Origin of the sequence: Microbacterium sp. ER1 (assembly GCF_023383675.1) — a bacterium.
In the GTDB taxonomy this organism is placed as follows: Bacteria; Actinomycetota; Actinomycetes; order Actinomycetales; family Microbacteriaceae; genus Microbacterium.
On the sequence record NZ_QCXO01000129.1, the window covers coordinates 56,370 to 99,775 of the forward strand.

A 43,406-nucleotide genomic window follows, 5' to 3' on the forward strand; every position below is an offset into this window, starting at 1 on the left:
TTCATCTACGGCCTCGGCTGGGGCATCGCCGGCTCCGCGGCAGGTACGGTGACGGCGCAATGGGGCATGGTCGCGGCGTACGCGCTCGTGGTCCGGCGTCTGGCGACCCGGCACAGCGCCTCGTTGCGCGCCCAGCGGGAGGGCCTGCGCCACACCGCGACGTCGGGCGGCTGGCTGTTCCTCCGCACCGTGAGCCTGCGCGTCGCCCTGCTCGCGACCGTGGCCGTGGCGACCGGGATCGGCACGGAGGAGCTCGCCGGGTGGCAGATCGTGTTCACCATCTTCTCGGCGGCGGCCTTCGCCCTCGACGCGCTCGCGATCGCCGCGCAGGCGCTGATCGGCAAGGAGCTGGGTGCCGGTGACGAGGAGCAGGTGCGCCGAGTGCTGGCGCGGACGGTCGCGTGGGGAGCGTGGTTCGGCGTCGTGGTCGGCGCCGTCATCGCCGCCCTCTCCGGGGTGCTCGGCATCGTCTTCACCGGCGATCAGGGCGTGGCAGAGGTGGTGCAGCCGGCCCTGATCGTGCTCGCGGTGGCGCAGCCGGTCGCGGGCGTGGTGTTCGTGCTGGACGGAGTGCTCATGGGAGCGAACGACGCCCGGTACCTGGCGATCGCGGGCGGTCTGAACCTCGTGCCGTTCCTGCCCACCCTGGCGATCATCGCCGCGACGGGGGTCGACGGCACCGCCGGCCTCGTGTGGCTCGCCGTCGCGTTCTTCGGGGTGTACCTGCTCGCACGGCTGGCGACGCTGGGGTGGCGAGTGCGCTCCGGGCGATGGCTCGCCGCGTCGGCGTAGCTCCTCCACAGTCGACCCGAAGAACGACTTATCCCCCGCCGCCGGGCACAGCGGAATACAGCGCCCCGCCACTCTGTCGCTCCGGTCCAGCATGGAGCGACACTGAAGGGATGCTGGGGATGAACGACGCGCAGGTATGGACGACGATCGGGGTTCTCGCCTCGGGCATGTACGCCACGATCACGCTCATGGCGACGATGTTCGTGAGGATCATCAAGACGGAGATCGGCACGGTCCGCACGGAGATCGGCGGGATCCACACCGAGATCGGTGGGATCAAGGGCGAGATCGGTGGGATCAAGGGCGAGATCGGCGGGATCAAGGGCGAGATCGGCGGGATCAAGGGCGAGATCGTCGGCGTGAAAGCCGAGATCGGGGATCTCCGGAAGGAGGTGCACGGTCTGAGCCGGCGCATGGACGGCCTCGACCGCGACGTCAGCGCGATCTCGCGGCACCTCTTCGGCATCGATCCGGCCTGACGGAGCAGGTACGACCGCTCCTCGTGCTCACTCCGCGTGGCGACGACACCACTCGTACATGATGACGGCGGCGGCGGCACTCGCGTTGATCGAGCGGGTCGAGCCGTACTGCGTGATCTCGATGTGACCGGAGGCGGCAGCCAGTGCCTCCGGCGACAGCCCTGGCCCCTCCTGACCGAAGAGGAGCACGCACGAGCGCGGCAGGTCGGCGCGGTCCACCGGCACGGCCCCGTCGACGTTGTCGATCGCGATGACGGGCAGCCCCTCGGCGGCCGCCCAGGCGGCGAAGGTCGCGATGTCCTCGTGGTGCACGACGTGCTGGTAGCGGTCGGTCACCATGGCGCCGCGCTTGTTCCAGCGACGGCGGCCGATGATGTGCACCGTATCGGCGAGGAACGCGTTGGCGCTGCGCACGATGGAACCGATGTTCATGTCGTGCTGCCAGTTCTCGATCGCGACGTGGAACGGATGACGCCGCGTATCGAGATCAGCGACGATCGCCTCCATGCGCCAATAGCGATAGCGGTCGATGACGTTTCGCGTGTCGCCGTGCGCGAGGAGCTCGGGATCGTACTGCTCTCCCTCGGGCCAGGCCGACGGCCCTCCGGGCCAGGGGCCGACGCCGTATCCGGGCTGCGCCGAGGACCCCCCGGGGGTGGTCGGTTCCGTGCTCTCGGGGCGCTGCGCTTCCATCCCGCCAGGCTATCGCCGCCTCCGCTTGGTCGCCGTGGGGCGGAGGAGCCGGCGCCCCGTCGTCGAAGGGGGCCCGGCCATCGCGACACGATATTTAGGTGCGCCGAAAAATACGCTACGGTTTCGGTGTGCCTAAAAATCCCGCTGCCTCCGTGACCCCCGCTCGCACCGCTTCGCCGCGCCTGCTGTGGCTGCTGGGACCGGCGCTGGTGGCGGGCGTGGCCTATCTCGACCCGGGCAACGTCGCCAGCAACATGACGGCGGGGGCGCAGTACGGCTATCTGCTCGTGTGGGTGGTCGTCGCCGGCAACGTGATGGCCTGGCTGATCCAGTACCTGTCCGCGAAGCTCGGCGTCGTCACCGGCCAGAGCCTCCCGGAGGTGCTGGGCCAGCGGCTGCGCCGCCCCTGGGCCCGCCGCGCCTACTGGCTCCAGGCGGAGCTGGTCGCGATGGCGACGGACCTCGCCGAGGTCATCGGCGGCGCCGTCGCCCTGAACCTTCTCTTCGGCGTGCCGCTGCTGTGGGGCGGCCTCATCACCGGGGCCGTGTCCATGGTCCTGCTCGCGGTGCAGAACCGTCGCGGCGCCCGACCGTTCGAGTTCGTGATCATCGGCCTCATGTTCGTGATCACGATCGGCTTCATGGCCGGCCTGTTCCTCGCGCCACCCGACCCGGCCGGCGTCGTGAGCGGCCTCGTGCCGCGCTTCGAGGACACGGGGTCCGTGCTCCTCGCCGCCTCGATCCTCGGCGCGACGATCATGCCGCACGCGATCTACGCGCACTCCTCTCTGGCCCGCGACCGGTTCGGTGCGACGAGTGCCGAGACGACCGAGGAGGCGGCCCGGATCGAGACCTCGCGGATCCGCCGCCTGCTCACGGCGACGCGCTGGGATGTGACGATCGCGATGGTCATCGCGGGCTCGGTGAACCTCGGAATCCTCCTGCTCGCGGCGGCGAACCTCGCGGGCGTCGCGGGCACCGACTCGCTGGAGGGGGCGCACGCCGCCCTCGCCGCAGGCCTCGGCCCGGTCGTGGCGACCTTCTTCGCCGTGGGGCTGCTCGCCTCGGGTCTCGCCTCGACCTCCGTCGGCGCGTACGCGGGCGCCGAGATCATGCACGGCCTCCTGCACGTGCGCATCCCCCTGCTGGCCCGCCGACTGGTGACGCTCATCCCCGCGTTGGTGATCCTCGGCATCGGGGTGGACCCCACGCTCGCCCTCGTCCTCAGCCAGGTCGTGCTGTCGTTCGGCATCCCGTTCGCGCTGATCCCGCTCGTCGCCCTCACCGCGCAGCGCCGCACGCTCGGCGCCTGGGTCAACCGGCCGTGGACGACGGTCGCCGGCGTCGTGGCCTCCGTGCTCCTCATCGCCCTGAACGGCGCCCTGCTCTGGCTGGTGCTGACGGGGGCATGACGCCGGATAGGCTCGACATCATGTCTGCAGACTCGGCCCGTCGCACCGTCCGCCTCCTCACCTGGAGCGGCTTCGCGACCGGGGTCATCGGCGGTCTGCTCATCGCGTTCCCGAAGGTCATCGGCTCCGCCAGCCCGTGGGTGCAGCTCGCGCTCGGCGTCGCGACCCTGATCTTCGCCTTCCGTGCCCGCAAGGTGGGCATCGCCGAGGTGGAGGGCTTCGACGGGCGCCTCTCGCTCGCCGCCGCCCTCCTGGGGTTCCTCGTGCTCTTCTTCGCGGGGCAGGCGACCGTGATCCTGCTCGGCTCCGCGGGCGCCTGACTCAGGCCGCGAGGAAGCCCGTCACGAGGTAGAGCACGAGCGAGACCCCGGCGGCGATCCCCGCGTAGGGGAGGATGGCCAGCATGAGGTTGATCGGCTTGATGCCGATGGACCGCGACGCGAGGATGATGCCGTCGCCGTAGAGGCAGGTCGTGCTGCCGAGCGCCGCCCCGGAGAACACCGCCGCGCCCGCCAGGATCGGGTCGGCGCCGAGGGCCAGCGCGAGCGGCAGCACCACGGGGGTGATGACCGCGGCGAGGTCCCAGAACGAACCGGTCGCGTAGGCGTACACGCCGCAGACGGCGAACACGATGGCGGGCAGCAGCGCCGGGGTGAGCACCGGCTCCGTGACCTGGATGACGAACTCGGCGAGCTGCAGGGTGATGTTCATCTCCTGCACCATGAACGCCAGCACGGTGAGCACCATCACGAAGAGCATGCTCTCGACGCCCTCCAGCGCCGCGTCCAGCACGCCCCGCACGGAGAGACGGCGCTGCACGAGGACGAGAACGATCGTGACGGCGAGCGCGGCCGCGGTGCCGGCGACGACGTTGGCGTCCGTGGCGATGGTGACGCCCACGAGCACCGCCATCGCGAGGAGGAACGACCAGGGCTGCGGCTTGCGCCCCGCCTCCGTCGAGGTCTCCAGCGCCACGGCGACCCGCTGCGCCGTCGAACCGTCGGGGTCGTCCGCGCGCAGCTCGGACAGCAGGGCCGCTCCCTCCGCGCGGCGTTCCGCGTCGGTCGTGCCGAGGGGGAAGACGTCGCCGTCGCGCTCCGCCCGCAGAGCGTCCTTCTTCAGCGGACCGAATCGGGGCAGCCAGCCGATGCTCATCAGCAGGGCGACCGCGATCGCCGCCCACCCGAAGAAGATGAACGGGATCGACTGCAGGTAGGCGCCGAAGCCGCTGCCCCCGACGGTCACGCCCTGGGCCTCGAAGAGCCCGGAGAAGAACAGCGCCCAGGTCGAGACCGGGACGAGCACGGCGATCGGCGCGGCGGTCATCTTCATGATCGCGCCGAGCTGCGTACGGGGGACGCGGTACCGGTCGGTCACCTGCTTCATCGAGGTGCCGGTGGTGAGCACGTTGAGGTAGTCGTCCACGAACAGGACCACCGAGAGCAAGAACGTCAGCAGCGTCGACTTCCGGCGGGAGGTCACGAACCGCTCCACCCAGCGGGCGAAGTCGGTCACGATGCCCGACTTCTCGAACAGCATCATGAGGATGCCGAACAGCGCCACGATGAGCAGCAGCCACTGGGCGGTCTCATTGGACAGCGCCGTGCCCGTGTACTCGACCCAGACGTCGAAGCCGCCCCAGCCGCCCAGGATCAGGGCGCCGGCGACGGTGCCGCAGAGCAGGGCGAAGAGGGTGCGCCGGGTGGCGACGGCGACCACGAGGATCACCGCGATGGGCAGGAGCGCGAGGGCGCCGAATTCGGGCATGGGGTTCACCTCGGTGTGAAGAAGGAAGGGGGTATGAGGGGTCGAGCGGGGGTCAGGGCTCGACGCCGCCGACGACCGTCCGCTGTACGGGCAGGTCGGGGAGGTCGTCCGGGGCGACGTGCAGCGGGTTCTCCGCCCACACGGCGTAGTCGGCGCGGAACCCGGGGGCGATCCGGCCGAGGTCGGTGTCGCCCTGGGCACGCGCGGCACCCACGGTGTAGCCGTGCAGCGCCTGGTAGGGGGTGAGCACCTGGTGGGGCTCGAAGACAGGGGCGTCGCGGTCGCCGGGACGACGGCGCAGCTGGGCCCAGGCGAGGCCGATGCGGGCGTCGTTCTGGGCGATGGGCCAGTCCGACCCCAGGGCGACCGGGGCTCCGGCCTCCCAGTAGTCGCGCACGCGCCAGGCACGGGCGGCACGGGCCGGACCGAGGCGCCGCGACCAGTCGTCCGAGCCGTCGGCCTTGCGCCACTGCAGGTGGAGCGGCTGCATCGAGGCGGTGATGCCCGCGGCCGCGAGGCGCGCGACGTCGCGATCCGTCGTGGTCTCCAGGTGCTCGATCCGGTGGGGTGCCCCGCCGGCGCTGCGGACCCCGGCGGCGAGGTACGCATCGATGACCTCCCCCACCGCGCGGTCGCCGATGGCGTGCGTCGCGACCTGGAAGCCGGCCTCGGCATAGCCGCGCACGGTGCGGGCGTAGGCGGCGGCGTCCTTCCAGAACGGCGCGGTCCCCTCCCCCGCCGTGTCGGGCTCGTACAGCCAGGCCGTTCCCGTCTCCACCACGCCGTCGGCGTAGAGCTTGACGACCCCGCCCCGCCAGCGCTCTCCCCGGCGGTCGCGCATCCGCAGGTTCTCGGCCGTGCGGGCGGTGTCGAAACCGGGCTCGTGGTCGATGGCGGACACGATGCGGATCGGCAGACCCGGCCCCTGCTCCATGGCGTCCAGCAGGTCCAGGGTCGCGAAGCCGCCGTCCATGATCGTGCCGCCGGTGAGACCGGAGGACCGGAGCCCCTGCAGCAGTTCGTGGCCGGCGGCGAGCGTCTGCGCGCGGTCCAGGGCGGGGGCCGCGAGGCGCACGGGCTCGTACGCGCCGAGTTCGCGCAGCTCGCCGGTCGGGATCCCCTCGGCGTCGACCACGACGAGGGAGGAGTCGTCCGTCTCGCGCGGCCCGGTGATGCCGCCGCGCCGCAGCCCCTCGCGGCTGGCCAGCGCGGTGTGTCCGTCGAACACGATGAGGAGCGCGGGGAGGCCGCGCACCGCGTCCTCGATGGCGTCCGCGGTCATGGGGATCTCGTGGAAGACGTCGTAGTCGAGATTCCATCCGCGCACCCACGGCTCGGCGTCCTCGGCGAGCGCCCGGTCGGCCTCGGCGCGGAGGGCGGCGCGCAACGCCGCGGCGGTGGTGATGCCCCCGAGGTCGATCCCCGCAGTGAGCTCGAGACCCTGCAGCGGGTGCAGGTGCGCGTCGATGAGCCCGGGGGTGACGGCGGCGCCGCCGAGGTCGTGCACGACGGTGCCGGTCCCGCGCAGCTCGCGGACGAGGTCGTCGTCGCCGACCGCCAGGAAGCGCCCGTCGCGGATGGCGAAGGCCGTGGCCTCCGGGCGGCGGGGGTCCATCGTCACGACGCGCGCGCCGGTGACGATAGTGTCGGCGTCGAAACCCGTCATGACGTTCTTCCTCGAGCGAATTGAAAGAGTTTCAATAAAGTAGCAGACACGGAACCCGAATCGAGCCCCGATGACGAAGACTCCCCGCAGCGTGGGCCGCCCCTCCGGCCGGGTGCTCACCGAGGAGCGGATCCTCGATGCCGCCTTCCGACTCAGCGCCGAACGCACCCCGCAGCGCTTCACCATGACCGCGCTCGCGGAATCCCTCGGGGTGCGCACCTCGGCGCTCTATCACCACTTCGAGAACCGCGACGCCGTGATCCGGGCCATGCGCGGCCGCGTGAGCCGCTCCCTCGCCACCCCGGTGCCCCGCGAACGGCCGCTGGAGGAGGCCCTGCTGGCCTGGGCGCACAGCTATCGCGACGCGGCCGTCGCCGCCCCGCAGGCCATGGTCATGCTCGCGAGCTCCCCCATCGATGCCGACGAGGGCTCGTTCGCGGACTACGAGCAGATCGCGGTGCTGCTCTCCGACGACGGCTGGCCCCGCGAGACGATCGTCGACGCCATCGTCGCGCTGGAGTCGTTCATCATCGGCTCCGCGCTGGACGCCCTCGCTCCGGCCGACAACATGGCGCCGAAAGAGCTCGCCCCCGCCTACCCCACCTTCGCCGCGGCGGAGAGTGCCAGGGCCGAGCTCAGCGACGACCCCGCCCGACGGACGTTCGAGATCGGTGTGCGCGCCCTCATCCACGGCCTCACGGCCTGGGCGCGCGGGGGCGGGGAGCGGTCCGCGCCGTAGAGTGGTGGGGTGGCATCCCCGGCAGCTGACGACTACCTGAAGACCGTCTACGCGCACACCGAGTGGCAGGATGCGCCGATCACCCCCTCGGTCCTGGCGGCCAAGCTCGGCATCGCCCCGTCGTCGGTCACGGAGATGGTGAAGAAGCTCGCCGCGGCGGGACTCGTGTCGCACGTGCCCTACGGAGCGGTCCGGCTGACGGACGCGGGGACCACCCGGGCCCTCGCGATGGTCCGCCGCCATCGCCTCATCGAGACCTGGCTCGTGCAGGAGTTCGGGTACGGGTGGGACGAGGTGCACGACGAGGCCGAGGTGCTGGAGCACACCATCAGCGACCGGCTGCTCGAGGGCATCGACGAGCGCCTGGGACGACCGCGCTTCGACCCGCACGGAGACGCCATCCCGGACGCGGAGGGCCGCATCGAACGGGAGCCCTTCGTCCTGCTCGCGGACGCCCCGGACGGACACACCGGCCGCGTGCTCCGCGTCGACGACCGCGACCCGGAGCTCCTGCGGACCCTCGACTCCCACGGGGTCGTCGTCGGGACGACCGTGACGGTGACCTCGTCCGGCATCGCCCTCGACGGCACCGAGCCGCCGCTGCCCCCCGCCGCCCGCGACGTGGTGTGGTTGTCGGCCTGACCCCGGCTTCGAATCGCGCACTTTGCGGCACATCGGCCGGGGATGGAGCCAATCAGGCGATTCGAAAGGAAAGGTGGGGCCTCTAGGCTGAGCACATGGCACACCGTGACGACATCGAATGCTGGCTCACCGACATGGACGGCGTGCTCGTCCATGAGAACGACGCCATCCCCGGGGCCTCCGAACTCCTCGCCGGATGGGAGCGCAACGAGATCCCGTACCTCGTGCTCACGAACAACTCCATCTTCACCGCCCGCGACCTCTCGGCCCGCCTCCGTGCGAGCGGCCTGATCGTGCCGGAGGAGCGCATCTGGACCTCGGCGCTCGCGACCGCCGACTTCCTCGCGCAGCAGCTCCCGGGCGGCTCCGCCTTCGTCATCGGCGAGGCCGGCATCCTCACCGCGCTGCACGAGGCCGGCTTCATCATGACCGAGACGAACCCCGACTTCGTCGTCGTCGGCGAGACCCGCAACTACTCGTTCGAGGCCATCACGAAGGCCATCCGCCACATCATCAACGGCTCGCGCTTCATCGTGACCAACCCGGACGCCACCGGCCCGAGCGCCGACGGGGTGCTGCCGGCCACGGGTGCGATCGCCGCCCTCATCACCAAGGCCACCGGCAAGGAGCCCTACGTCGTCGGCAAGCCCAATCCGATGATGTTCCGTTCGGCCCTGAACAAGATCGGCGCGCACTCGAAGAAGACCGGCATGATCGGCGACCGGATGGACACGGACATCGTCGCCGGCATCGAGGCGGGTCTGCACACGGTGCTCGTGCTCACCGGCATCAGCGACCAGCGGATCATCGAGCAGTACCCCTTCCGCCCGGACGAGATCGTCGACTCGGTCGCCGACCTGCTGCCGACCATCACCGACTCGATCCCCACCCTCGACGAGGACTGACGTGGGCGCCCTCGACGACGGCGAGCGGGTCACGGCGGCGGACGCCGCGGCCTGGCGCGCCTGGCTCGAGGCGAACCACGAACGCACGGCCGGAGTGTGGCTGCTGAGCGTGCGCGGGCGATCCGCCACCGGCGTCGGCTACGAGGACGCCGTCCGGCAGGCGCTGTGCTTCGGGTGGATCGACGGCCCGGTGCGCACGTTCGACGACGAGACCGGTGGCCAGTGGTTCTCCCCTCGACGCCCGGGCAGCGGCTGGGCGGCGACGAACAAGGCCCGCATCGCGGAGCTGGAGGCCGCGGGGCTCCTCGCCCCCGCCGGCATCCGAGCGCTGGAGACGGCGAAGGCGAACGGTTCGTGGACCATGCTCGACGGCCCCGAGGCCGGCATCGAGCCACCCGAGCTCACGGCCGCCCTCGACGCGGTGCCCGCGGCGAGGGGGAACTGGGATGCGTTCCCGAAGTCGGTGAAGAAGTTCGGCCTCACGCACATCGCGATGGCAAAGCGGCCGGAGACCAAGGCCGCGCGCATCGCGAAGATCGTGGCGGATGCCGCGGAGGGGAAGCGTCCATGAACCAGAGCGACCTGCTGTTCCTCGTCCTGTTCCTCATCATGCTCACGTCGCTGGTCGTGTTCGTGGTGCAGTTCGTGCGCTCCCGGCGCCGCGGCGGCGAGGACGACGGCCGTGCCGGCTGGTGGGAGGGCCCCTGGGACGACGACGACCGCCGGCGCTGAGCCGACGGCCGCCTGGAGGTCTCAGGAGGCGAGCGACGCCCCGGGGATCGCGGCGAGCAGCTCCCGGGTGTACGGATGCTGCGGCGTGTCGAAGATGCTCTCCGGGGTGCCGCTCTCGACCACGACGCCGCGCTGCATCACGTGCACCTCGTCGGAGATCATGCGCACGACGGCCAGGTCGTGGCTGATGAAGAGGTAGCTGAGCCCGAGGCGCTTCTGCAGGTCGGCGAGGAGGTCGAGGATCTGCGCCTGCACCAGCACGTCGAGCGCGGAGACCGCCTCGTCCAGCACGACGAGCTCGGGCTCCAGGGCCAGGGCGCGGGCGATCGCGACGCGCTGCCGCTGTCCGCCGGAGAGCTCGTGCGGCAGCCGCTCGGCCATGGCCGCGGGCAGGGCGACCTGCTCCAGGAGCTCCAGGACGCGGGCGTGCCGGGAAGCGGCGGTGCCGATCCTGTGCACGCGCAGCGGCTCGGCGATCGACTGCTCCACGGTGTACCGCGGGTCGAGCGAGGCGTAGGGGTTCTGGAACACGGGCTGCACGCGGCGGCGCAGCGCGAACAGCTCCTTTCGGCGGAGGGTCGTGAGGTCGGTGCCGTCGAAGAGGATGGACCCGGAGGTCGCGTCCTCCAGACCGAGCACCATGTTCGCCGTCGTGGACTTGCCCGAGCCCGACTCGCCCACGATGGACACGGTCGTGCCGCGGCGGATCGAGAAGCTCACGCCGTCGACCGCCGTGAAGGTCTGCGGCTCCCCGGCCTTCGCGTTCCGGAGCGGGAACTCCTTGCGCAGGTCCCGGATCTCGACGAAGGGCACGGCGTCGGCCGCGACCTCGCGCGCCGGCAGGGCGTCGCGGCGGGACGCGAGGCTCGGCGCGGCCGCGAGCAGCTGCCGGGTGTACTCGTGCTGCGGGTTCCCGAGAACCTCCGCCGATGTCCCCTCCTCGACGACGTGGCCACGGAACATCACGACGATCCGGTCGGCGCGCTCCGCGGCGAGGGCGAGGTCGTGGGTGATGAGGAACACCGCGGTGCCCAGTTCGTCGGTCAGCTGGTCGAGCTGGTCGAGGATCCGCCGCTGCACGGTGACGTCGAGCGCCGAGGTGGGCTCGTCGGCGATGAGCAGCCGCGGCTTGCAGGCGAGCCCCATCGCGATGAGCACACGCTGCCGCATGCCCCCGGAGAACTCGTGCGGGTACTGGGTCGCCCGACGGGCGGCATCGGGGATCCCGACCATCTCCAGCAGCTCGACCACACGGGCCTTCGTCGCGTCTCCGCTGGTGTGCCCGTGGACTTTGAGGGCCTCGCCGATCTGCTCCCCGACGCGCAGGAGGGGGTTGAGGTTCGACATCGGATCCTGCGGCACGAGGCCGATGCCGGCCCCGCGGAGCGACACCATCGCGTTCTCGGGGAGGTCGGTGAGCTCGCGGCCGTCGAAGCGGATGCTGCCCGCCGTGATGACGCCGTTCTCCGGCAGTAGGCGGTTGACCGCGGCCGCCGTGGTGGACTTCCCGGAGCCGGACTCGCCGACCACGGCGACCGTCTCCCCGGCGGCGATGTCGATCGAGATGTCGCTGATGGCGGTGACCAGCTCGGAGCCGGTCCGGAAGGCGACCGCGAGGCCGTCGATGCTCAGCATGGGCGGAGTGGTGCTCATGGGGTACTCGTTCCTTCGGGGTCCAGGAGTGCGGGCAGCGCTGCGCGCCACAGGGTCTCGGTGGGGGCGATCTCGCCGGCGAACAGCCGGTTCGCGAGGAGGACGACGGCGGTTCCGGTGGCGGGGACCACGCCCAGCGCGCATCCGGTGTAGCCGGGATGCCAGAGCACCCGGGTCGGGCGCCCGTCCGCCGTCACGGTGTCGCTGCGCCAGCCGAGGGCCTGCCCGGGGTCGGGGCCGTCGCGGAACAGCTCGGCCACGAGCGCCGGATCCCACAGCTCGGGGTGCGACTCGGGGGCGGCGAGCGCGACGCCGAGGGTCAGCAGCTCGTCGACCGTGCCGAACAGGCCGGCGTGCCCGGAGACGCCGTGCAGGGCGTGGAAGCAGTTGCCGTCGTTGACGACGCCGGTGATCTCGCCCTCGCGCCAGGGGAAGTGCCGGCGAGAGGTGAGGATCGGGTAGGGGGTGCCGGTGGCGACCATCCGTCGCTCGGCGGCATCGCCGTCGCCCGTGGACGACGCGACCGGACCGGGGACGGGCCCGTAGCCCGTGCGCGTGAGACCGAGCGGCGCGGTCACGAGCTCGCGCACGGCGGCGTCGAGGGGGAGGCCGGTCGCGGCGGCGATGATCCGTCCGAGGATCAGGAAGCCCAGGTCGGAATAGTGCCGTCCTTCGTCCACGCCGTAGCGGAGCGGGAGCGCGTCGGCGGCGGCCGCGCCGTCGGCGTTCGTGCCGTCGAGGTAGAGCGGCTGCCACTCCCAGAGCCCCGCCCGGTGCAGGAGCAGGTGCCGCACGGTCGTCCCGGGGGCGCAGGCGGTTCCGGGGACGAAGCGGTCCACCGGATCGTCGAACCGGAGGTCGCCCCGGGAGACCAGCCGGAGGATCGCGGTGGTGGTCGCCGCGACCTTGGTGACCGAGGCGAGGTCGAACGCCGTGTCCGTCGTGACCGGCGTCCCCGCGAGATCGGCGAGGCCGCCGGCGGCCGTGTCCCGGCCCATGCGGGTGGCGACACCGGCGACGGCTCCGCGCGGCGCGGTCGGCCCGGCGAGGACTGCGGCGATCGCCTCGGCGGCACTCATGCGAGAGCTCCGGTCCGGGAGCGGTCGAGCAGCACCTCGGCATCGGGGGCGATCCCGGTGATCCCCAGTCCTGCGGCCGGGGCGAGGGTGAGCCACTCCGCGTCGGCGGTCAGCCCACCGGTCACCGGCGACCGGCGCAGCCATGATGCGGCGTCGAGGTCGTGCACGACGTCCGGGGCGACCGCGGCGGCGAGGTGCGCGGCGGCGGCCACCCCGACGTGCGACTCCATCATGCAGCCGACGACGACGCCGAGTCCGGCGGAGCGGGCGGCCTGCACGCACGCGAGCGCCTCGCGGAGCCCGCCGGTCTTGGCGAGCTTGACGTTCACGAGCCCGGCGGCTGCGCGCGCGGCGATGTCGCGGACATCCTGCGCGGTGCGGACCGACTCGTCCGCCATGATCGGCGTGTCGACGGCGGCGGTCACCACGGCCAGCGCATCGAGGTCGCGCGCGGCGACGGGCTGCTCGACGAGTTCGAGTCCGAGACCGGCGTCCTCCGCCGCCCGGATGACGCGGATCGCGGTCTCGGCGTCCCATGCCTGGTTCGCGTCCACGCGCAGGGTGATGTCGGCACCGACGGCGGAGCGGACGGCCAGGAGACCCGCGACCGTGTCGTGTTCGCGGGACGCCTTGATCTTGAGGCAGCGGAATCCCGCCGCCGCATGCTCGACGGCGGTCGCGGCCAGTGCGGCCGGCTCCGCCACCGACAGCGTCATGTCGGTACGGATGCGCGCGGGCGCGTCTGCGTGCGGGGCGAGCGTCTGCGCGAGCGGCTCGTCCCGGTGCTGCGCGGCGAGGTCGACGACCCCGCAGGCCACCGCACTGCGGGCGGCGGCGTTGCCCCAGGCCGCCGCGGCGAGGGCATCCGGCAGCCCGGGGTCGTCGACGGAGCGCCCGAGCACGGCGTCGGCGAAGGGACCGGCGACCACGGCCGTCACGCTCTCCGGGCTCTCCCCCGTGACACGCCAGCTCGTCGCGGCCTCCCCGTATCCGCGGCGGCCGTCGGCGTCGGTCACCTCCACGAGCACGACATCGAGGTGGTCCGTGCGACGGACGGCCGTGACGAAGGGACGCGCCAGGGGCGAAGGCACCCGCAGCACGCGCATCCGCTCGACGACGGTCACGATCCCGCCGCCTCCGTGAGGGCGAGGGAGTCGATGGCCGCGACCGGCTCTGGCATCTGCAGCGGACCGGCGCCGGGCGTGATCGTGCCGAGGATGCGCGGCTCGCGCGCCCCGGTCCCGCCGGGGACGATCGCGGGGACGCCGTGCAGGGTCGACCAGCCGATGAGCGCGAGGAGGATGGCCTCCTTGCTGTCGGCGGGGGCGCCGAGCTCGTCGGCCAGGACGACCTCGGTCTGCGGCAGCGCGGTCCGCAGCCCGTCCAGGATCAGCGGGTTGCGGCAGCCGCCGCCGGACACCGCGAGGAAGCCGATCCCGGCGGCCTCGACGTCGCGGGCGACCGTGCGGACCGTGAGCTCGGTGAGCGTGCGCACGACGTCGGCGACCGCGATCTCACGTCCCTGCGCCGCGAGGTGCTCCTGCACGTAGGCGAGGTGGAAGTGCTCCTTGCCCGTGCTCTTCGGCGGGGTGAGGGCGTAGTACGGGTCCGCGAGCATGGCGTCCAGCAGCGCCTGGTCGACCCGTCCCGTCCGGGCGATCGCCGCATCGTCGTCATAGCCGAGCGGGTTGAGGTCGTGCGCGACGATGACCGCGTCGACCAGGGCGTTCGCGGGGCCGATGTCGTAGGCGACGAGGCCGTCCGGGCGGACGACGGTCATGTTGGAGATGCCGCCGAGGTTGAGCGCCGCCGAGACGCCGGCGCGGCCACGGAGCAGCAGCTCGTCGAGGAACGACACGAGCGGAGCGCCGTGGCCGCCCGCGGTGATGTCGCGGATACGGATGTCGGAGACGACGGGCACACCGGTCTTCTCGGCGATCCAGGCGGGCTGCCCGATCTGGAGGGTGCCGAGGGCGTGGGCGCCGTCGACCCAGTGGTAGACGGTCTGGCCGTGCGAGCACACCGCGTCGACGCCGCCGACCTCGGCCGCGACCTCGGCTGCGACGTCGGCGAACGCCTGCCCGATGAGGGTATCGAGCTCGGCCACCTCGGCCAGGGTGGTCTGCGCCGGAGGGAGCGCGGCGATGAGGCGTGCCCGCAGCTCGGGATCGTAGGGGACGCTGGTGGAGGCGAGCACCGTGCCCCGGAGGTCGACGCCGTGCGCCGTGAACCCCCCGTTGGTGGCGAAGTCGACGACGGCGGCGTCGATCCCGTCGTGCGAGGTGCCGGAGATCAGTCCCAGGACGCGCATCAGTTCTCCTCCAGTGCGGTACGCAGACGGCCGTCGGCCGCCGCGAGTCGGTCGGTGGCCGCGGCGAGGTCCTCCCCGCGGCGGATCATGATCGTGGCGAGTTTCACGTCCCACCCTGCGCTCTCCAGCGCGGCGGCCGCCGTGTCGCGGTCGACGTCGGCGATCGTCCGCACCATGCGGATCGCGCGCTCGCGGAGCTTGTGGTTCGTGGCCTTCACGTCGACCATCAGGTTGCCGTAGGCCTTGCCGTTCCGGACCATCGCGATTGTCGAGAACATGTTCAGGACGAGCTTCTGCGCCGTGCCGGACTTGAGGCGCGTGGAGCCGGCGAGCACCTCGGGGCCGACCTCGACCTCGATGCCGTGCTCGGCGACCGCGCTCAGCGCGGTGCCGGTGTTGCACGACAGGCCCACGCTGAGCGCCCCGCGCTCCCGCGCCCGTCGGACGGCGGCGACCACGTACGGCGTGCGGCCGCTGGAGGCTATGCCGATCACGGTGTCGAGCGGGCCGATGTCCGCGGCGTCGATGGCCGCGGCACCCGCCTCCGCGTCGTCCTCCGCGCCTTCGACGGGGTTCACGATCGCGCCGGGACCGCCGGCCATGATCGCGAACACCAGCTCCGGCGGGGTGCTGAACGTGGGCGGGCACTCGGAGGCGTCGAGCACGCCGATGCGTCCGGGGGTGCCTGCGCCGACGTACACCAGGCGTCCGCCCTGCGCCATACGCGCGGCCGTCTGCTCGATCGCCGGGACGATCTGCGGGAGAGCGCGCTGCACGGCCGCGGGCACCGTGGCGTCGGCCTCGTTCATGGTCTGCGCGAGCTCGGCCACGCTCATCTGATCGAGGCGGGCGTACCGGGGGTCGCTCGCCTCGGTGGCGAGGGCGCCGAGGTCTTCCGCGATCATCGCTTGCCCCGGTTCCGCGGGTCGAGGCTGTCGCGCAGCCCGTCGCCCAGCAGGTTCAGGCCGACGACGAGGAGCACGACGATCACCCCGGGGGCGATCATCGTCCACGGGGCGATCGTGACGAGGGTCCGCGCCTCGAAGATCATCGAGCCGAGCGACGGTGCGGGCGGCGGAGTCCCGAGTCCGAGGAAGCTCAGCGACGCCTCCGTGAGCACCGCCCACGAGAGGGAGAGCGTGACCTGCACGATGATGATCGAGGTGATGTTCGGCAGCACGTGGCGGAACATGGTCGCCATGCGGCTCTGCCCCGTGCTCTTGGCCGCCTTAACGTACTCCACCTCGCGCAGCGACAGCACGGGGCCGCGGGTCACGCGGATGAAGATCGGCACGTAGACGATCGCGATGGCCACGGCGATCGTGAACCAGTTGCGGTCGAACACCGAGGCGAGCGACAGGGCGAGCAGCAGCGGCGGGAACGCGAACAGCACGTTGGTGACCGCGGTGATCGCCCCGTCGGAGAAGCCGCGGTAGAAACCGGCGATGAGTCCGCAGACCGTGCCGACCACGGTCGCGAACGCCACGGCGACCACGGAGATGAGCGCCGAGTTGGCGACACCGGCTGCCACCCGCGAGAACACGTCGCGGCCGAACTGGTCGGTGCCGAACCAGTGCACCGCGGACGGCGGCTGCAGCCGGGACGGCGGGTCCTGCGCGAGCGGGTCGAACGGCAGCAGGCCGAACGCCGAGACGAGGCTCAGCACCGCGAGCAGGACGACGATGATGAGGCCGGCGAGACCACTGCGGCTGCGCAGCAGGAGACGCACGCGCTCCATGGTGCGCCCGCCGCCGGGAGCGAGGGCCGGGGTCTGAGAGATGTCGGTCATGCGGCACGCACCCGGGGATCGATGACCCGGTAGAGCAGGTCGGTGAGCAGGTTGACGATGACGAAGGCGAGCGCGATCACCAGGACGGTGCTCTGCACGAGCGCGTACTCCTTCTGCTGGATGCCGAGCAGCACCTGGCGGCCGATGCCGGGGAGCGAGAAGATCTGCTCCACCACGACCGCGCCGCCCAGCAGGTAGCCGAACTGCAGACCGGTCATGGTGACGATGGGGACCAGCGCGTTGCCCAGCACATGGCGTACCTGGAGGCGGCGGGGCGGCACGCCCTTGGCCTTCGCGGTGCGGATGAAGTCGTTGGCACGGATCTCCAGGACCGCGGTGCGCGTGGTGCGCATGATCGGTGCCGCGATGCCGAAGCCGAGCACGATCGACGGCAGGAGCATCTGCTGGAGGTTCAGAGCGGGGTCGTCGAAGAGCCGCGCGTAGCCCTGGCCGTTCGGGTTGAAGCCGAGGGACTGCGCGAGGATCGCCAGCAGCGCCGTGCCGAGCAGGAACGCGGGGATGGAGAGGCCGGCGAGGCCGACGACCTGACCGACGCCGTCACGGAACGAGTCGGGCTTCGAGGCGGAGAGCATGCCGAGCGGGATGCCGATGGCGAGCGCGATGACGATCGAGAAGATCGCGAGCTCGAAGGTGACCGGCAGCGCGGCGGCGGTGAGCTCGAGCACGCTGGTCTGCGCCCGAGAGGAGAAGCCGAGGTTGCCGGTGAAGATGTTGCCGAGCCAGGAGAAGAACTGCACGACGAGCGGCTGGTCGAGACCGTAGTACGCCTCGAGCGCGGCACGCTGCGCCGGAGTGAGCGCGGCCGCCTCGGTGCCGAGGCCGGAGCTGATCTGGTCGCCGGGGATGGCGCGCAGCATCAGGAAGACGAAGACGGCGACGCCGAAAAGGGTGCCGAGGGCTGCGAGGATGCGTCGCAGCACGCTGTTGCGGAGGAGCTGTCTGAACATGCGCGTGGGAGAGGTGCCTGTCGTCGGGGAGCCGAGGGGGCGCGGACGTCCGCGCCCCCTCGTTCCACTACTGGATGGAGGTGGTCCGCAGGTACTGCAGCGAGCCGTTCGCCATCGGGGTGAAGCCGTCGACGGTCGAGGCCGTCGCGGTGTAGGTGTAGCTGGTGAACAGCCAGATCCAGGCGGCGTTGTCCTCGAGGTTCTCGGAGACCTGCGCGTAGATGTCCTTGCGCTTCTCCGGGTCGGCCGTCTCGCGTCCCTCGGCGAAGAGCGCGTCGAGCTCGGGCGAGGAGTACCCCGCGACCTGGTTCAGGTTGCCAGTGCTGGTGAAGTAACGGCCGTACATGCCGTCCGGGTCCGGGCGTCCGCCGTTGAGGGCGACCGCGGCGTCGAAGTCGGCCGCGATCCAGCGGTCCACGAACGCGCCGGACTCGAGCACCTCGAGGTCGAGCGTGATGTTCGCGTCGGCGAGCTGCGCCTTGAGGTTCTGCGCCTCGTTGACGGAGGTGGCGTACTCGCCCTGGGACACGATCGTCTTGACGGTGACGCCGTCCTCCTTGCCGGCCTTCTTCAGGTACTCGGCCGCCTTGTCGAGGTCACGCTCGGGGCACGGGCGCGCGTCGGGGTCGGACTTGAACGCGGGAGAGGTGATCGGACCGGTGACCTCGCCCTCGCCGAGCGCGGCGGTGTCGAGCACCTCCTGACGGTCGATCGCGCACTGCATCGCAAGGCGGACGTTCACGTCGACGAGGTCGCCGCGCTGCGCGTTCAGCTGCAGGGCGTGGTAGCTGAGCTGCGGGGTGGTGGCGACCTCGACGTTCGCGCCCTCGGCCGTCTGCGCGACGAGCGGGTCGTCGAACACGGCCAGCTGCACGTTGCCGGACTGCATCGCCGAGACGATGGACGACTCGTCGGGGATCACGCGGAACTCGACGGTGTCGAGCAGCGCGGTGTCGCCCCAGTAGTCCTCGTTCTTGGCGAGGGTGAGCGACTGGCTCGCCTTCCGGTCCTCCAGCACGAACGGGCCGGTGCCGTTCGGGGTGGTGTTGAGCGCCTCCTCGGTGTCGTCCGACGAGAGCATCGCCATGTTGATGACGGCGAGGTTCGCGGGCAGCGCGGCATCGGGGGCACTGAGAGTGAGGGTGACGGTGCTCTCGTCGGTGGCCTCGACGGCGGCGACCGAGGCGAGGGAGCTCGCGGCCACGGCAGCGGTCGCCTCATCGGCGATCGCGTCCAGCGAGTACTTCACGTCGGCGGAGTCGAAGGCGCTGCCGTCCGCGAACGTGACGCCCTCGCGGAGGTGGAGGGTGACCGTGAGGCCGTCTTCGGAGACGTCCCACGACTCGGCGAGACCCGGGACGACGTTGAGCTCCTCGTCGAACTCGGTCAGCGTGCCGTACAGGTTCTGCAGGACGTTGACCGCCTGGAACTGGGTGGCCTTCCACGGGAAGAGGGTGTCGGGATCGCTCGTGACGCCGATGACCAGGTCGCCGCCGGCGGATCCGGATCCGGTGTCGGACGGGTTCGACGCCGGTGCGGAACACCCGGTGATGACGAGCGCCGCGGCGAGGCCCGTGGCGGTGAGGGCGCCGAGAGACGCCCACCGTGCTGTGCTCATTGCTGTTTCCTCCTGGCTGGGACCGCGTCGCCCTGGCTCGGATCAGGCGGTGCTGCCTGATGCCCCGCGAACATCGTCGGTCTGGGTAAGTACCAAAAGTACACGAAAGCACCTACGCATGTAACAGAAGTTCCTCTAGTGTTATGAACACCGATCGGAGACCCCATGCCCCACGATGCCGCTCGCGACGACGCCGGCACCCATCTCGTGCTCGTGCGGATGCGCGCCTTGCGCCCCGAACTCCGTCCGAGCGAGCAGCGCATCGCCGACCTGTTCCTCGCCGACCCCGCCGGAACCGCCGGGCTCTCCGTCGCCGAGCTCGCGCACCGCTGCGACACCTCGACCACGTCCGTCGTGCGGTTCTGCAAGCGTCTCGGGTACGAGCATGTGCGCGAGCTGCGCAACCACGTGCTGCGGGAGGTCGAACGCGAGACCTTCGACACCGCCGCGCTCCCCGCCGTGTCCGGCGACATCGACCGCAACGACACCCTCGCCGACATCGTCGCGAAGGTGTCGCTCGCCGAGACGCTCTCCCTCGCCGACACCGCCAAGGTGCTCGACACCGACGCGCTCCGCGCCACGGTCGAGGCGATCACCTCCTCCACCCGGGTGGACATCTTCGGCGTGGGGGCGAGCTCCATCGTCGGGCTCGACCTCCAGCGCAAGCTCACCCGGATCGGGCGGACGGCGTTGGAGTGGTCCGACCCGCACGCCGCCTGGACCTCCGCCGCCACCCTCGGGCCGGGGAACGTCGCGATCGCCGTCTCGCACACGGGCGCCACGACCGACACCATCGAGTTCCTCCTGCTCGCCCGGCAGGCGGGCGCGACGACCATCGCCATCACCAACCACGCCGGCTCCCCGCTCGCCGGTCAGGCCGACATCGTGCTGACCACCGCCGCGCGCGAGACGGGCTTCCGCTCCGGGGCCCTGGGCAGCCGGATCGCCCAGCTCATGGTCGTCGACTGCATCTTCATCGGGGTCGCCCAGTCCAACTACGACCGCTCGATGGAGGCCCTCCGCGACACCTTCGCCGCCGTGCATCACGTGCGCGCGGGCGGTGCCTGAGATGAGCGCGAGCCGACTCCGCGTCGGGCTGTTCACGGCGTTCGGCGGCCTCGGCGTGACCGCGGCGTTCGTCCCGGCCGTCCTTCCGTCCGCGGAGCACGCGACGGACGCCGACCTGAGTGCCGCCGTGCCCTTCCTCTTCGCGGGACTGCTCGTGGGCGTGCTGCTGTCGGGTCCGCTCCTGGTGCGCCGACCGCCCCGGACGACGCTCGTGCTGGGCAGCCTCCTGCAGGCGGCCGCCATCATCGGTGTCGCCCTCGCGACGGATCCGGGCGTCTTCCTCGCGGCCGCCGCGCTCGCGGGGCTCGGGTTCGGTCTCGTCGAGGCCGCGGGCTCCGTGGCAGCCAAGGCCGCCAGCACGGGGAGCGCGACCGGGGTGCTGAGCGCCCTGATGGGCACGGTCGCCGTGTGCGCCGCCGTCACACCGCTCGTGGTCGCGCTCGGGGCCGGCGCCCGTCCGGCCCTGGCGCTGCTCGCGACCGTACCCCTGGCGACCGTCGCGGTGCTCGCCGGCGCCAGCACTCTCGCCCGTGCGACCGAGGCCCCGGCGCGACGGGACGCACGCTCCCTGCTCGTCCTCCTCCCCTTCGCGCTGGCTCTGCCGCTCTACGTCGGCGTGGAGACCGTCCTGTCGGGCTGGTCGGCCGTGATCCCGGAGCGGGCGCTCGCGATCGAGCCCGCCACCGCCGCCCTCGGCACCTCGGCCTTCTGGGCGCTGATGGCCGTCGGCCGCTTCGGCACCGCCGCTCTCCGGCGCGCGGCGGTTCCGCCGCTCGCCCTGCTGGCGACCGCGACGGGGGCTGCCGCCGTCCTCCTGGTGCTCGCCGGCGTGCTCCTCGGCGAGCAGCCGGTCGCGGCGCTGCTCATCCTGGTCGTCGTGGTGGTCCTGCTGGCCCCGAGCTACGGCCTCATCCTCGGCCTCGCGCTCGACCGACTCGATCCGGCCCGCAGCGCCGCGGTCACCGGGGCGCTCGTGGCCTGCGGCGCGGTCGGCGGCACGTTCGTCCCGACGCTCGTCCTGCTGATCGGGCGCGACCCGGCGTCGAGCGTCACGTTCCTCGTGTCCGCCGTGTTGTGCGCGGTCATCCCCGTGCTCATGCTCGTGGCGTCGCACTCCGGGCGCGCCGTCCCGGCGTTGCGGTGACCGACTCTTCCTCCCCCATCGAGCCTGCACGCGACCTCTTCACAGATGCCGGAATTCCGACCGGCGCCCGCACGGCGACCACGTATCGTCGAAGCCACACCCGCACTGAGGAAGGGAGCACCGTGTCCGCGGACACCCTCACGATCATCGTCAGCGCGATCGGCGTCGTGCTCACCCTCGGCGCGAGCCTGTTCGCGGCAGGGGCGTGGATGATCCGTCCCATCGACGAGCGTCTCGGCACCGTCGACCACCGGCTCTCCACACGCATCGACTCCGTCGAAGAGAAGCTCACCACACGCATCGACACCGTCGAAGAGAAGCTCACCGCACGCATCGACACCGTCGAAGAGAAGCTCGGCGCACGCATCGATGCGGTGGCGGCGGACGTCACGGATCTGAAGATCGCCGTCGCCCGGCTCGAAGGGCCCCCGCGACACCTGCTCGTGTCAGGGGGCTGACACTCCCGTCAGCGCAGGACGAGGGCGGCGGCGCCGATCAGCGGCCCCTCGTCGCCCAGGCCCGAGCGGACGACGCGGGTGCGACGGGAGTACTCGTGCACGGCGCTGGCGGTGAGAGCCTGCTGGACGAGGTCGATGTAGTCCGCCGACACCCGCGAGAAGCCGCCGCCGATGGCGACGACGTCGAGGTCGACGAGGGTGGCGGCATCGGCCAGTGCCTCCCCGACGGCGCGGGCCGAGCGCTCGATCGCCGCGCGGGCGACGGCGACACCGGCCTCGGCGTCCCGGGCCAGGTCCTCCCCGGTCGCGCCGGACCAGCCCTGCTCCCGCGCCCAGGCGGCACTGGCAGGTCCGGAGGCGATCTCCTCAAGAGTGAGCCCGCCCTCGCGGCGCACCTGCCCGAGGTGCCCGGCGTTGCCGCTCGCCCCGGGCACATACGCACCGCCCACGACGAAACCGCCGCCGACGCCGGTGGACACGACGATCGACAGGGAGGCTCCCGCCTGCTGCGTCGCCCCCAGCCACGACTCCGCGAGCGCGAGCGCGCCGCCGTCGTGACCCAGGACCGCCGGGACGTCCCGTCCGAGTGCGGTCGAGGCCGCACGGGCGACCGCATCGACGAGGCCGAACCCCCGCGCGAGGGGCATGTTCACCGGCAGGATCTCCCCGCGGGTCCGATCCACGGGACCCGCGCTGCCGATCCCGGCGCCGACGAGCTCCGCGTCGGCGGGCAGGGCCGCGAGCGCATGCCGCACGATCGCGTCGACCGCCGCCGTCAACGACGCGGACGTCGCCTCGCGGCCGGTGGGCTGCCGGCTGCGGCTGCCGGGGATGAGCGTGCCGTCGTCGGCGACGAGGGCGGCCTCCATCTTCGTGCCGCCCACGTCGACGGCCAGCGCATAGCGGGTCACTGCGGGTCGAGTCCGAGGTCGTCGAGGTCGAAGGCCGCGCGCCACTCCAGGCCCTCGGCCTCGATGGCGGCCTGCGCGCCGGTCTTGCGGTCGACGATCACCGCGACCGCGACGACCTCCGCACCTTCCTTGCGCAGCGCCTCGACCGCCTTGAGCGCGGACTGCCCGGTGGTCGAGGTGTCCTCCAGCACGACCACGCGCTTGCCCTTCACGTCGGCGCCCTCGATCTGGCGACCGCGGCCGTGGTCCTTCGGCTCCTTCCGCACGACGAACGCGTCGAGCGGACGGTCGGTGCCGACCGAGGCATGCAGGACGGCGTTCGCGATCGGGTCGGCGCCGAGCGTCAGACCGCCGACGGCGACGACGTCGAGATCGGCGATCAGGTCGAGCATGATGCGGCCGATGGCCGGAGCGGCGCGGTGGTCGAGGGTGAGCTTGCGCATGTCGACGTAGTACGTCGCCTTCTTGCCGCTGGAGAGGGTGAAATCGCCGTGGAACACCGCCTCGTCCGTGATGAGGGCGAGGAGGGTCTGGCGGTCTGCGTCGAGTGCGGTCACGGCATCCAGTGTAGGAGGCACACCCTAGGCTGGACGCATGCGCTTGGCCACCTGGAACGTCAACTCCATCCGCACCCGCGTCACCCGCACCGTCGAGTTCGCCGTCCGTGAAGACATCGACGTGCTCGCGATGCAGGAGGTGAAGTGCAAGCCGGAGCAGTTCCCGTATGCGCCCTTCGAGGAGGCCGGCTACCACGTCGAGGTGCACGGCCTGAATCAGTGGAACGGCGTCGCCATCGCCAGCCGGCTGCCGATCACCGACGTCCGCACCGCCTTCGAGGGCATGCCCGGGTTCGCGAAGGGCCACGAGGGCCCCGATGCCCCGCAGGAGGCGCGTGCTCTGGGCGTCATGGTCGACGGCGTGCGCGTCTGGAGCCTGTACGTGCCCAACGGCCGCTCGCTCGACGACCCGCACTACGTCTACAAGCTGCACTGGCTCGAGCAGCTCAAGCAGTCCACGGCGGCCGAGCTGTCGGCGAATCCCGACCTTCCGCTCGCCCTCGTCGGCGACTTCAACATCATCCCGTTCGACCATGACAACGGCGACCCCGACATCGTGGTCGGCCGCTCCACCCACGTCTCCCCCGCCGAGCGCGACGCGTTCTTCGCGCTGACCGACGCGGGCGTGACCGACGTCGTGCGCCCGCTGCTCCCCGAGGGTTACACCTACTGGGACTACCAGCGGCTGAAGTTCCCGCGCAACGAGGGCATCCGGATCGACTTCATCCTCGGCTCGAAGACGTTCGCCGATGCCGTCACCGGGGCGTCGATCCACCGCAACGAGCGCAAGGGCGAGCAGCCCAGCGACCACGTGCCCGTGGTGGTCGATCTGGACTTCGGCGGCGACGACGCCGACGACGACCTGCCGATGATCTTCTCCTGACCCTTCGACAGGCTCAGGGACCTACCCCGTGCGGCTGATCGCGACCGACCTCGACGGCACCCTGCTCGACAGCTCGTCCGCGGTGTCTCCGCGCACCCGTGCCGCGCTCGACGCCGCGCGGGACGCGGGCGTCGCGGTGGTGCCCGTCACCGCCCGCCAGCCGATCGGCTTGCGCGTGATCGCCGCCGACGCCGGCTTCGACGGGTGGGCGCTGTGCGGCAACGGTGCGTACGCGACACATCTCACCGAGGGCCGCATGCTGTTCGCCGAGGAGCTGCCGCCCGCGACGCTGCGCACTCTCGCCGACGCGCTGCGCGCCAGCGTCCCCGGCCTGCTCTTCGCGAGCGTGCGGGAGGGCGGCGAGACATTCGTCGCACAGCACGGGTACGCGGCGATCGCGCAGCTGTCCGATCACAAGCGTGACCCCGCGACGATGGGCGGCGTGCCGCTGGACGAGGTGCTGGCCGCGCCGACGCTCAAGCTCGTGATCCGGCACCCCGAGCTCGCGCCCGCCGCACTCTTCGAGACCCTGCGCTCCCTCGGGCTCACCGGGTTCGAGGCCACGCTGTCCGGCGCCCCGTTCGTCGAGGTCATGGCGCAGGGCGTCACGAAGGCCACGGGACTCGCGCGCCTCTGCACGCACCTCGGCATCGATCGCTTCGATGTCGTGGCGTTCGGAGACGCTCTCAACGACGTCGAGATGCTCCGCTGGGCCGGTCACGGCGTGGCCATGGCACACGCGGAACCCGTCGTGCAGGAGGCCGCGGACGAGACCGCCGCGACCAACGACGAAGACGGCGTGGCCCGCGTGATCGAGCGCCTGCTCGGCCCCTGAACCGGGCCACCGCGGTCAGTCGGCCCCGTTCGGACGCGCCTCGGCACTCGGCGGTCGCAGGCCGAGGAGAGCCAGGGCACCCGCCCCCGCCGTGAGCGCCGCGATCACGCCGATCCCGACCGCCGGTACCGTCGCCGTCGCCACAGCCCCCGCGACGAGCGGGCCACCCGCGTCGCCCAGCTCCCGGCCCAGTTCCGCACTGCCCATCGTGCGCCCCATCCGTTCGGCGGGCGTCGATGCCGCGAGGTGCGAGAACGCCACCGGCGTGGCCAGCCCCACCCCGGCACCGACCAGCACACCCGTGAGGCACAACACGACCGGGGTCACCCACAAGGCCGAGAGGCCTATGCCCACGCCGATGAGAAGCAGCCCGCCGACCGCGCCGAGGCGGACCGAGAGCCGGCCGCGGTCGTGCGCCGCCCCGACCAGGGGCTGCACGATGCTCGACACGACCGCGAGCACCGTGACGATCGCCATGCTGCCCACAGTGCCGAGTCCGGCCTCCCGCCCGAGCAGGGGCAGGAAGCCGACGGCCACGGCGAGCGCGCCGGTCGTGGCCGCCAGCACCAACGTCGGGACGAGAAACCCCGGGGCGAGGAGCTCCCGTCCGAGGTCGACGAGCGTCACCCGTTTCCGGGGCAGCACCGGCACGGCCGGGACGGCGACCAGCACCCATCCGGCCGCGGCCAGCCCGAGCACGGCGAGTGCCCAGAACAGTGCCGGGATCCCGCCCGCCACCACGAGCACCGCACCGAGCAGGGGGCCGAGCGCATATCCGAGACTCTTCCAGGAGCCGTAGCGGCCGAAGTACCGACCACGCGACGCCTCGTCCGTCAACCGCGCCACCGCGGCGGAGGAGGCCGGCGAGAACGCCGAAGCGGCCGCCCCCTGGCCGAAGCGCGCGATCACGAGGCCGATCATGCCGGGGGCCAGCGCTCCGACCACCGAGAACGCGGCGAAGGCCAGCAGACCGCCGAGGATCACGGGACGCACCCCGACCCGGTCGCTGAGCGCCCCGAAGAGCGGCTTGAGCAGCACCTCGGCGAGGTCGTACAGCGCGAGCGTGAAGCCGAAGGCCAGCAGCGTCCAGCCGATGTCCTCGGTCTCGGCGCCGAGGGCGGCAGCGATGCCGTGCGCGCCGAACGCGGTGGTGAAGCCGGCGAGGTAGAGCGGTGCCAGGCGCGGGCGCGTCGAGGAGGTCACACTCGATCCTGGCAGGCCCCCGCCCGGCATCCCCCTCAGCCGTGCCGACGACGGCGTCGGAGCAGTGCTCCTCCGCCGAGGAGGAGCACGACCGCCACCATCAGCGCGAAGGACGGGAACTCGCCGCCGGTCGCGGCGAGGTTCTCCTCGTTCCGCGGCGGTGCCACGGCTTCTCCCGACGTGCCTCCCGAGGCGCCGGGGACGATGTCGAGCCGCACGCTCGCCACCACATTCCGCTGCGCGTCCAGCGCGACCACGGTGTGCGTTCCGGCCGGGAACCCCGCGGGAATGCGGAAGTCGTCCGAGAACGCCCCGTCGATCCCCGCCACGGCCCGACCGAGTTCGGCCGGCTCCGACCGGATCTCCAGCGTGACCGCCTCACCGGGCGCGAAGCCCGATCCCGAGATCGTCAGCACTTCTCCGGCGAGGATCGAGGCCTGCGAGAGGGTGAGCGCGGGCGACACTGACGGCGCCGTGCACTCCGCGGACAGCATGACGTCCCGTCCCGACACGGTGGCACCGGGCTCCACCCGGAAGGTGTCGGCCCCGAGGAGCGACTGTGCGCCGCCGAAGTACCCGGTGCAGAAACCGGGCATCTCCACCCGCAGCGTATAGACCCCCGCGGGCAGCGACCCACCGGGAGCCTCGGGATCCGCTCTCCCACCCAGAGTGAATCGCCCCTCCGTGTCGAGCGTCGCCACGTCCCGCCAGCCGGACGCCGTCCAGAGCAGGGCCGTGACCGTCGCCCCGGAGACCGCGGCACCGCCCGCGGTCGACACCGTCCCGTCGATCGCGCCGCCCGGCGCGAGGTCGAAGTCCACTCCCGCGCGATCGCCGCCCGCGGCCAGCACGACAGGGGTCGCCTCGGCCCGGGTCGCGACACCGTCAAAGAACTGCGGCGCGAAGATCATGTCGTACACGTTCGCCGTGGCTCGCACGATGTAAGTCCCGGCGGGGACGGCCAGGCGGTACGAGCCGTCGGGCTGCGTGTAGGCCATGCTGACGAGGGTGTCCCCGATGTACGCCCCCACGATCGCGTCGCCGGACAGCGCGCCCGACGTGCGCACCACGCCGGTGATCATCCCGGTCGCGTCGAGAGTCGCATCGATGTCCGCGATGGCCTGCCCCGGGGCCACGGCGATCCTGGTCGCGTCCTTCTCCTGCCGCGCATCCTTCCAGTACTCGGGGATGCCGCGTCCGCCGTTGGGAACGAACGCCACCGCGTACTCCCCCGGCGGCACGGAGAGGGTGTACGACCCGTCCGGCGCGACGTCGGCCTGCGCCAAGGCTCCCGTCGCGTCGTCGGTCGCGGTTACCCACCCGGCCACGGGCGAGCCGTCGATCGCCAACGTCATCGACCCCTGGATGACGCCGAGCTCGGCGAGGAGGGCATCCACTCCCCCACGGTCCTCTCCCGCGGTCACGCGAACGGCCGTCGCCTTGCGGTCTCCGTACGCGTCGTCCCAGAACTCGCCGGCCAACGTCGGCTCGGCGGGATCGAAACGGACGCGATAATCGCCGGCAGGGAGACCGTCGATCCGATAGGTCCCGTCGGCGCCCGTCTGCGCGACATCCGACCGGGAGAAGTCGGCGGAGTCCACGCGCACGGTCACGCCTTCGAGCGGCGAGCCGTCGGCCTGCCGCATCACGGAGCCGGCGATCGCCCCACCGAGCGTGAGGGCGGCGTCGACACCGTGGACGGGTTCTCCCTCGGCGACGATGAGACGCTGCGCGGCCTCCCGCGACGACGCATCGTCCCAGAACTCGGAGATGAAGTCCGTCCCGGAGGCATCGAAGGCCACGACATACTCCCCCGCCGGAAGGTCCGGCACGAGGTACGCACCCGTGGCGTCGGTCATCGTGGACTCGAAGACCGACGCGTCGTCGGTCGACACCGAGACGGTGACGCCCGCGAGAGGCGAACCGTCCGCCGCCGCCGTCACCGTCCCCGCCAGGGATCCCCCTGACGCGGCATCGGCTGCGGTCGCGCCGCCCAGTGCGAGTGCGAGGGCCGCGGCCCCGCCCATGATCGACCGAAAGAACGCGCGTCGTCGCGCCATGTCCCCACCCTCCGGAGGAGGCCGGCGCAGCCCGGTGCTGTCGCGGTCGACCTCGAGCTCTGCCGATCCCGCGGCAACGCCTTCTCCGAAGGTAGACGATCGACGCATCGGAAAGGAATAGGCAGATCACAGGCGGCCGTCTCCGTCGCGCGGGGGATGCCGCACGACGGCCCCCGCCCTACGGTGGAGGGATGGCCTTCACCCGGACGCCGACCCTGCGCGACCAGCGCGGCGACCTCCTCCTCGCGCTCGTCCTCTTCGTCGGCGCGATCCTCAGCGCGGCGCTCTCCTCCATCGCCCAGGTCTACGGCGACGAACAGGCTCCGCTGTGGACCGCCCTCGTCTACGCCGTCGTGGTGGCGGCGCCGCTCGGTTTCCGCCGGCGCTGGCCCGGCACCGTGGCCGTCGTGGTGTCGCTCGCCTACTTCACCGCGGTGACGATCCGGGTACCGGAGATCTACGTCGGCAACATCGCGATGTTCATCGCGCTCTACACGGTCGGCGCCTGGATGAACGACCGCCGGAAGGCCCTGGTCGTCCGTGTCGCGATCATCGTCGGCATGTTCGTGTGGCTCCTCATCACCATGTACCGCGACGCCATCAGCGAGGCGGACAAGGCGGACGTCGTCGCCGGTGCCATGTCGCCCTATGTGGCCTTCATGCTCATCCAGATCCTCCTCAACGTCCTGTACTTCGGCGGCGCCTACTACTTCGGCGAGCGCTCCTGGGCGGCTGCGGAGCAGCGCACCGTGCTGGAGGAGCGCACCCGCGAGCTGGAGCGCGAGCGCGAGGTCACCGCGGCGCAGGCGGTGGCCCTCGACCGGGTGCGGATCGCCCGAGAGCTGCACGACGTCGTCGCCCACCATGTATCGGTCATGGGCGTGCAGGCGGGCGCCGCGCGCCTCGTGCTCGAGAGCGATCCGGCGCAGTCGGCGCGCATCCTCTCCGGGATCGAGTCCTCCGCGCGGGACGCGATCCAGGAGCTGCGCCAGCTGCTGGAGACGCTGCGCACTCCCGGCGGCGACACGACCGAGCCGGCATCGACCGTCTCCCTCGACGACATCGCCGCCCTGGCGGAGGCATCGACCGAGGCCGGCCTCCCCACCGCGTACGCCGTGATCGGCGATCCGATGCCGGTGCCCTCGCTCGTCGCCGTGAACCTCTACCGCATCGCGCAGGAGTCGCTGACCAACGCCCGTCGGCACGCCGGGCCCGGGGCGACTGCGGACGTGCGCGTGCGCTACGACGAGGACGGCGTGGAGGTCGAGGTCGTGAACACCGGTCGTGCCATCGCCCAGCTGCGTCCCGGCCTCGGCCAGCTCGGGATGCGGGAGCGCGCGGCGGCCTCCGGCGGTACGTTCGAGATCGCTCCGCGCGCGCCCGGCGGGGTGCGGGTGCGAGCGCGAGTGCCGCTCGCCACACCCGTGACGGAGGCCGCACGGTGACCGCGCCGATCCGGGTGCTCCTCGTCGACGACCATGCCCTCCTCCGCGCCGGCTTCCGCACGATCCTCGACACCCAGCCCGACATCACCGTCGTCGGCGAGGCCTCGACCGGGGCGGAGGCCGTCGCGCAAGCCGCCGACCTGCGCCCTGACGTGATCACGATGGACGTGCAGATGCCCGACATGGACGGGATCGAGGCGACGCGCCGCCTCGTGGCCGACCCCTCGGTGAGCGCCGCGATCGCGATCGTGACGACGTTCGATCGCGACGACTACCTCTATCAGGCGCTCGAAGCCGGCGCGAGCGGATTCCTCCTCAAGAACGCGGGCGCCGAGGATCTCATCTCCGCGGTGCGCGCTCTCGCGGCCGGGGACGGCATGCTGGCACCCGAGGTGACGCGCCGCGTCCTCACCCGCTTCGCCGGAGCGACTCCGGAGACCGGCGCCGCTCCCGCCCGCGCGGTGACGAAGACGCCCGCGACCCCCGTCCTCGCGGAACCGCTGACCGAGCGGGAGGCCGAGGTGCTGACCCTGCTCGCCGACGCCCGCAGCAACGCCGAGATCGCCCGCGCCCTGTTCATCGGGGAGGCCACCGTGAAGACCCACGTCTCCCGCATCCTGCAGAAGCTCGGCGCCAGGGACCGCGTGCAGGCCGTCGTGCTCGCGCATCGGATGGGGCTGGCCTGACCGGAGGCGCACCGCTCCCCCGCGATACTCTCGGAGCCATGCCCGCCGCCGCCCCCGTGTCCCGTCCGATCGTCGCCGGGATCGTCACGGCGCTCGTGGGGTTCACGAGCTCGTTCGCGGTGGTGCTCACGGGTCTCGATGCCGTCGGCGCGTCGGCGGCGCAGGCGGCCAGCGGACTCCTCGCCGTAAGCCTCGCGATGGGGCTCGCCTGCATCGTGCTGGCCTGGCGCTACCGGATGCCGATCACGGCCGCGTGGTCCACTCCTGGCGCCGCCCTGCTCGTGGCGACCGGCAGCGTCGAGGGCGGCTGGCCCGCCGCGGTCGGGGCCTTCCTCGTGACCGCGGCCTTCATCCTCCTCACGGCGCTCTGGCCCGCGCTCGGAGCTTTGATCGCCCGGATCCCTCCGTCGATCGCGCAGGCCATGCTGGCGGGGGTGCTGCTGCCGCTCTGCCTCGCGCCGATCACGGGGGTCGTCGCGAACCCCTGGGGCGTGGTCCCGGTGGTGCTGACCTGGCTGGTCTTCGCCCGACTGGCTCCCCGGTGGGCCGTGCCGCTGGCGTTCGTCGCCGCGGCCGCGGTCGTCGCCGTGTCGCTGGTCTCCGCGGGGACCCGGGTCGACCCGGCCGTCCTCCTGCCACGGTTCGAGCTGACGATGCCGGCCTTCACGGTCGGGGCCCTGGTCGGCATCGCCCTGCCGCTGTTCATCGTGACCATGGCGTCGCAGAACGTGCCGGGTATCGCGATCATGCGCAGCTTCGGCTACGAGGTCCCGTGGCGTCCGGCGATGCTCGTGACCGGTCTCGGCACGGCCGTCAGCGCTCCGGCCGGCGGGCACGCGATCAACCTCGCCGCCATCAGTGCGGCCCTCGCCGCGTCCCCCGACGCCGATCCCGACCCCGACCGGCGCTGGCTCGCCGGGGTCTCCACGGGGGCGTCCTATCTCGTGCTGGGGGCGTTCTCCGCCGCCTTCGCGACCCTCGTCGCGCTCGCCCCGACGGCGGTCATCCCGGCGGTCGCGGGACTCGCGCTGTTCGGCGCCTTCGGCGCGGCCGTCCAGCAGGCGATCGACGACCCCGGCGAGCGCCTCCCCGCGGTCGTCACGTTCCTCGTCGCCGCCTCCGGCATCGCCGTTCTCGGGGTGAGCGCGGCATTCTGGGCGCTGGTCGCCGGCCTGCTCGTGCGCACGGTGCTGCACGCCGGCCGTCCGCCCCGCGGCTGATCCGTGGCCGTCCCCCCTGCGGGGGATGCCCTGCCCCGCCCGTGCTCAATAGCGTGAAGGTCATGCGGATCACCTTCGGACGGAGCACCACGACATGACCACCGGACTGCTGGAACTCTCCGGCATCACCAAGAGCTACGGCAGCCGCCGGGTGCTGGACGACGTGTCGTTCACGGTCGCGCCGGGCCGGCTCACCGGTTTCGTCGGCGGCAACGGCGCCGGCAAGACCACGACCATGCGCATCATCCTCGGGCTGCTGTCGTCGGACGGCGGACGAGTCGACCTCGACGGGGCGCCCCTCACCACCGCCGACCGCCGTCGCTTCGGCTACATGCCCGAGGAGCGCGGACTGTACCCGAAGATGAAGGTCCTGGAGCAGATCGTCTACCTCGCGCGCCTCCACGGGTTCGGCAAGCCGGACGCGACGGAGCGGGCGACCGCGCTGCTCACGGAGCTCGGACTCGGCGAGCGCCTCGACGACACGATCGAGTCGCTGTCGCTAGGCAACCAGCAGCGGGCGCAGATCGCCGCGTCGCTCGTGCACGACCCCGAGGTGCTGATCCTCGACGAGCCCTTCTCCGGCCTGGACCCCCTCGCGGTGGACGTCGTCGCCGGCGTCCTGCAGGCCAGCGCGGCCCGCGGCGCCTCGATCCTCTTCTCCTCCCACCAACTCGACGTGGTCGAGCGCCTCTGCGACGACCTCGTCATCCTCGCCGGGGGCACCATCCGTGCCGCCGGGTCCCGGGACGGGCTCCGCGCCGAGCACGCCCGCGACCGGTACGAGCTCATCTCCGCGGGCGACGCCGGGTGGCTGCGCACCGAACCCGGGGTCACGGTCGTCGACTTCGAGGGCGGCTACGCGCTCTTCGATGCGGACGGCCCCGACACCGCCCAGCGCGTGCTGCAGTCGGCGGTCGCGCGCGGCGACGTCGCGAGCTTCGCGCCCAAGCACCCCTCCCTCGCCCAGATCTTCAAGGAGGTCATCCAGTGAACGCCTCGACCCCCGCGCGGAACGGGATCTGGCTGGTCGCCGAGCGGGAGATCGGCTCCAAGCTCCGCAGCAAGGCGTTCCTGATCTCGACCGGCATCCTGCTCGTCCTCGCCCTCGCCGGCGTGCTGTTCGGCGGCTTCGCGAGTCAGAACACCGACGCCATGCCCGTCGCGGTGACCGCGGAGACCACAGGCGCCGTGTCCGCGCTGCCCGACGTCGAGGTGACCGAGGTCGCCTCCCGCGCCGAGGCCGAGGAACTGGTCCGCGACGGCGACGTCGACGCGGCGGTGCTCCCGGGCGACAACCTCGCCGGATACACGATCATCGCGCTGGAAGATGCGCCCGGATCGCTCGTGTCCGCGCTGTCGCTCTCGCCCGAAGTCGTGATCCTCGAGCCGGTCACCACCAACCCGCTGCTGCGCTACTTCATCGCGATCGCGTTCGGGCTCGTCTTCATGATGGCCGCGGCCACGTTCGGCGGCACCATCGCGCAGAGCGTGGTCGAGGAGAAGCAGACCAGGGTCGTGGAGGTGCTGCTGTCGGCGATCCCGGCGCGCACGCTGCTCGCCGGCAAGGTGATCGGCAACACGGTGCTCGCGATGGGACAGATCCTCGCCCTCGCGGCCGTCGCCACGATCGGCCTCATCGTCACGGGTCAGCGGGAGGTGCTGACCACCCTCGGCGCCCCTATCATCTGGTTCGCGGTGTTCTTCCTGTTCGGGTTCATCCTGCTCGCGGCGATGTTCGCGGCGGCGGCCTCCATGGTGTCCCGCCAGGAGGACATCGGCTCGACGACGACCCCCATCACGATGCTCATCATGGCGCCGTACGTGCTGGTGATCGTGTTCAACGACAACCCGCTGGTGCTGACGATCATGTCGTACGTGCCGTTCTCGGCTCCGGTCGGCATGCCGATGCGCTTGTTCGTCGGCGAGGCGCAGTGGTGGGAGCCGCTCCTGAGCCTCGCGATCCTCCTGGCGAGCTGCGTCGCGGCGATCGTCGTCGGCGCGAAGATCTACGAGAACTCCCTGCTCCGGATGGGCTCGCGCGTGAAGCTCGCCGAGGCTCTGCGCGGCTGATCCCGAGACCCCGCTTTCGCGCCGAGACCCCCTGCTGCACGCGCGTGCAGCAGGGGGTCTCGGCGTGTACTCGGGGTCTCGGCGTCAGAGGAGGCCGTCGGAGAGGGTGGTGGGGTTGCCGAAGCGGTGGTTGGTGATCGACACGGCCTGCTCGTGCAGGAACGGGAGCATCTCGACCCGGCCCGCTCCGGTCACGGCGTGCGACCATACCGCGACGTCGGGGCTGCCGTCGAGGGCCGTGTGCAGCGCGGCGGCATCGCCACCGACGAGCCGCACCCGCTGCCACGACCGGGCGCCCTTCGCGTAGCGCTTGGTCCACGCGGCATCCGACTCGGTCTTCACGGCCACGCCCTGGGCCTTGAGCGCCTTCTCCACGCGGGACGGCAGCGACGCCGCCGACACGGTGAACGGACTGCCGCTGCGCAGTGCCGCGGCGAGCACACGGACTCCCTCGGCCAGCGGCGCGTCCTCGGCGATCCGCACGTCGACCGCAACCGGACGGTACCGGAACACGTTGCGCTCGACGCCGAGTCCGGACTTGTCGCTCACGGCGCCGAACTCGTCGATCCACGCCCGCTCATCGGCGGCCGCGGCGCGGTGCAGCCACTCGATGCCCACGGCGTCGAGCTCGGGCGCAGCCGCCTCCAGCAGTCCGGTCACGGCCGGGGTCACCGCTGCCCCCGATGCTGCGGCGGGCAGCTCGCCCGCACGCCACTCACCGAGACCGAAGAGGTAGTTGGGGCCGCCGGCCTTGGCTCCGGCGCCCACGGCCGAGCGCTTCCAGCCGCCGAACGGCTGACGCTGCACGATGGCGCCGGTGATGCCCCGGTTCACGTACAGGTTGCCGGCCTCGACGCGGTCCAGCCAGGTCGCGACCTCGGCGGAGTCCAGCGAGTGCAGCCCCGCGGTGAGGCCGTAGTCGACGGCGTTCTGCAGCCGGATGGCCTCGTCGAGGTCCTTCGCGTGCATGATGCCGAGCACGGGTCCGAAGAACTCGGTCAGGTGGAAGTACGAGCCCTCGCGCACGCCGGTCTTCACCCCCGGGGTCCACTGCTTCCCCTCGTCGTCGAGCTTCCGGGGCTCCACGAGCCAGCGCTCGCCCTTGTCGAGCGTGGTGAGCGCGGTGAGGAGCTTGCCGTTCGCGGGCTCGATGATCGGCCCCATCTGCGTGGCGGGGTCATCGGGCAGCCCGACGCGCATCGAGGTGACCGCGTCCACGAGCTGCCGCTCGAAACGCTTCGAGTCGGCCACCGACCCGACGAGGATCGCCAGCGACGCGGCCGAGCACTTCTGCCCGGCGTGGCCGAACGCGCTGCGGGCGACGTCGGCGGCCGCGAGGTCGAGGTCGGCCGACGGCGTCACGATGATGGCGTTCTTGCCGCTCGTCTCGGCGAGCAGCGGCAGGTCGGCACGGAAGGAGCGGAAGAGCTGCGCGGTCTCGTAGGCCCCGGTGAGGATGACCCGGTCGACCTGGGGGCTCGCGACCAGTCGGGTGCCGAGGTCGCGGGAGGCGAGGTCGACGAGGGCGAGCAGATCGCGCGGGACGCCCGCGGCCCACAGCGCCTCGACCATCACGGCACCGCACCGCTGGGTGAGCTTCGCGGGCTTGATGATCACGCCGGATCCGGAGGCGAGGCCGGCGAGCACACCGCCGGCGGGGATCGCCACGGGGAAGTTCCACGGCGGCGTGACCACGGTCACCTTCGACGGCACGAACTCGGCGCCGGGGATGGCCTCGAGATCCTTCGCCCGCTCGGCGTAGTAGTGCGCGAAGTCGATCGCCTCGCTGACCTCGGGGTCGGCCTCCGCGATGGTCTTGCCGGCCTCGTGCGCCATGATCTCCAGCAGCTCGCCGCGGCGGGCGGCGAGCTCGTCGCCCGCGCGGTGCAGGACGGCGGCGCGCTCGGCGGCGGGGAGCGCCGCCCACCTCTCGGCGGCGGACGTGGCGGCGGCGAACACGGCGTCCAGCTCGGCGTCGGTCTCGATGCGGGCGGCCGCGATCGCGTCCCGGCCGAGCGACGACGACACCGAGCGCTGCAGGATCTCCCGGCCCCAGGCACGGTTCGCGGCGAGCGCCGGATCGGTGTCGGGCTCGTTCGCGAAGCCGTGCGTGGTGCCGTCAGGGCGCGGGGCCGTGCGGTCCTGCGTGCGGTTCGGGGCGGGTACCGACGGGTCGGCGACGAGCGCGGCGAGAGAGCGCTCGAAGCGCTCCCGCTCGCGGGTGAGCAGAGTCGGGTTCGACGCCAGCTCGAACACGGCGGACATGAAGTTCTCGGGGCTCGCGTTCTCCTCGAGGCGGCGCACGAGATAGGCGATCGCGACGTCGAACTCCGCCGGGTTCACGACCGGCGTGTAGAGCAGGAGGCGGCCGACGTCCTTGCGGACGGCCTCGGCCTGCCCGGTCGCCATGCCGAGCAGCATCTCGTACTCCACGGCCTCGGTCACGCCACGGGCCTTCGCGAGCAGCCAGGTGTAGGCGATGTCGAAGAGGTTGTGACCGGCGACGCCGATGCGCACGGCGTCGAGCCGCTCGGGCGTCATCGCCCAGTCGAGCACGCGCTTGTAGTTCGTGTCGGAGTCCTGCTTGGTGCCGTAGGTCGCGAGCGGCCAGCCGTGCACCTTCGCGTCGACCTCCTCCATCGCGAGGTTCGCGCCCTTGACCACGCGCACCTTGATCGGCGCTCCGCCCTTGGCGCGGCGTGCGGCGGCCCACTCCTGGAGACGCTGCATGGCGCCGAGCGCATCGGGCAGGTAGGCCTGCAGCACGATGCCGGCCTCGAGGTCTTCCAGGCCGGGCTGGTCGAGGATGCTCGTGAAGGCCGCGATCGTGAGGTCGAGATCGCGGTACTCCTCCATGTCGAGGTTGATGAACTTCTGGGTGCCGGTGCGGGCGCCCTTCGCCTCGGCCTTCGCCGCGAGCCGGTACAGCGGGGTGAGCTTCTCGACGACGTCGGCGACGGCCTCGTCGAACGACCACATGGAGAGCTGGCTGACGACGCTCGAGACCTTGATAGAGACGTAGTCGACGTCCGGACGGGCGAGGAAGTCGTACGTGCCCTGCAGTCGGCGGCCCGCCTCGCGCTCGCCGAGCACGGCCTCGCCGAGGAGGTTCAGGTTCAGACGGTTGCCGGTCTTGCGGAGCTTGGCGATCGCGGGGCCGAGCTTGGACGGCGTGGCGTCGAGCACGAGGTGGCCCACCATGGCCCGCAGCACGCGCCGCGAGATCGGGACGACGACGTTCGGGAGCTTCGGCGCCCAGAACCCACCGGCCTTGATGGCGGCACGGAGGTAGCCGGGCAGCAGCGTGGGCGTGATGTCGGAGAGCTCCGCGAGCTTGCGGCCGGCGACCCGAAGATCCTCCGGACGCATGACGCCGTCGACGAAGCCGACCGTGAAGGCGAGGCCGTTCGGATCCTTGAGCACTTCGGACAGGCGCTGCGCGGCGGGCTCGACCGGGTGGGTCTCACTCTCGGCGAGCCAGCGCTGCACGAGCGCGGCGACCTCTTCGGTGCGGGGGGTGGTGTCGTCGATGACGGTCATGAAGCGGGGTACCTTCCTCGGCCTCGCACACCCGGGTGTCGTGTGCGGCTGGATCATTGTCCAGCCGGTCGGTAGGCTCCGTCTATCAACCGATTCGAGTGGGTTCTGTTCACTCTTCCCGAACGATCGGAACCGCCGTGCTCGACGTCCATCGCCTGCGTCTGCTCGTGGAGCTGTCGCGTCGCGGGACCCTCTCCGCCGTGGCGGATGCGCTGTCCTACAGCAAGGCCTCCGTGTCCCAGCAGCTCGCCGCGCTGGAGCGTGATGTCGGGGTGCCGCTGCTGCGTCGGGTCGGTCGTGGCGTGCAGTTCACGCCGCAGGGGAACGTCCTGGTGGCCGAGGCCATCGGCATCCTCGATCAGCTCGAGCACGCCCAGGTCGCCGTCGCCGAGTCGCTCACCGAGGTGACCGGCACCGTGCGCCTCGCGGTGTTTCAGTCCACCGCGCACTCCCTGCTGCCCCGCGCGCTCGCAGCCCTCGGCGCGCGCCACCCCGCCCTGCGCGTCGAGGTGACCGAGCGCGACCCCGAGTCCGGGCTGGTCGGCGTCTCCAGCCGCGACTACGACCTCATCCTCGCGGAGCAGTATCCGGGCCACACGCGCCCCATCCACGCCGACCTCGACCGCGTGGTGCTCGCCCACGACGCCATCGCGCTCGCCCGGCGTCCGGGAGCGTCGGAATCCGCCGATCCCGTCGCGGCCCTGTGGGCGACCCGCGCCGAGCCGTGGGTGCTCGAACCCGCCGGGACCGCCTCCCGCGCGTGGGCGGAGCAGCTCTGCCGCACCGCCGGGTTCGAGCCCGACGTGCGCTTCGAGCTCGCCGACCTCACCGCGCACGTCCGGCTCATCCACGCGGGACTCGCGGTCGGGCTCCTCCCCGAGCTCGTGTGGGCCGGCGATACCCCGACGGTCGACCTCGCCCCGCTCCCGCACGAACCGCGCCGGGAGATCTTCTCCTCCGCTCGCCGGGTCTCCGCGGACGCCCCGTCGATCCGCGCCGTCCGCGCCGCGCTCGCCGACGCCGCCTCCCGCAACCTCCTGGACTGACGCGGCGCACACGGTTCCGGGAATATGCATGCACATGCATCGGTTCATCCCCCGTGTACCCGGACGACGGCGTCCGATCCCCTTCGTCCGAAAGGCACTTCCGTGAGCACTCCCGTCATCGACCGCACCGCCCCGACCGAGCACCCCGTCCTCGACGTCCTCGCCGGCCGCTGGAGCCCCCGCGCCTACGACGCGCAGCACCCGATCGACGAGGCCAAGCTCGCCACCGCCCTCGAGGCCGCCCGCTGGAGCCCCTCCGCCAACAACGTCCAGCCCTGGCGCTTCATCGTCGCCCGCCGCGGCACCGCGCTGCACGCCCAGATCGTCGACGCGCTCATGGGCTTCAACCAGGCCTGGGCCGGCAACGCGGCCGTCCTCGTCGTTGCGATCGCCGAGACCGCGACGGCCGACGGCACGCCGATCAGCCACGCGTTCTACGACCTCGGCCAGGCCGTGGCGCACTTCTCCGTGCAGGCCCACCACGACGGCCTCGTCGTGCACCAGATGAGCGGCTTCGACCCCGAGGTCGTCCGCGAGTTCGCCGACCTGGAGCCCCGCTTCACCCCCGCCACCGTCATCGCCGTCGGCGAGTTCGGCGACATCGAGGCTCTGCCGGAGGTGCTGCAGGAGCGCGAGGTCGCCCCGCGCGTGCGCCGTCCGATCGCGGAGACGGTCGTCCTCAGCGCCTGAGCAGCGACACACGAAAGGCCCGGTAGGCGTCACGCCTACCGGGCCTTTCGTCGTCTGCCGATCCCGATCAGTCGTCGAGCAGCTCGGCCTCGATCACGTCGTCGTCCTCGACCTCCGGCTCGGGAGTCGTCGCGGTGAGCACGAGGCCCGTGCCGTCGGCCGCCACGTCCACCCGGACGGTGTCGCCGTCGTGCACGCCACCCGAGAGGAGGGCGGTCGCCAGCTTGTTCTGCACCTCGGTCTGGATGAGGCGACGCAGCGGGCGGGCGCCGAACACCGGGTCATACCCGCGCTCGGCCAGCCACGACCGCGCCCCGGGAGTGACCGCGAGCGTGAGCCGACGGTCGCGCAGCCGGTCGTGCAGCTGATCGACCGACAGCTCCACGATCTGCGCGAGGTCGTCTTCGGTGAGGGCCTGGAACATCACGATGTCGTCGAGACGGTTGAGGAACTCCGGCCGGAACGCCTGGCGAACGAGCGCCATCACCTGCTCCCGCTTCTCCTCCACGGAGAGCACGGGGTCGATGAGGATCGGCGAGCCCAGGTTGGAGGTCAGGATGAGGATCACGTTCGAGAAGTCGACCGTGCGCCCCTGTCCGTCGGTCAGCCGCCCGTCATCGAGCACCTGCAGCAGCACGTCGAACACCTCGGGGTGCGCCTTCTCGACCTCGTCGAGCAGGATCACGCTGTACGGACGCCGGCGCACGGCCTCGGTGAGCTGACCGCCCTGCTCGTAGCCGACGTACCCGGGAGGGGCGCCGACGAGCCGCGAGACGGAGTGCTTCTCGCCGTACTCCGACATGTCGATGCGCACCATGGCGTGCTCATCGTCGAAGAGGAACTGCGCGAGCGCCTTGGCCAGCTCGGTCTTCCCGACACCGGTCGGGCCGAGGAACAGGAACGAGCCGGTGGGGCGACCGGGATCGCTGATCCCCGCGCGCGAGCGGCGCACCGCGTCGGACACCGCCTTGACGGCGTCCTTCTGGCCGATGAGGCGCTTGCCGAGCTCGTTCTCCAGGTGCAGGAGCTTCTCGCTCTCGCCCTGCAGCAGCCGCCCGACCGGAATGCCGGTCCAGGCCGCGATCACGGCCGCGATGTCCTCCTCGGTGACCTGCTCGTTCACCATGCGCGGTTCGCTCGAGGCGGTGGCCTCGGCCTGCTCGGCTTCGGCGATGTCGCGCTCCAGGCGCTTGATCGTCTCATACTCGAGCTTCGACGCCTTCGTGTAGTCGGCGTTGCGCATGGCGAGGTCGCGCTGGGTGATCGCGTCGTCGAGCTGCTTCTTCAGCTCCCCGACCCGGTTCAGGCCCTGCCGCTCCCGCGCCCATCGGGCCTCGAGTCCGGCGAGCTCCTTCTCGAGCTCGACGAGGTGCTCGCGGAGGGTTCCGAGGCGCTCCTTGGACGCGGCGTCCTTCTCCCGCTTGAGCGCGAGCTCCTCCAGCTTCAGCCGGTCGACCTGACGCTTGAGCTGGTCGATCTCGACGGGAGAGGAGTCGATCTCCATCTTCAGACGCGACATCGACTCGTCGATCAGGTCGATGGCCTTGTCCGGCAGCTGCCGCGCGGGCAGGTAGCGGTTGGAGAGCGAGGCCGCGGCCACGAGCGCGCTGTCGGAGATGGTCACCCCGTGGTGCGCCTCGTAACGCCCCTTGAGCCCGCGGAGGATCGCGATCGTGTCCTCGACCGTCGGCTCGCCGACGTACACCTGCTGGAAGCGCCGCTCGAGGGCGGCGTCCTTCTCGATGAACTCGCGGTACTCGTTGAGGGTGGTGGCGCCGATGAGCCGCAGCTCGCCGCGGGCCAGCATCGGCTTGAGCATGTTCGAAGCCGCGACCGACCCCTCGCCCCCGCCCGCGCCCATGAGCACGTGCAGCTCGTCGATGAACGTGATGATCCGGCCGTCCGACTCGGTGATCTCCTTGAGCACCTGCTTCAGGCGCTCCTCGAACTGGCCGCGGTACATGGCGCCCGCGACGAGCGCGGAGATGTCGAGCGAGACGAGTTCCTTGTCCTTGAGGGACTCGGCGACGTCGCCTGCGACGATGCGCTGCGCGAGGCCTTCGACCACCGCGGTCTTGCCGACGCCGGGCTCACCGATCAGCACCGGGTTGTTCTTGGTGCGGCGGGTGAGCACCTGGCTGACGCGCCGGATCTCACTGTCCCGTCCGATGACGGGGTCGAGCTTGCCCTCGCGGGCACGGTCGGTCAGGTTGATGCCGAACTGCTCGAGGGCGGACTGCTGTTCCTGGTTCGGGGATCCGGTCTGCGGGGTGGTCATGCGCTCCTCCTGGAGATGCTCCTTCTGAAAGTTGAGTTTGATTGACTCAAGTTTAGCATTCGGCGGTGCGCGGCTCCACCACCTCTCACCTCTCGCGGGCGACCTCGTCCCAGACGGCCGCCGCCACCTCGCGCTTGGTCCCGGCCGCGGTCCGTGCCAGGGCTCCTCCGCGACCGAGGATGTGCACGGCGTTCTCGCCACGTTCGAAACCCTGCTCCCAGCCGACCTCGTTCACCACCAGGAGGTCGACCCCCTTGCGCTCCTGCTTGCCGCGGGCGCGCGCGAGCAGCTCGGCCTCGTCCTCCGGGGTCTCCGCCGCGAACGCGACGATGAGCTGCCCTTCCCGCCGGGTGTCGACGAGCGCGGCGACGATGTCCTCGTTCTCGACGAGTTCGATCGTGCCGACGCCGCCGCGGTCCTTGGTGAGCTTCCGGGCGGAGACCTCGACCGGGCGGTAGTCGGCCACCGCCGCCGCCATCAGCACGACGTCGGCCGTCGCCGCCTCCTCCTTCATCGCCGCGGACAGCTCGGCAGCCGTGCCGACCCGGACGATCCGGATCTTCGGGTGGCGGGCCTCCGCGAGCACGTCCCCGGCGACGTTCGCCGCGACGAGCGTCACCTCCGCGCCGCGCGCCGCCGCCTCCGCCGCGAGCGCGACTCCCTGGCGCCCGCTGCTCCGGTTGCCGAGGAAGCGCACCGGATCGATGGGCTCCCGCGTGCCGCCCGCCGAGACGACGACCCGCACGCCCGCGAGGTCGCCCGGCGTCATCAGCGCCTGGGCTGCGGCAAGGATCTCCTCCGGCTCGACCATGCGACCGGGGCCGCTGTCGCCGCCGGCCAGTTCGCCGTCGGCGGGGCCGACCACGTGCACGCCGCGGTCCCGGAGCGTCGCCATGTTCGTCTGCGTGGCGGGGTTCCGCCACATCTCCGCGTGCATCGCGGGGGCGACGAGCACCGGCGCCTCGGTCGCGAGCAGCGTCGTGCCGAGGAGGTCGTCGGCGAGGCCCGCGGCCATCTTCGCGAGGGAGTTCGCCGTGGCCGGGGCGATCACGACGAGGTCCGCCCCCTGCCCCAGTGCGACGTGCCGGACGCGGGCGACGTCCTCATGCACGCTCGTCGTCACCGGGTGCCGGCTCAGTGCCTCCCAGGTCGGCAGGCCCACGAAGCGCAGCGCATCCTCCGTGGGCACGACGGTCACGTCGTGACCGGCCTTGGTGAGCAGGCGCACGAGGTGCACCGTCTTGTACGCGGCGATGCCGCCCGTGACTCCCACGACGATGTTCACGCCTCGATTCTGCCCCAGGGTGCGGACGCCCGGGCGTCGCGGGCGGATCCGTCCCCGCGCGCCCCGGCCGACCTAGACTCGGAGGCGTGTGCACGGTGGTGATCGATATTGAGGCTCTGGGATCCGCGCGGCTGCTGGCCGTCCGCGACGAGGACCCGACCCGGGAGTGGGACGCCCTGGGCGCGTGGTGGCCCGAGGAGTATCCGGGGGTGATCGGCATCCGCGACCGCCGCGCCGGTGGGGCCTGGCTCGCCGTGAACCCCGCCGAACGACGCCTCGCCGTGCTCCTCAACCGCGCCGATGTGCAGGACCTCTCCGCGACCGCGGCCGTCTCCCGCGGCACCCTTCCGCTCGCCGCGGTCACCGGGCGTTCTCCGCAGGGAGCCCCGCCGATGCACGGCTTCAATCTGCTCGAAGTCGGTCCGGAGGGCGCGCGAGTGCTCTCGTGGGACGGTGCCGAGCTGCGGGAGACCCCGATCGAGCCCGGAACCCACATGATCGCCCACGACGACCTCGACGACGAGGAGACCCCGCGCATCGCCGCGTGGCTCCCGGAGTTCCGGGCGCTCGGGCCCGCCGCGGCGAGCGCCGACTGGACGGCCGAGTGGACCGCTCTCCTCGGATCCTCGGCGACCCTGCCCCCGGAAGACGACCGCGCCATCATCCGCGACAACCGCCCGCACGGGTACCCGACGCAGTCCCTCCTCTACGCGGTCGCCACGGTCACGCCCGCCGGGGTCGACGTCCGCGACGTCACCCTCCCCTCCCCCGCCCACTGGCAC

General features: G+C 71.9%; 40 protein-coding genes (1 of these 40 only partly in view). 22 read left to right on the forward strand and 18 right to left on the reverse strand.

All coding sequences use genetic code 11. From position 1 onward, the window contains the following. Together BV453_RS05875 and BV453_RS05880 are read left to right on the forward strand one after the other, a co-directional pair. Positions 1–792, forward strand: the 3' portion of a protein-coding gene (locus BV453_RS05875) for an MATE family efflux transporter (RefSeq protein ID WP_249521107.1). It extends 531 nt beyond the left edge of the window; the window shows 792 of its 1,323 coding nt (coding positions 532–1,323); its start codon lies beyond the left edge, outside the window; it ends in the stop codon at positions 790–792. Positions 793–902: 110 nt separating this feature from the next. Beyond that, positions 903–1,271: a hypothetical protein gene (locus tag BV453_RS05880; RefSeq protein ID WP_249521108.1), complete on the forward strand. Its 369-nt coding sequence runs from the start codon at positions 903–905 to the stop codon at positions 1,269–1,271. A gap of 27 nt (positions 1,272–1,298) precedes the next feature. Here BV453_RS05880 and BV453_RS05885 read toward each other — a convergent pair whose 3' ends face one another. Continuing rightward, on the reverse strand, positions 1,299–1,964 hold the full coding sequence (locus tag BV453_RS05885) for a TrmH family RNA methyltransferase (protein WP_126894242.1): 666 nt from the start codon (positions 1,962–1,964) through the stop codon (positions 1,299–1,301). Between the two features lie 152 nt (positions 1,965–2,116). Between BV453_RS05885 and BV453_RS05890 the strand changes: the two genes are divergently transcribed. Both BV453_RS05890 and BV453_RS05895 read left to right on the forward strand, forming a co-directional pair. After that, positions 2,117–3,376, forward strand: a complete 1,260-nt coding sequence (locus BV453_RS05890) for an Nramp family divalent metal transporter (RefSeq protein ID WP_249521109.1) — start codon at positions 2,117–2,119, stop codon at positions 3,374–3,376. 20 nt (positions 3,377–3,396) lie between these two features. Continuing rightward, positions 3,397–3,696: a hypothetical protein gene (locus BV453_RS05895; RefSeq protein ID WP_249521110.1), complete on the forward strand. Its 300-nt coding sequence runs from the start codon at positions 3,397–3,399 to the stop codon at positions 3,694–3,696. Position 3,697: 1 nt separating this feature from the next. On the opposite strand, the gene BV453_RS05900 is transcribed toward BV453_RS05895, so the two are convergent. Together BV453_RS05900 and BV453_RS05905 are read right to left on the reverse strand one after the other, a co-directional pair. Further along, a complete protein-coding gene (locus BV453_RS05900; RefSeq protein WP_249521111.1) occupies positions 3,698–5,143 on the reverse strand; it encodes a Na+/H+ antiporter NhaC family protein in 1,446 nt (481 codons plus the stop codon). A 52-nt stretch (positions 5,144–5,195) separates the two neighbouring features. Next, positions 5,196–6,809 carry an amidohydrolase gene (locus tag BV453_RS05905; RefSeq protein ID WP_249521112.1) on the reverse strand — a complete coding sequence of 538 codons (1,614 nt, stop codon included), beginning with the start codon at positions 6,807–6,809 and terminating at the stop codon, positions 5,196–5,198. 70 nt (positions 6,810–6,879) lie between these two features. Between BV453_RS05905 and BV453_RS05910 the strand changes: the two genes are divergently transcribed. From BV453_RS05910 to BV453_RS05930, 5 genes are all read left to right on the forward strand, one after another. Beyond that, entirely contained in the window at positions 6,880–7,548 is a 669-nt protein-coding gene (locus tag BV453_RS05910; RefSeq protein WP_249521113.1) for a TetR/AcrR family transcriptional regulator, read from the forward strand. Positions 7,549–7,557: 9 nt separating this feature from the next. Beyond that, a complete protein-coding gene (locus BV453_RS05915; RefSeq protein ID WP_249521114.1) occupies positions 7,558–8,190 on the forward strand; it encodes a metal-dependent transcriptional regulator in 633 nt (210 codons plus the stop codon). Between the two features lie 95 nt (positions 8,191–8,285). Further along, positions 8,286–9,095: an HAD-IIA family hydrolase gene (locus BV453_RS05920; protein WP_025104898.1), complete on the forward strand. Its 810-nt coding sequence runs from the start codon at positions 8,286–8,288 to the stop codon at positions 9,093–9,095. 1 nt (position 9,096) lies between these two features. Next, positions 9,097–9,666, forward strand: coding sequence for a YdeI family protein (locus tag BV453_RS16725; protein ID WP_249521115.1), 570 nt, complete (start codon positions 9,097–9,099; stop codon positions 9,664–9,666). Then, entirely contained in the window at positions 9,663–9,827 is a 165-nt protein-coding gene (locus BV453_RS05930) for a hypothetical protein (protein ID WP_164498178.1), read from the forward strand. Before BV453_RS16725 ends, BV453_RS05930 begins: the two co-directional genes overlap by 4 nt. A gap of 21 nt (positions 9,828–9,848) precedes the next feature. Here BV453_RS05930 and BV453_RS05935 read toward each other — a convergent pair whose 3' ends face one another. The 8 genes from BV453_RS05935 to BV453_RS05970 all read right to left on the reverse strand — a co-directional run bounded on the left by BV453_RS05935 (position 9,849) and on the right by BV453_RS05970 (position 19,245). Further along, on the reverse strand, positions 9,849–11,480 hold the full coding sequence (locus BV453_RS05935) for an ABC transporter ATP-binding protein (protein ID WP_249521116.1): 1,632 nt from the start codon (positions 11,478–11,480) through the stop codon (positions 9,849–9,851). Further along, the gene (locus BV453_RS05940; RefSeq protein ID WP_249521117.1) at positions 11,477–12,559 is read right to left on the reverse strand and encodes a serine hydrolase; all 1,083 of its coding nucleotides are present in this window, start codon (positions 12,557–12,559) and stop codon (positions 11,477–11,479) included. The genes BV453_RS05935 and BV453_RS05940 overlap by 4 nt, the downstream gene beginning before the upstream one ends. Further along, complete coding sequence (locus tag BV453_RS05945) at positions 12,556–13,683, reverse strand: enolase C-terminal domain-like protein (RefSeq protein ID WP_249521118.1); 1,128 nt, start codon at positions 13,681–13,683, stop codon at positions 12,556–12,558. Before BV453_RS05945 ends, BV453_RS05940 begins: the two co-directional genes overlap by 4 nt. Next, positions 13,680–14,870 (reverse strand): anhydro-N-acetylmuramic acid kinase, encoded by a 1,191-nt coding sequence (locus tag BV453_RS05950; protein WP_249521119.1) that lies wholly within the window; start codon positions 14,868–14,870, stop codon positions 13,680–13,682. Before BV453_RS05950 ends, BV453_RS05945 begins: the two co-directional genes overlap by 4 nt. Then, positions 14,870–15,775: an N-acetylmuramic acid 6-phosphate etherase gene (gene murQ / locus BV453_RS05955; RefSeq protein ID WP_085605635.1), complete on the reverse strand. Its 906-nt coding sequence runs from the start codon at positions 15,773–15,775 to the stop codon at positions 14,870–14,872. The genes BV453_RS05950 and murQ overlap by 1 nt, the downstream gene beginning before the upstream one ends. Then, complete coding sequence (locus BV453_RS05960; protein WP_025104905.1) at positions 15,772–16,659, reverse strand: ABC transporter permease; 888 nt, start codon at positions 16,657–16,659, stop codon at positions 15,772–15,774. The genes murQ and BV453_RS05960 overlap by 4 nt, the downstream gene beginning before the upstream one ends. Further along, positions 16,656–17,627, reverse strand: a complete 972-nt coding sequence (locus BV453_RS05965) for an ABC transporter permease (protein WP_025104906.1) — start codon at positions 17,625–17,627, stop codon at positions 16,656–16,658. The genes BV453_RS05960 and BV453_RS05965 overlap by 4 nt, the downstream gene beginning before the upstream one ends. A gap of 67 nt (positions 17,628–17,694) precedes the next feature. Continuing rightward, positions 17,695–19,245, reverse strand: a complete 1,551-nt coding sequence (locus BV453_RS05970; protein WP_249521120.1) for an ABC transporter substrate-binding protein — start codon at positions 19,243–19,245, stop codon at positions 17,695–17,697. Positions 19,246–19,410: 165 nt separating this feature from the next. Here BV453_RS05970 and BV453_RS05975 point away from each other — a divergent pair, with 165 nt between their 5' ends. The 3 genes from BV453_RS05975 (at position 19,411) to BV453_RS05985 (ending at position 21,915) form a co-directional block, all read left to right on the forward strand. Then, positions 19,411–20,313, forward strand: a complete 903-nt coding sequence (locus BV453_RS05975) for a MurR/RpiR family transcriptional regulator (protein WP_085605640.1) — start codon at positions 19,411–19,413, stop codon at positions 20,311–20,313. A gap of 1 nt (position 20,314) precedes the next feature. Beyond that, the gene (locus tag BV453_RS05980) at positions 20,315–21,457 is read left to right on the forward strand and encodes a sugar MFS transporter (RefSeq protein WP_249521121.1); all 1,143 of its coding nucleotides are present in this window, start codon (positions 20,315–20,317) and stop codon (positions 21,455–21,457) included. A 122-nt stretch (positions 21,458–21,579) separates the two neighbouring features. Then, positions 21,580–21,915 (forward strand): hypothetical protein, encoded by a 336-nt coding sequence (locus BV453_RS05985; RefSeq protein WP_249521122.1) that lies wholly within the window; start codon positions 21,580–21,582, stop codon positions 21,913–21,915. 8 nt (positions 21,916–21,923) lie between these two features. On the opposite strand, the gene BV453_RS05990 is transcribed toward BV453_RS05985, so the two are convergent. Together BV453_RS05990 and pyrE are read right to left on the reverse strand one after the other, a co-directional pair. Continuing rightward, positions 21,924–22,826 carry an ROK family protein gene (locus BV453_RS05990; RefSeq protein WP_249521123.1) on the reverse strand — a complete coding sequence of 301 codons (903 nt, stop codon included), beginning with the start codon at positions 22,824–22,826 and terminating at the stop codon, positions 21,924–21,926. Continuing rightward, positions 22,823–23,383: an orotate phosphoribosyltransferase gene (gene pyrE / locus BV453_RS05995; protein WP_025104912.1), complete on the reverse strand. Its 561-nt coding sequence runs from the start codon at positions 23,381–23,383 to the stop codon at positions 22,823–22,825. Before pyrE ends, BV453_RS05990 begins: the two co-directional genes overlap by 4 nt. Positions 23,384–23,420: 37 nt before the next feature. On the opposite strand from pyrE, the gene BV453_RS06000 reads away from it, so the two are divergent. Further along, on the forward strand, positions 23,421–24,266 hold the full coding sequence (locus tag BV453_RS06000) for an exodeoxyribonuclease III (RefSeq protein ID WP_249521124.1): 846 nt from the start codon (positions 23,421–23,423) through the stop codon (positions 24,264–24,266). A gap of 28 nt (positions 24,267–24,294) precedes the next feature. Further along, a complete protein-coding gene (locus tag BV453_RS06005) occupies positions 24,295–25,101 on the forward strand; it encodes an HAD family hydrolase (RefSeq protein ID WP_249521125.1) in 807 nt (268 codons plus the stop codon). Positions 25,102–25,116: 15 nt separating this feature from the next. Here the strand turns inward: BV453_RS06005 and BV453_RS06010 are convergent, their stop codons facing one another. Beyond that, complete coding sequence (locus BV453_RS06010) at positions 25,117–26,304, reverse strand: MFS transporter (protein WP_249521126.1); 1,188 nt, start codon at positions 26,302–26,304, stop codon at positions 25,117–25,119. Between the two features lie 35 nt (positions 26,305–26,339). After that, on the reverse strand, positions 26,340–28,364 hold the full coding sequence (locus BV453_RS06015; RefSeq protein ID WP_249521127.1) for a collagen binding domain-containing protein: 2,025 nt from the start codon (positions 28,362–28,364) through the stop codon (positions 26,340–26,342). 191 nt (positions 28,365–28,555) lie between these two features. Here BV453_RS06015 and BV453_RS06020 point away from each other — a divergent pair, with 191 nt between their 5' ends. From BV453_RS06020 to BV453_RS06040, 5 genes are all read left to right on the forward strand, one after another. Next, positions 28,556–29,809, forward strand: coding sequence for a sensor histidine kinase (locus BV453_RS06020; protein ID WP_249521128.1), 1,254 nt, complete (start codon positions 28,556–28,558; stop codon positions 29,807–29,809). Then, on the forward strand, positions 29,806–30,495 hold the full coding sequence (locus BV453_RS06025) for a response regulator transcription factor (RefSeq protein ID WP_249521129.1): 690 nt from the start codon (positions 29,806–29,808) through the stop codon (positions 30,493–30,495). The genes BV453_RS06020 and BV453_RS06025 overlap by 4 nt, the downstream gene beginning before the upstream one ends. A 38-nt stretch (positions 30,496–30,533) precedes the next feature. Beyond that, positions 30,534–31,715: a benzoate/H(+) symporter BenE family transporter gene (locus BV453_RS06030; RefSeq protein ID WP_249521130.1), complete on the forward strand. Its 1,182-nt coding sequence runs from the start codon at positions 30,534–30,536 to the stop codon at positions 31,713–31,715. A 106-nt stretch (positions 31,716–31,821) separates the two neighbouring features. Continuing rightward, positions 31,822–32,706 carry an ABC transporter ATP-binding protein gene (locus tag BV453_RS06035; protein ID WP_102209524.1) on the forward strand — a complete coding sequence of 295 codons (885 nt, stop codon included), beginning with the start codon at positions 31,822–31,824 and terminating at the stop codon, positions 32,704–32,706. Next, a complete protein-coding gene (locus BV453_RS06040; RefSeq protein ID WP_249521131.1) occupies positions 32,703–33,785 on the forward strand; it encodes an ABC transporter permease in 1,083 nt (360 codons plus the stop codon). Before BV453_RS06035 ends, BV453_RS06040 begins: the two co-directional genes overlap by 4 nt. A gap of 84 nt (positions 33,786–33,869) precedes the next feature. On the opposite strand, the gene BV453_RS06045 is transcribed toward BV453_RS06040, so the two are convergent. Continuing rightward, entirely contained in the window at positions 33,870–37,325 is a 3,456-nt protein-coding gene (locus BV453_RS06045; protein WP_249521132.1) for a bifunctional proline dehydrogenase/L-glutamate gamma-semialdehyde dehydrogenase, read from the reverse strand. Between the two features lie 137 nt (positions 37,326–37,462). Between BV453_RS06045 and BV453_RS06050 the strand changes: the two genes are divergently transcribed. Both BV453_RS06050 and BV453_RS06055 read left to right on the forward strand, forming a co-directional pair. After that, positions 37,463–38,371 (forward strand): LysR substrate-binding domain-containing protein, encoded by a 909-nt coding sequence (locus tag BV453_RS06050; protein ID WP_217583865.1) that lies wholly within the window; start codon positions 37,463–37,465, stop codon positions 38,369–38,371. Between the two features lie 102 nt (positions 38,372–38,473). Next, positions 38,474–39,061, forward strand: a complete 588-nt coding sequence (locus tag BV453_RS06055; protein ID WP_085605667.1) for a nitroreductase family protein — start codon at positions 38,474–38,476, stop codon at positions 39,059–39,061. Positions 39,062–39,128: 67 nt separating this feature from the next. On the opposite strand, the gene BV453_RS06060 is transcribed toward BV453_RS06055, so the two are convergent. Further along, positions 39,129–41,339, reverse strand: a complete 2,211-nt coding sequence (locus BV453_RS06060; protein ID WP_081811630.1) for an ATP-dependent Clp protease ATP-binding subunit — start codon at positions 41,337–41,339, stop codon at positions 39,129–39,131. Between the two features lie 85 nt (positions 41,340–41,424). Further along, on the reverse strand, positions 41,425–42,624 hold the full coding sequence (gene coaBC / locus BV453_RS06065) for a bifunctional phosphopantothenoylcysteine decarboxylase/phosphopantothenate--cysteine ligase CoaBC (protein ID WP_249521133.1): 1,200 nt from the start codon (positions 42,622–42,624) through the stop codon (positions 41,425–41,427). Between the two features lie 86 nt (positions 42,625–42,710). On the opposite strand from coaBC, the gene BV453_RS06070 reads away from it, so the two are divergent. Beyond that, a partial coding sequence (locus tag BV453_RS06070) for an NRDE family protein (RefSeq protein ID WP_249521134.1) occupies positions 42,711–43,406 on the forward strand: 696 nt, incomplete at its 3' end.

Coding starts and splice junctions, on each gene's coding strand:
- BV453_RS05880 (WP_249521108.1), top strand. CDS start 903: ATGCTGGGGATGAACGACGCGCAGGTATGGACGACGATCGGGGTTCTC.
- BV453_RS06000 (WP_249521124.1), top strand. CDS start 23,421: ATGCGCTTGGCCACCTGGAACGTCAACTCCATCCGCACCCGCGTCACC.
- murQ (WP_085605635.1), bottom strand. CDS start 15,775: ATGATCGCGGAAGACCTCGGCGCCCTCGCCACCGAGGCGAGCGACCCC.
- BV453_RS06015 (WP_249521127.1), bottom strand. CDS start 28,364: ATGGCGCGACGACGCGCGTTCTTTCGGTCGATCATGGGCGGGGCCGCG.
- BV453_RS05940 (WP_249521117.1), bottom strand. CDS start 12,559: ATGAGTGCCGCCGAGGCGATCGCCGCAGTCCTCGCCGGGCCGACCGCG.
- BV453_RS05920 (WP_025104898.1), top strand. CDS start 8,286: ATGGCACACCGTGACGACATCGAATGCTGGCTCACCGACATGGACGGC.
- BV453_RS05980 (WP_249521121.1), top strand. CDS start 20,315: ATGAGCGCGAGCCGACTCCGCGTCGGGCTGTTCACGGCGTTCGGCGGC.
- BV453_RS05975 (WP_085605640.1), top strand. CDS start 19,411: ATGCCCCACGATGCCGCTCGCGACGACGCCGGCACCCATCTCGTGCTC.
- BV453_RS05965 (WP_025104906.1), bottom strand. CDS start 17,627: ATGTTCAGACAGCTCCTCCGCAACAGCGTGCTGCGACGCATCCTCGCA.
- BV453_RS05885 (WP_126894242.1), bottom strand. CDS start 1,964: ATGGAAGCGCAGCGCCCCGAGAGCACGGAACCGACCACCCCCGGGGGG.
- BV453_RS06020 (WP_249521128.1), top strand. CDS start 28,556: ATGGCCTTCACCCGGACGCCGACCCTGCGCGACCAGCGCGGCGACCTC.
- BV453_RS05910 (WP_249521113.1), top strand. CDS start 6,880: ATGACGAAGACTCCCCGCAGCGTGGGCCGCCCCTCCGGCCGGGTGCTC.
- BV453_RS05970 (WP_249521120.1), bottom strand. CDS start 19,245: ATGAGCACAGCACGGTGGGCGTCTCTCGGCGCCCTCACCGCCACGGGC.
- BV453_RS05960 (WP_025104905.1), bottom strand. CDS start 16,659: ATGACCGACATCTCTCAGACCCCGGCCCTCGCTCCCGGCGGCGGGCGC.
- BV453_RS05905 (WP_249521112.1), bottom strand. CDS start 6,809: ATGACGGGTTTCGACGCCGACACTATCGTCACCGGCGCGCGCGTCGTG.
- BV453_RS06060 (WP_081811630.1), bottom strand. CDS start 41,339: ATGACCACCCCGCAGACCGGATCCCCGAACCAGGAACAGCAGTCCGCC.
- BV453_RS05935 (WP_249521116.1), bottom strand. CDS start 11,480: ATGAGCACCACTCCGCCCATGCTGAGCATCGACGGCCTCGCGGTCGCC.
- BV453_RS06030 (WP_249521130.1), top strand. CDS start 30,534: ATGCCCGCCGCCGCCCCCGTGTCCCGTCCGATCGTCGCCGGGATCGTC.
- BV453_RS05930 (WP_164498178.1), top strand. CDS start 9,663: ATGAACCAGAGCGACCTGCTGTTCCTCGTCCTGTTCCTCATCATGCTC.
- BV453_RS06045 (WP_249521132.1), bottom strand. CDS start 37,325: ATGACCGTCATCGACGACACCACCCCCCGCACCGAAGAGGTCGCCGCG.
- BV453_RS05895 (WP_249521110.1), top strand. CDS start 3,397: ATGTCTGCAGACTCGGCCCGTCGCACCGTCCGCCTCCTCACCTGGAGC.
- BV453_RS05900 (WP_249521111.1), bottom strand. CDS start 5,143: ATGCCCGAATTCGGCGCCCTCGCGCTCCTGCCCATCGCGGTGATCCTC.
- BV453_RS05950 (WP_249521119.1), bottom strand. CDS start 14,870: ATGCGCGTCCTGGGACTGATCTCCGGCACCTCGCACGACGGGATCGAC.